Here is a 57,671-nt window from a genome sequence, read left to right as displayed (position 1 = left end):
TTCTCGCTCAAACATGATAAACTAAAGTGAAGTGTAAATTTTCGTTACATAAAAAGGGACTGTCTGAGTAAATTTCTCAGACGGTCCCTTTTATGGCATTGTTACGCAAACGGTGAAGCGGGTGTATCATCAGGCGCATTATCTTCGCCTAAATCGTCATCATCATCCACCATTTCGTCATATGATAACTTCAGCGCTTCATAGACAAATAAACCAGCTAGTAAATGTGGCATGACAACGCGTTCCGCTAAGTTTGTCGGATGTGGCAGTAATCCACCGCGCACTTTTAATGAAATATAGACGTAAGCTAAATCGCTTAATACATTGTCATCTGACGCTTTGTCACTCGCGACAACAGCAAAAGGAATAAAATTGTCATGGCAATATTGTGCAAGTTCAATTGCAGCTATGTTTGTTGTTTCACGTGTGAAAATACAAATGCGGTCAGCATCTGTTAACGCAACATCAGGCGTCCAGCGTGCCAGCTTTTTAAACGGCGCCGCACCAATGATAGCATTGTCTTCAATTGCTTGGAATTCATCGAAGCAAGCGAAATAGACATTTCCTTCACCAATGCCAGCTTGTGCAAGTAAACGTGCGGCATCTTCAATATTTTCTTCTTCCGTTTGCAAAATTCGTTGATATAAGCCCGTTAATTGGGTTGTTAACATTTTAAACATAATAAACACCTCTCTCACATTATAGAGGAACTTTGCAAAATACGAAAATACTTTCAAATGAACAGTTGCTCGATTACAATTAAGGCACAAAATGGAGAAAGTGAGCACATTACATATGAAGCATTTACTAATTGTAGACGATGAGCCAGCAATTCGATTATTGCTGCGAGAAGTCTTTCAAAAGGAAGATTTTGAAACGACGTTGGCTGCAAATGGCCAAGAAGCGATTGCTTTATGTGAGCAACAAACATTTGACTGCGCGTTACTAGACATGCGCATGCCAGGGATGACTGGCTTAGAAACATTAATAAAAATTCGTGACATGGGCATGGAACTGCCAGTCATTATGATGACAGCTTACGGTGAACGCGATTTAATCGAACGTGCACAACAATTGGGCATAAAAGGTTATTTTACGAAGCCGTTTAATATTTTTGATATTCGAGATGCTGTACAGAAAATTTTCGCTACGTAACATTCTGTTGACGGTAGCGACAACGCTATATTTTTGATATGATGATAAAGGTATAGATTACTAAAATTGTCCGTATTTTCGGGAAGGAGTCTTAACAATCATGGCATTAGTTTCAATGAAAGAAATGTTAATTACTGCAAAAGAAGGTAAGTACGCTGTTGGTCAATTCAACATTAATAACTTAGAGTGGACGCAAGCGATTTTACAAGCAGCAGAGGAAGAAAAATCACCAGTTATTTTAGGTGTGTCTGAAGGCGCAGCAAAATATATGGGTGGCTTCGTATCGGTTGTTCACATCGTTAAAGGATTAATGGAAAGCTATGGCACGACTGTACCAGTTGCAATTCACTTAGACCATGGTTCAAGCTTCGAAAAATGTAAAGAAGCAATCGACGCAGGTTTCACATCTGTAATGATTGATGCTTCACATCACCCATTTGAAGAAAACGTAGAAACAACAAAACAAGTTGTTGAATATGCACATGCACGTAATGTATCTGTAGAAGCAGAATTAGGTACTGTAGGTGGCGAAGAAGACGGTGTTATCGGCGGCATTATGTACGCAGATCCACAAGAGTGTAAAGCATTAGTAGAAGCAACAGGCATTGACTGTTTAGCACCAGCACTAGGTTCAGTACACGGTCCTTACAAAGGTGAACCAAACTTAGGTTTCAAAGAGATGGAAGAAATCTCTAACTTAGCGGATTTACCGTTAGTGTTACATGGTGGTACAGGTATCCCAACAAAAGATATTCAACGTTCAATTTCATTAGGTACAGCGAAAATTAACGTAAATACTGAAAATCAAATCGCAGCAACAAAAGTGATTCGTGAGTTTTTAGAAAACGATTCAAAAACATATGATCCACGTAAATACTTAGGTCCAGCTCGTGAAGCAATTAAAGCAACTGTAATCGGCAAAATGCGCGAATTCGGTAGCTCAAACAAGGCCTAATCGTAGCGACAAATTATACAAATATCGTATAGTGATAGGGGGAGAAGCGTTTCGCTACTTCTCCTATTTTACGAAATACGCACTATTAAACAAACGTTTCTAAATAATGCGATTTTTTACATGGAGATTGCCGTTATTTAGCGATAATTATTGAGGAGGCATTATCATGAAATTTTTCATCGATACAGCAAACTTTGACGAAATTAAAGAAGCACACGCTTGGGGTATTTTATCCGGCGTAACAACAAATCCATCATTAGTAGCAAAAGAGCCAGGTGTGGATTTCCATGACCGTTTACGCGAAATTGCGAACTTAGTAGATGGTTCAGTTTCTGGTGAAGTAATTTCATTAGATGCTGAAGGGATGATTCGAGAAGGCGAAGAGCTTGCAGCAATCCACCCAAATATTACGGTAAAATTACCAATGACACCAGCTGGTTTACAAGCTTGTCGTCACTTTGCAAATAAAGGCATTAAAACAAATGTTACACTTATTTTCTCAGCGAACCAAGCGTTAATGGCTGCTCGTGCAGGTGCTACATATGTATCGCCATTTATTGGACGTTTAGATGATATCGGTCAAGATGGTTCTGAACTAATCGAGACGATTGCACATATGTTTACAATTCATAACATTGATACAGAAATTATTGCAGCATCAATCCGCCACCCTCAGCATATTCAAGCTGCGGCGTTAGCAGGTGCTCACATTTCAACAACACCATTTAAAGTATTACAACAACTATTCAATCACCCATTAACAGATAAAGGGATTGAAGGTTTCTTAGCCGACTGGAGCAAACGCGAAGGGAAGTAATGTGCGCAAAAGAAGACGTATTTGGGATTCGTATGCCCAAATACGTCCTTATGCGTTTTGCTTGTTTTTTTATACGCTTACGTCGTGCATGAGCGTATAAAAAAGCATGAAGGCAACAAACCATGCTTATTACACAAACAGTTAATGATTTGCGAAATGATAGGGACTTTTTCCAGATAAATGAGGAGAACATACAGCAATGGAAGTATATAAAATTCGAGGCGGTAATCGCTTAAAAGGTAATATTAAAGTAAGTGGTGCAAAAAACAGTGCAGTAGCATTAATTCCGGCAGCTATTTTAGCGAACTCACCGGTATCAATTGATGGTCTACCAGAAATTTCAGATGTATTTACACTGAAACTATTAATGGAAGAGATTGGCGGTCAAGTGACGTTTGAAAATGGGAAAATGACAATTGACCCAACAACAATGGAAGCAATGCCATTACCAAATGGCAATGTAAAAAAAATGCGTGCATCGTATTATTTAATGGGCGCAATGCTTGGACGTTTTAAACGTGCAGTTGTTGGCTTACCAGGTGGGTGTTTCTTAGGGCCACGTCCAATCGACCAACATATTAAAGGTTTTGAAGCACTAGGTGCGAAAGTGACAAATGAGCACGGCGCAATTTACTTACGCGCAGATGAATTAATCGGTGCGAAAATTTATTTAGACGTAGCAAGTGTTGGGGCAACGATTAATATTATGCTTGCAGCAGTTCGTGCAAAAGGGCGTACGGTAATTGAAAATGCCGCAAAAGAGCCAGAAATTATTGATGTCGCAACATTATTATCCAATATGGGGGCGAATATTAAAGGCGCAGGCACAAGTGTTATTCGTATCGAAGGTGTTGAAGAATTACACGGTGCACAGCATACGGTTATTCCTGACCGTATTGAAGCTGCAACCTATATGATTATGGCAGCATTAGCGGGTGACGGTATTCGTGTAGACAATGTGATTCCATTACATTTAGAAGCGGTAACAGCGAAGTTACGTGAAATGGGCGTAAAAGTGGAAGAGGACGAAGAGTCAATTTTCATCCCAAAAACAGAAAATCTACATGCCGTAGATGCTAAAACTTTAGTATACCCAGGATTAGCAACGGACATTCAGCAACCACTTTGCGTATTAATGACACAAGCGGAAGGCTCATCAAAGGTGACAGACACAGTCTATTCTGCTCGCTTCAAACATATTGATGAATTACGCCGTATGAATGCGGTGGCACGAGTAGAAGGCAATACAGCCATCTTAACAGGGCCAGCACAATTACACGGTTCGACTGTAACAGCAAGTGACCTACGTGCAGGTGCAGCGCTTGTATTAGCAGGCTTAATTGCAGAAGGTGAAACGGAAGTGCGCGACATTTATCATGTAGAGCGTGGCTATAGTGATATTATCGAAAAATTAACGGCGCTTGGTGCGGATATTCGTAAAGAAGTGATCACACCTGCATCAAATTAATGATAGAAAATGTAAATAGTATGCAACAATGATGAATTAGTATGTTAAAATGGATGGCGACAATCGTTTTGCGCAAAAGCAAAACAACAGGAGGCAGGAAACAAAATGGAACGTAGTTTATCGATGGAAGTCGTACGTGTGACAGAATCAGCAGCAATCAGCTCAGCAAAATGGATGGGACGAGGCCTAAAGAATGAGGCAGATGATGCTGCGACAACAGCGATGCGCCAAATGTTCGATACTATTCCAATGCATGGACGTGTTGTAATCGGTGAGGGCGAAATGGATGAAGCACCGATGTTATATATTGGCGAAGAATTAGGTTTACGTAACGGCGGTCCAGAAGTGGATATCGCAGTTGACCCACTAGAAGGTACAAATATCGTTGCTAAAGGAACAAACGGTGCAATGACAGTTCTTGCAATTGCAGACCGTGGTAATCTTTTAAATGCACCAGATATGTACATGGAAAAATTAGCGGTAGGTCCAGAGGCAGCAGGTAAAGTAAGCATCGAAGCTTCTGTAACGGAAAACTTATCAGCAGTAGCAAAAGCAAAAAACAAAGATATTAGTGATGTTGTGGCGACTCTTTTAGACCGTGAACGTCATCAACCAATCGTGGATGAAATTCGTGCAGCAGGTGCACGTATTAAGTTCATTCAAGATGGCGATGTAGGTGCAGCGATTAACACAGCCTTTGACGAAACAGGTATTGATATTATGTTCGGTACAGGTGGCGCTCCAGAAGGCGTAATCGCAGCAGCGGCATTAAAATGCTTAGGTGGCGATTTCCAAGCGCGTCTAGTACCAGAAGATGATGAGCAATTAGAGCGTTGCAAAAAAATGGGTATCGATGTGAACCAAGTGCTACAATTAAACGATTTAGTATCAGGTGACGATGCGATTTTCGCAGCAACAGGTGTTACTGATAGTGAGTTATTACGTGGTGTGCAGTTCAAAGGTTCTCATTGTTTAACACATTCAGTTGTTATGCGTGCAAAATCAGGTACTGTTCGTTTTATCGAAGGCCGTCACAGCTTAGATAAAAAACCGATTATTGAAGCAGCAGGCGAATAATAAGAGGCACATGGGTTGTTTAGTAAAGCGTGAACTTTGCTAGACAGCTCTTTCTTTTCGCATTATATATTTGTTATAATATTAATATTACGTAATTTCCTGCAGTAGTACTTCGCGCTACATGTAATACTTCTATTCTACTTCTACCTAAGCAAGATTCTTCGCTACTTACGTATAGTAGCAATTATTATTCAAACCAATACAAGTGAAAATTATTTATAGACTGGAGCATTGCCAATGTCATCGATGACAATTGCACAATTAGAAAGTATGACGCTAAAAGAATTGTACGGATTAGCGAAACAATACAAAGTGTCTTACTATAGTAAACTGACGAAAAAGGAATTAATTTTTGCGATTTTAAAAGCGCGTTCAGAATCAGAGGGCTATTTCTTTATGGAAGGCGTTTTGGAAATTATTCAAAGTGAAGGCTTTGGTTTCTTACGCCCGATTAACTATTCACCAAGTAAAGAAGATATTTATATTTCTGCATCACAAATTCGTCGTTTTGATTTACGTAACGGCGATAAAGTAACCGGGAAAGTACGTCCACCAAAAGAAAATGAACGATACTATGGTTTATTACAAGTAGAAGCGGTAAACGGTGAGGACCCAGAAGTTGCAAAAGAGCGCGTTCACTTCCCAGCATTAACACCGTTATATCCAAACCGTCAAATTAAGCTTGAAACAACAAAGCGTAATTTATCAACACGTATTATGGATTTAATTGCGCCAGTAGGTTTTGGGCAGCGTGGTTTAATTGTAGCCCCACCAAAAGCAGGTAAAACTTCATTATTAAAAGAGATTGCCAATGCGATTTCAACAAATTATCCAGATGCGGAGTTAATTGTGTTATTAATTGATGAGCGTCCAGAAGAAGTAACAGATATTGAACGTTCTGTTAAAGGGGATGTCGTATCGTCAACGTTTGATGAAGTGCCAGAAAACCATGTGAAAGTGGCAGAAATGGTATTAGAGCGTGCACGCCGTTTAGTGGAGCAAAAACGTGATGTTATTATTTTAATGGATTCGATTACACGTTTAGCACGTGCGTATAACTTAGTTATTCCATCAAGTGGTCGTACACTTTCAGGTGGTATTGACCCAGCAGCATTCCACCGTCCGAAACGTTTCTTCGGTTCAGCGCGTAACATTGAAGAGGGCGGTAGCTTAACGATTTTAGCAACAGCACTTGTTGATACAGGCTCACGTATGGATGAGGTGATTTACGAGGAGTTTAAAGGAACAGGGAACCTCGAGCTACATTTAGACCGTAGCTTAGCAGAGCGCCGTATTTTCCCAGCTTTAGATATTCGTCGTTCAGGTACGCGTAAAGAGGAGTTATTAATTGCAGAGGACCGTCTTGAAAAATTATGGGCAATCCGCAAAACATTCTCGGATGCACCGGACTTTGCAGAGCGTTTTATTCGTAAGCTACGCAATACCGAATCCAATGAAGAGTTTTTTGAAAAGCTAAATGAAGGTATGAAAAAAGCAACAAACGGTAAAGGTTTAATTTAATCGAGTAAAATAGTTGCGAAAGTCATTTCCCTATGATATTATATATCGGTATGAATCGTGCACATATATAGCTGACCTCAATACATTACGTGTTTACATGTAATGACATATTCGGGCTATGTAAGGTGCAGATCGAAAATACTCTGTGCTAGATGGCTCAGGGCGAGAGGAGAAAACGAATATGAAACAAGGTATCCACCCAGATTACAAAATCGCAACTGTAACATGTTCTTGCGGTAACGTATTTGAAACAGGTTCAGTTAAAGAAAAAATCGCAGTAGAATTCTGTGACGAATGTCACCCATTCTACACTGGACGTCAAAAATTCGCTGCTGCTGATGGCCGCGTAGATCGTTTCAACAAAAAATACGGTCTTAACAAATAATAATTTGTTGCAACAATGCCAGCCAAGGTATCTTGGCTGGCATTTTGTTTGAACGTTAAAATAAATGATAGGTGGAGGAACGGGGAATGGCACAATTATTTTTTAAATACGGTGCAATGAATAGTGGAAAATCCATTGAAATTTTAAAAGTGGCACATAACTATGAAGAACAAAATAAACCAGTTTTAATTTTTACATCAGGTATCGATGACCGAGATGAAGTTGGCTATGTATCAAGTCGAATTGGCATGCGTCAGCCAGCTATTGCAATTTATGATGAGACAAATGTATTTGAGATTGTGAAAAACCACCAGCCAAAACCATATTGTGTATTAATTGATGAGGCGCAATTTGTGAAAAAAGCGCATATTATACAATTTACACAAATCGTTGATGAACTAAATATTCCTGTAATGGCATTTGGGTTGAAAAATGATTTCCGTAATGAATTATTTGAAGGTAGCCAGTATTTACTCACATATGCCGATAAAGTTGAAGAAATGAAAACCATTTGTTGGTTCTGTCAAAAGAAGGCGACGATGAACTTACGTGTTGACGAACAAAATCGTCCTGTGTACACAGGAGAGCAAATTCAAATTGGTGGTAATGACTCGTATTATCCCGTATGTCGAAAATGTCATACAAATCCGCCACTTACATAAATATTAGTAGTGGCATTCAGGCGATGATTTCTTTATACTTATAGAGTTAAAGATATAAAAAAGTATCGTATATAACGCACGAAAAATTTCTATAGAGGTGATAAGCATGTTTGATCGATTACAAGCGGTTGAAGACCGTTATGAACGCTTAAATGAATTATTAAGTGACCCGGATATCGTAAGTGACACGAAAAAATTACGTGACTATTCGAAAGAGCAGTCAGATATTCAAGATACGGTAGATGCATACCGTGAATATAAAGAAGCAAAAGCGCAGTTTGCGGACGCACGTGAAATGTTAGACATCGAAAAAGACCCAGATATGTTAGAGATGGTGAAAGAAGAGTTTAACGAATTAAAGACGTCGATTGAAGAATTAGAAGAGCGTTTACGTGTATTATTAATTCCAAAAGACCCGAATGATTCGAAAAACGTAATTATGGAGATTCGTGGTGCAGCAGGTGGCGACGAGGCAAATATTTTTGCTGGCGATTTATTCCGTATGTATACACGTTATGCAGAAACACAAGGTTGGAAAATTGATATTATGGAAGCAACACCAAACCCATCAGGCGGTTATAAAGAGGTTATCTTTATGATTAACGGACAAGGTGCATATTCTAAATTCAAATTCGAAAACGGTGCACACCGCGTACAACGTGTACCTGCAACAGAATCACAAGGTCGTATCCATACATCAACAGCGACAGTGGCATGTTTACCAGAAATGCATGTAGAAGATGTTGAAATTCATGAAAAAGATATTCGTGTAGATACATTCGCATCATCTGGTGCAGGTGGTCAGTCTGTAAATACAACGATGTCAGCTGTACGTATGACCCACTTACCAACAGGTGTTGTTGTATCGATGCAAGATGAGCGTTCTCAAATTAAAAACCGTGAAAAAGCGATGAAAATTTTAGTAGCGCGTGTAGCAGAAAAGCACCGTGCAGAAGCGCAAGCAGAAATCGACTCAACACGTAAATCAGCAGTAGGTACAGGTGACCGTTCAGAGCGTATCCGTACGTACAACTATCCACAAAACCGTGTAACAGACCATCGTATCGGCTTAACACTTCAAAAATTAGACCAAATTGTTGAAGGTAAGCTAGATGAAGTAATTGACGCATTAATTTTAGAAGAGCAAGCTTCTAAACTTGAGCGTTTAAACGAGAATGACTAAAACCCATTTAGAAGTCCTTCATTGGGCTTCTTCTTTTTTAATTGAACATGATCGTGAGGAAACAGCAGCTCGTTTATTACTGCAACACGTAACGGGGAAATCGTATAGTGCATTAATGATGGCGATGCATGACGCGATGGATGCTGAGCAAATTGAGCTATATAACAACATGGTCGAGCAACACGCACAAGGTCGCCCAGTTCAATATATTACAGGGGTAGAGGAATTTTACGGTCGTACATTTATGGTTGATGAGTCGGTGTTGATTCCACGACCGGAAACAGAGGAATTAATTGTTGGTGCGTTAACGCGAATTCGTAAATTATTTGGTGATGCACCAATTCGTTTAGCTGATATTGGGACAGGCAGTGGGGCAATTGCCATTACAATGAAGCTAGAAGCGCCGCAACTCGATGTGGTCGCAACTGATCTATCAGAAAGCGCGCTTGCCACAGCAACGAAAAATGCAGCTGCTTTACAAGCCGATATTGCATTTCGCTTAGGTGATTTAACGGAGCCGATTGCAACCGAAAAATGGGATGTTATTTTGTCGAACCCTCCGTATATTGCGCATGAGGATTTAGCAGAAATGTCTGAAGTTGTAACGGCACATGAGCCCCACTCAGCATTATTTGCAGATGAGGATGGATTGATTTTATATCGTAAACTAGCTGAGCAAGTCGGTGCGATGATCAATCGTCCGGCATTTATCGGTGTTGAGATTGGGTATACACAAGGAGCAGCAGTAGCTGGCTTTTTCCGTGAACATTTTCCGCAAGCAGTCATCGAAATTGTGAATGATATTAACGGTAAAGAGCGTATGGTATTTTGTGAAATTCAAGCATAATGCAGAAGAGGTCAAGAAGACATGAAAACAATTGTGGAAACAGCGCAACCAGCAAGTTATGCACAAGCAATTGCTTTTTTAGAGCAACAAGAAGTCGTCGCTTTTCCAACTGAAACAGTGTATGGTTTAGGGGCGATTGCAACGGATGAAGAAGCAGTGCGCAAAATTTTTGCAGCAAAAGCACGCCCGGCTGACAATCCGTTAATTGTGCATATTGGAACAATCGAAGAAGTAGCGCATTATATTACACATGTGCCTGAAAAAGCGCGCCAATGTATGGAGGCGTTTTGGCCAGGGGCATTAACATTAATTATGGAGGCAAAGCCAAATGTATTAGCGCCGAGTGTGATGGCGGGACTATCAACAGTTGGCTTACGTATGCCAGACCATGATGTAGCACTGACACTGTTACGCCAATTAGGCAAGCCAGTTGCAGCACCGAGTGCAAATCGTAGTGGTAAACCGAGTCCGACAGAAGCACAGCATGTGTTTGAGGATTTAGCAGGACGTATTCCGATGGTGTTAGACGGTGGCGCGACGGGTATTGGTGTCGAATCAACGGTACTCGATATGACAACGGATATACCTACAATTTTACGTCCAGGTGGCGTGACAAAAGAAATGTTAGAAGCAGTGATCGGTGAGGTATTTCAGCCAACCAAGTTACAAGCAGAAGCGAAGGAAACCCCGAAAGCGCCAGGTATGAAATATACACATTACGCACCAAATGCACCGGTTTATTTAATTAAGCCAAGCGCAGTAAAGATACAAGAAGCAGTACAACAATTACAGGCGCAAGGTCATCGCGTGGCGGTATTAGCGCCGGATGATATGGTGATTGATGCGCCGTATATATTCCGTTTTGGTACAACAGCGGAACAAATGGCGGTACGTTTATACGATGCATTACGCGCATGTGACCATACGGATGCAACGATTATTTTGGCAACGACGATTGATGAAGCAGGCGTAGGTGCTGCGATTATGAATCGTTTAGAAAAAGCAGCAGGTCATCAATATTATCGATGAATGAAAAGACACTAACGATATGGCAGACGTTAGTGTCTTTTTCTATAGCCCGTAGCGATTATTTTAATAATTATTTATGATGAATGATTTCAGAAAAGTGATGTAGCGACGAAAAGAGAAGAGTGAACATTGCGATGTTATTTTAAAAAAAGTGAAAAAGGTACAATACTTTTCATCAGAAATAACTTTTGTTATGCTACTCATATATGCATCAAAAGTATGAGATTTATGTAGAGATGATTGTGAACGAAAGGGGAAGCCGAACATGAAGATATTATTTGTATGCACCGGAAACACATGTCGTTCTGCAATGGCAGAAGCAATATTACGTGCGAAAAAAATACAACATGTCGCTGTTCAATCAGCAGGTATTTATGCTCATGGAGGAGAAGCGATGTCCGCACATGCGCAAGCGATCTTAGCAGAGCAAGGTATTCCGCATGAACATAAAGCACAGCTTTTAGAAGTAACACAATTAGAGTGGGCAACGGTTATTTTAACGATGACAAATGCACATAAAATGACGATTTTACAAGCTGCACCACAATATGCGCAAAAGCTGTTTACATTACATGAATTTGCAACAGCTAGCACAAAAGATGTGCAAGATCCATATGGTGGCTCGAAGGCAGTGTATACGCAAACGTTTCAAGAGTTACAGCAAGCAATTGACCAATTACAATTGACGGAGGCCAACGAATGAAAAAACATCGCTTTAGTTTGCGGAAACAAATGGTTCTATTTGTTGTCGCATTAGCTATCATTACATATTCAACGAGCTTTTTCTTTATTGAATTTTTACAACCACGTTATTTTGAACACATTGACCGTCGTATTTTTGAAATTGGTACATATGTGTTAGGGATTACATGGTCAGGTATTTTAGCTGCGATTTTTAGCTTAATTTTAGTGCGTCCATTACAACGTTTAGAAGAAGCAGCTGAGCGAGCAGCTTCAGGACAAATTGGCAAGGATGTAGAAGTTCAATTTGAACGTGATGATGAGATTAATGCGGTATCGAAAGCATTCCAACAAATGCTTGAAAACTTGCGTAGCATGGTTGAAACAATTGAACAAAATGTCGATACGACGAAGCAAACGATGCAGCATTTAACACAGGAAACGACCGCGACAACGCAACAAGCGGAGTCAATTTCTGAAACGATTGGACATATTGCAGAAGGGGCAGATATGTCAGCGAATGCGGTGCAACATACGGTTGAGGCGATTGAGGAAGTGCGGGTGTTAGCGGAGGAAGTGAATGAACGTGCCGAACATTCAGCGAATCAAACGTCACAAATTTTACATCATTTGACGACAACAAATGAAGTTGTCACAAGTTTAGTAGCCGGCATTCAAACGATTGTTGATGGCAATGATGACGCGTTAACATCGATTAAAGAATTAGAGCAAAATACCGCGAAAATTGAAGCGATTAATATATTGGTCGGTGATATTGCGAACCAAACAAATTTACTCGCACTCAATGCATCCATTGAAGCGGCGCGTGCAGGGGAGCATGGTAAAGGCTTTGCGGTTGTTGCAGAGGAAGTTCGTAAATTAGCGGATGAAAGTGCACAGGCAGTAAGTGGTATTTCGACGCTTATTCGCACGATACAACACAATGTGTCTACCGTTGTGCAACAAATGGAAGGGCAAGTTAGTTTAGCGGTGCAAGAAACAGCGAAAATGCATGAAACGACGCAAGCGGTAGATAGCATGTCACGCGATGTGACCCAAATGGCAACGGCTATTGTTGAAATATCACAGCTTGTTGAGCAACAAATGAATAATATTGCGAGCACAGCAAGCCAATCGCAAGAAGTTGCAGCGGTTGCAGAAGAAACATCCGCAGGGGCAGATGAAGTGGCAAACTTAACGAAAACACAACGTGCGTCTATTGCGCAAGTAAACGAATTAGCAAAATTATTAGACGAGCAAGCAGCGCTGCTGTTTAAGAGTATTCAGCAATTTGACCGTTCACAATAATTATTCGGAAAAAGTGGATTGAAGGATGGTGAAAAATCATCTTTCAATCCGTTTTTTGCTTAAAAGGCGAATTTTACGAAATTTGAAGTATAAAACTTTCGGAAAAGGGCTTTAAAAAAACGACATTTCATGTTTAAATATAGGAAACATTCGTTTTTTACATTGCGCGGTCATTGTCAGTAATGTGGAAACAGATGTTTTTCTTGAGTAGGCATGATAAACTAATGAAGAAAACAAATGAAAAGAGGGACCATCCTTGAAAATTGCAATTTCTTCAGATCATGGCGGAAATAATTTACGTCGCGAGATTATGGATTTATTAACTTCATTAAATATTGAATATACTGACTTCGGCCCACAAAACAATGACTCAGTGGACTACCCAGATTATGCGAAACCAGTAGCAGAACGTGTAGCAGCTGGTGAATATGACCGTGGTATTTTAATTTGCGGAACGGGTATTGGCATTTCAATTGCAGCTAATAAAGTAAAAGGCATTCGTTGTGCATTAGTACATGATGTATTTTCAGCGAAAGCAACTCGTTGCCATAACGACTCAAATATTTTAGCAATGGGCGAGCGTGTTATTGGCCCAGGTTTAGCACGTGAAATCGTTGAAACGTGGTTAAACACGGATTTTGAAGGTGGCCGTCACGAAAAACGTATCCAAAAAATTGCTGAGCTTGAAAACTAAGAAGGTGTTTCGATGACGATTGAACAACAACTGACAGCATTACTAGAACAGTTTGAAACAATCATTTTACCAACCGTACGCCCACATCAAATTTTAGTCGTAGGTTGTTCTACGTCTGAAGTGATCGGCGAGCACATTGGTACAGCTGGAACACAAAGTGTAGCTGAACAATTATGGCTACCTTTACAACATTTTGCGAAAAAACATCAGTTGTATTTGGCGTTTCAAGGGTGTGAGCATATTAATCGTGCATTAACGATTGAACGTGCAGCAGCCGAACGTTATCAACTAGAGCAAGTATCTGTTATACCGGTTCGCACAGCTGGTGGTTCGATGTCGGCATATGCATATGAACATTTCGATGACCCAGTTGTCGTTGAGCATATTGTGGCACATTATGGCATTGATATCGGTCAAACATTCATCGGTATGCATTTAAAACATGTCGCTGTTCCGGTACGTACAACGATTCGTCATATTGGCGAAGCGATTGTCGCAACAGCTACAACGCGTCCAAAGCTTATTGGTGGCGAGCGCGCGCAGTATCGTTAATTTATGTGGTTTAAGGGGTACTCCCCCTATTTAATAAATAATAGATTATTTAATTCAGGGAGGATTTTTCAGAAATGGCATTTGAAAAATTAGCAGCACAAGACAACGCGGTACTAGAGGCAATTTTTGCAGAGAAAAAACGTCAAAATGACAACATCGAGTTAATCGCTTCAGAAAACTTCGTAACAGAAGCAGTAATGGAAGCACAAGGTTCTTACTTAACAAATAAATACGCAGAAGGTTACCCAGGCAAACGCTACTACGGTGGTTGTGAGCATGTAGACGTAGTAGAAAACATCGCGCGTGACCGTGCAAAAGAATTATTTGGTGCAGCATATGTAAACGTGCAACCACACTCAGGTGCACAAGCAAACATGGCAGTTTACCATACAATTTTACAACCTGGTGACACAGTACTTGGGATGAACTTATCTCACGGTGGTCATTTAACACATGGTTCACCAGTAAACTTCTCAGGTATTTTATACAACTTCGTAGAGTACGGTGTAACAGAAGATACACACGTAATCGATTATGAAGATGTTCGTCAAAAAGCGTTAGACGCAAAACCAAAATTAATCGTTGCAGGTGCTTCAGCATACCCACGTGCAATCGACTTCGCGAAATTCCGCGAAATCGCTGATGAAGTAGGCGCATACTTCATGGTAGACATGGCTCACATTGCAGGTCTTGTAGCTGCTGGTGAACACCAATCGCCAATTCCTTACGCTGACTTTGTTACAACAACAACACATAAAACATTACGTGGTCCACGTGGTGGAATGATTTTAACAAACGATGAAAAATGGGAAAAAGAATTAAATAAATCTGTATTCCCTGGGATTCAAGGCGGTCCATTAATGCACGTAATCGCTGCAAAAGCTGTAGCATTCGGTGAAGCATTACAACCTGAATTCAAAGAATATGCAAAACAAATTAAAGTAAATGCAGCAGCGTTAGCAGCAAGCTTAATCGAAGAAGGCGTTGAAATCGTATCAGGTGGTACAGATAACCACTTATTATTATTAAACGTTAAATCTTTAGGCTTAACTGGTAAAGTAGCTGAGCACGTATTAGATGAAGTAGCGATTACAACAAATAAAAACACAATTCCTTACGATACAGAAAAACCATTCGTAACATCAGGTGTTCGTGTCGGTACGGCAGCAATCACTTCTCGTGGCTTCAAAGAAGAAGATGCACGTGAAGTTGGTAAGATTATTGCAAACGTATTAAAAAATGTTGAAGATGGCACAGTAAGTGAAGCAGTAAAAGCAGAAGCGCTTGAGCGTGTAGCAGCATTAACTGCAAAATACCCATTATACGCATAATGAGTAAAACCCGTTCCTTTCGAGGGACGGGTTTTTTCGTATTAGTATGGCTTAATGACTAACATCATGAAAAAATATGAAAATCAGAAAATGAGCATATTTATGTGCAATTTAGCAAAAATGATAAGATTGTTCGTGAATTTAAAATAGATTGATTTATCAAACGATAGTGAGGGACAAAAAAACGACAATAAGTATGTAATATTGCATGAAATTTCTCGTAAACATAGCATGAAACTGATATACTAGTTCAGATAATTAAATGACAGGAGCGATTTGCATGAGCAAAGTATATGTATTTGATCACCCACTAATCCAACATAAGTTAACACACATTCGTGACGAAAAGACGGGTACAAAAGAATTCCGTGAATTAGTTGACGAAGTAGCAACTTTAATGGCGTTTGAAATTACACGTGATTTACCGTTAGAAGAAATCGACGTAAAAACACCAGTAACAACTGCTAAAGCAAAAGTGTTATCAGGTAAAAAGATTGCAATCGTACCAATTTTACGTGCGGGTATTGGCATGGTTGATGGCGTTTTAAAATTAATTCCAGCAGCGAAGGTTGGACATATCGGTTTATACCGTGACCCACAAACATTAAAGCCAGTAGAATACTATGCGAAGCTTCCAGCAGATGTGGAAGAGCGTGACTTCATTATCGTAGATCCGATGTTAGCAACAGGTGGTTCTGCAGTTGAAGCCATTAACTCTCTTAAAAAGCGCGGCGCAAAAAGCATTAAGTTCATGTGCTTAATTGCAGCTCCAGAAGGTGTAAAAGCAATTCAAGACGAGCATCCGGATGTAGATATTTATATTGCAGCGCTTGATGAAAAACTAGATGATCACGGTTATATCGTTCCAGGTTTAGGTGACGCAGGCGACCGTTTATTTGGTACAAAATAATAATTCCGTATGCCAGCGTACTATGAAAAGACCGCCTCTGAAAGAGGTGGTCTTTTTTGTCTCTATATAATAGGAAGAAATTCCATGTTTTTTCGAAAAGAGGGGAGACATATTACAGAAAATCGACCAGCAATTTACGGATTAGTGAGCAGGGGAGGGGGGAGCAATGGACGGAAAACAGTGATGTTTTGAAGGTATTGTAAGAAAGTATGTTAATTTAATAAAGTTGTAAAACATAAAAAGTATAAATAGGCTATTATAAGAAGAGGCACCATTTAGTGATGGCAGCTTTATAATTGGAGGGAATTTACACGTGAAAAAATTTAAAGTAATGACGATTTTCGGTACACGTCCAGAAGCAATTAAAATGGCACCTCTTGTACTAGAATTACAAAAGCATCCAGAAGAAATCGAATCAATTGTTACGGTAACGGCACAACACCGTCAAATGTTAGACCAAGTATTAGAAACGTTTAACATTACACCAGATTATGATTTAAACATTATGAAGGACCGTCAAACATTAGTTGACGTAGCAACGAATGCATTAAAAGGCTTAGATGATGTCATGAAAGAAGCAAAACCAGATATCGTATTAGTGCATGGTGATACAGCGACAACATTCGTTGGGAGCTTAGCGGCATTTTATAATCAAATTGCAATCGGTCACGTAGAAGCAGGTTTACGTACAGGGAATAAATATTCACCGTACCCTGAAGAGATGAACCGTCAGTTAACGGGTGTGATGGCAGACTTACACTTTGCGCCGACAGAACAGTCACGTGATAATTTATTAAAAGAAAACAAATTAGATGAAGCTATCTTTGTAACGGGGAATACAGCAATCGATGCGTTACGCACAACGGTAAAAGAAGAGTACACACATCCAGTGCTAGAAAAAATCGGCGAAGATCGCATGATTTTATTGACAGCACATCGTCGTGAAAACCTAGGGCAGCCGATGCGTAATATGTTTAAAGCGATTAAACGTTTATTAGTGGAGCATGATGATGTACAAGTTATTTACCCTGTGCATATGAACCCAGCTGTACGTGAAGTAGCGAATGAAGTTTTAGGTGGCGACGAGCGTGTTCATTTAATCGAGCCGTTAGAAGTATTCGACTTCCATAACTTCGCAGCACGTTCATTTATGATTTTAACCGATTCGGGTGGCGTGCAAGAGGAAGCACCATCACTTGGAAAACCAGTACTTGTGTTACGTGACACAACAGAGCGTCCAGAAGGTATCGCGGCAGGAACATTAAAGCTTGCAGGAACAGAAGAAGAAACGATTTATACGTTAGCAAAAGAATTATTAACAAATGAAGAGACATATGCGTCAATGGCACAAGCGTCAAACCCTTATGGTGACGGGCATGCATCGGAGCGAATTGTTGAAGCATTACTGACGTTTTTAAAGCGATAACAATGGGTAGATGTTATAATATTTGATGATATTATAGGTGGGGACTTCATGATTGTTTTTTATTTCATACACAAATTTGTCAACAATTTGACAGGGTATGCTCGATTGTGAAGTTTTTCACCATAAGCAATTGACATCAAAAACCCCCTATTGTATGCTTACAAAGGGTAAGAATGATAAGGGTTTAGTATTGTTAAAATACGTCAAAACACTTGTTGTATCAACTTTTCACTACTTACATAGTGAAAAAAACAGCTAGTTATTAGCTGGTGTTCCTACCATCTTTAGGTGATAGGGCATAGAGTAATTCAATAGCGATTTTCTAAAGAAACGATCCGGATCAATTCTTGTTTAGAAGATTGTTAAAACGGTTTCAAACCGTTGTAGTGTGCATTCACTACACTCTGAATTCACTTGATGGTTTGTGTCATCTTTACTCGAAACTAGTTCAGGAGATTTGTAAAATGCTAGATTTGCATCAGATTTATGCCACTCAAAAGAGAGGACTCTTTTTTTTACTAGCAGGTTGCGCTTTAGGATGGGGATTTTTAACTTCATACCAAACAATTTTCGCTGGTATCGCACTGGGTGCATTTTTTGGTACGTATAACTTTTGGATTTTAGTTCGACGTATGGAGAAATTTGATAAATCCATTAGTGAGGGAAGAAAAGTGGCATCATTAGGAACAATGTTTCGCTTTGGGTCTGGTGTTGCTGCCGTAGCAGTAGCAATGCTGTTACCACAATATTTTCATCTCATTAGCACAGTTGTCGGGCTAATGTTCCCGTATGTTTTCGTTGTAATTGAACGAATCATATACCTTGTTAGAAACCATTAAGGTGCATAAGAAAGAGAGGTGAAATCAAGCAATGAATCATACATCTCCAGAGGTTACTTGGAATATTACCGATAATTTCGGTCTGACTTTTAACCTTTCGACAGTAATGATGTTAATAATATCTGCTACGGTCGTGTTCTTAATCGCTGTTATCGCAACGCGTAAATTAGCATTAAAACCGACAGGCATGCAAAACTTCATGGAATGGATCATGGACTTTGTAAAAGGTATTATTAAGAGTAACATGGACTGGAAAACAGGCGGTCAGTTCCACATTTTAGGTATTACACTTATTATGTTTATCGCTGTTTCCAACTTACTAGGGCTACCATTTGCGATTGCGATTGATGGCGATCTTTGGTGGAAATCACCAACAGCTGACCCAACAGTAACAATGTCGTTAGCGGTAATGATTCTAGTGTTATCTACATACTTCGGTATTAAGATGCGCGGTATGAAGCATTACACAGGTACGTTCTTCTCACCAATGTCATTCATGTTCCCATTAAAAGTTATTGAAGAATTCGCGAACACGTTAACTCTTGGTCTGCGTCTTTACGGTAACATTTATGCAGGTGAAATTTTATTAGGTTTAATCGCCGGCCTTGGTGCTTCAGGTGTATTAGGCTTCCTAGGAGCAATCGTTCCAGGTATGGCATGGCAAGGATTCTCGATTTTCATCGGGTTTATCCAAGCATTCATCTTTACGATGTTAACAATGGTTTACTTATCACATAAAGTGAGTGAAGATCATTGATAATATTTACGCAATTTGCGTGAAATTTTAGAACCAAAAACCACAAAAACTTTACATTCCAAGGAGGAAATTTAAAATGACAGGTTCATTAGGTTTATTAGCAGCAGCAATCGCTATCGGTTTAGCAGCACTAGGCGCAGGTATCGGTAACGGTCTTATCGTTTCAAAAACAGTAGAAGGTATGGCACGTCAACCAGAAGCACGTGGTATGTTACAAACTACAATGTTCATCGGGGTAGCATTAGTTGAAGCCCTACCAATCATCGCAGTAGTAATCGCATTCATCGTAATGAACCAATAATTGGTCGTTACTGATTAGTACTTCTCTTAATGTAGTGGCGAAGCCTCATTCGTTCCGAATAACTTCGCCACTTCTTATGTAAATATTGAAAATTCAGTATTTACACACTTTTATTCCAATTTTTAAACATTATAGTTCTTACAAATATATGTGAACTACAAGCTCTTGAAGGGAGTGAAACAATCGTGTTTTTAGATAACCTTGTATTAGGTGCTGGTGCAACAGGCATGAACTTAGGGGACGCTTTAGTAACATTAGTAACGTTCCTTATCTTAATGGCTCTTCTAAAAAAATTCGCTTGGGGTCCTTTAATGGGTATCATGCAACAGCGTGAAGAGTTAGTTGCGAGTGAAATCGAAGAAGCAGAAAAGAACCGTAAGGAGTCTGCTACTTTATTAGCACAAAATGAGAAGCTAGTGAAAGAAACTCAAGCTAACATGGCTGAAATTTTAGAAAGCGCTAAAAAACAAGCGAATGCTCAACGTGAAGAAATTCTTGCGGCGGCTAACGCTGAGGCAGCTCGTCTTAAAGACTCTGCTCAACGTGATATCGCAGCAGAACGTGAAAAAGCAATTGAAGCAATTCGTGGAGAAGTCGTTTCATTATCAGTACTTGCAGCATCTAAAGTTCTTGGAAAAGAAATTTCAGAAGCTGATAACAGTGCATTAATTAAAGAAACGATTGCGAAGGCAGGCGAAGTGAAATGAGTCAATCGACTGTAGCTAAGCGTTATACCCAAGCTTTATTCGAGACTGCAAAGGACGCAAACATCGTTAACGAAGTAAGCGCTGACTTAGCAGAATTCTCAAAAGTATTAGCTGGTACACCAGAGTTACTTACACTATTAAGTGCTCCAAAAGTATCAGTAGAGCGTAAAAAGCAAATGATTTCTGAACTTTTCGCTGGTGCTCAACCAGCCGTTATTAACGTATTAGCACTTTTAGTAGAGCGTAAGCGTTTTAACGAAGTAACAGATGTTGTTGTAGAGTTTGACCGTTTAGCAGATGATGCAAAAGGTGTTGCAAAAGCAACTGTATTCTCTACACGTGCTTTAACAGACGAAGAGCACGCTGAAATTTCAGCTGCATTCGCAAAACGAGTAAATAAAGACTCACTAATTATTGACAATGTAATTGACGAATCACTTATCGGTGGTATTCGTGTTCAAATCGGTAACGATATTTTTGATAGCAGCGTAAAAGGTAAACTTGCACGTCTAGAAAATACGTTAATCGGATAATAATTAAGAACTTGAGAGGTGACATTCATGGGCATCAAAGCTGAAGAAATCAGTACACTGATTAAACAACAGATTGCTAACTATCAATCTGAACTAGAAGTAAGCGAAACTGGTACGGTTATCCGTGTTGGTGATGGTATCGCGCTTGCTCATGGCCTCGACAACGCTATGGCTGGAGAACTTTTACAGTTCGAAAACGGTGTTATGGGTATGGCTCAAAACTTAGAAGAAGGTAACGTTGGTATCGTTATTCTAGGTGAGTACCTTGGCATTAAAGAAGGCGATAAAGTTAGTCGCACAGGTCGTATCATGGAAGTACCAGTTGGTGAAGAACTAATCGGACGTGTTGTTAACCCACTTGGGCAACCAGTTGACGGATTAGGTCCAATCAACACAACTAAATCTCGTCCAATCGAAAGCCCAGCTTTCGGTGTAATGGCTCGTAAATCAGTACATGAACCATTACAAACAGGTATTAAAGCGATTGACGCATTAGTACCAATCGGACGTGGTCAACGTGAGTTAATCATCGGTGACCGTCAAGTAGGTAAAACATCTGTAGCAATCGATACAATCTTAAACCAAGCTGGCGAAAACATGATTTGTATCTACGTTGCTATCGGACAAAAAGAATCTACTGTACGTGGCGTAGTAGAAACATTACGTAAACACGGCGCATTAGATTACTCTATCGTTGTAACTGCATCTGCATCTCAACCAGCTCCATTATTATACTTAGCTCCGTTTGCTGGTGTATCAATGGCTGAAGAGTTCATGTTACAAGGTAAACATGTATTAGTAGTATATGATGACTTATCTAAACAAGCATCTGCTTACCGTGAGTTATCATTATTATTAAAACGTCCTCCAGGTCGTGAAGCTTACCCAGGTGACGTATTCTACTTACACTCACGTTTATTAGAGCGTGCAGCGAAGTTAAACGAAACGTACCAAAACGGTTCGATCACAGCATTACCATTCGTTGAAACACAAGCAGGAGATATCTCAGCTTACATTCCAACGAACGTAATCTCAATCACTGATGGACAAATTTTCTTACAATCTGACTTATTCAACTCTGGTGTACGTCCAGCAATCAACGCTGGTTTATCAGTATCACGTGTAGGTGGTTCTGCTCAAATCAAAGCGATGAAAAAGGTAGCTGGTACATTACGTCTTGACTTAGCAGCATTCCGTGAATTAGAGTCATTCGCTCAATTCGGTTCTGACTTAGATAAAATTACTTTATCTAAATTAGAGCGTGGTAAACGTACTGTTGAGATCTTAAAACAAGACTTAAACAAACCACTTAAAGTTGAAAAACAAGTTATGTCTCTATATGCATTAACTCGTGGATTCTTAGATGATATTCCAGTACAAGATATCGTTCGTTTCGAAAATGAATTCTTAAGCTGGTTAGATTCAAACCACACAGCTGTTTTAGATCATATCCGTACAACTAAAGATCTTCCAGCAGATGCTGATATTGCTGAAGCAATCAATGCATTCAAAAAGACTTTCGTTAAATCTAACTAATTAGATTTCGGCTTTTGACATAAAACAATAAGGTGGTGAAATACCAGTGGTAAACTTACGCGAAATTAAAGGTCGTATTAATTCTACAAAGAGCACGCAAAAGACAACAAAAGCGATGCAAATGGTTTCATCTTCGAAATTACGTCGTGCTGAGCAAAATGCAAAAGCATACGTTCCATACATGGAAAAAGTACAAGATGTAGTAGCTGCAATCGCGGGTGGTACAACTGTTTCTCACCCAATGTTAACTGCGCGACCTGTTAAGAAAACAGCTTATTTAGTATTAGGTTCTGACCGTGGTTTAGCAGGTGCTTATAACTCAAGTATCCTACGCCAAGTTCAACGTGATATCGATTCACGTCACCGTTCTAAAGATGAGTACGTTATTTTAGCAGTAGGTCGTAAAGTACGTGATTACTTTGTAAAACGTGATCATAATGTTATCGCTGAAGTAGTCGGTCTACCTGACCAACCTTCTTTTGCCGATATTAAAGAAATCGCTCGTAACGCTGTTGGTATGTTCACTGACGGTACGTATGATGAACTTTATATGTACTACAATCACTTCGTGTCTGCAATCGCGCAAGAAGTGACAACTAAAAAACTTCTTCCGTTAACAGATATCGCACCAGCTAGCACAACTGCTAGCTATGAATTCGAGCCATCTGCAGAAGCAATTTTAGAAACATTGCTTCCTCAATATGCTGAGAGCTTAATTTACGGCGCATTATTAGACGGAAAAGCAAGTGAACATTCAGCTCGTATGACTGCTATGAAAAATGCAACAGATAATGCGAAAGACATCATTTCGGATCTATCTCTGCAATATAACCGTGCACGTCAAGCGGCGATTACACAAGAAATTACAGAAATCGTTGGTGGAGCAGCAGCCTTAGAATAGTCTAAGGTTTGCAGCTTTCCAATGTCGTCATATAAGTACGATAGGAGGGTACACAGTAATGAACAAAGGACACGTTCTTCAAGTAATGGGTCCAGTAGTAGACGTAAAGTTTTCTAATGGCCAATTACCAGCAATCTATAACTCATTAACTGTTACAATCGAACGCCCTAACGAAGCAGCAACTCAACTTGCTTTAGAAGTAGCTCTTCACTTAGGCGACGATGTTGTCCGCACAATCGCAATGTCATCTACAGATGGCTTACAACGTGGAGCAGAAGTAACAGACTCAGGAGCACCGATCTCAGTACCAGTTGGTGAAGCTACTCTAGGTCGCGTATTTAACGTACTAGGAGAAGTTATCGACTTAGGTGAGGAAATTCCAGCTGACGTTCGTCGTGACTCAATTCACCGTGAAGCACCAAAATTCGATCAATTATCAACTACTGTTGAGATCCTTGAAACAGGTATCAAAGTAGTAGACTTATTAGCACCTTACATCAAAGGTGGTAAAATCGGTTTATTCGGTGGTGCCGGTGTAGGTAAAACGGTATTAATCCAAGAATTAATCAACAACATCGCACAAGAACACGCAGGTATCTCTGTATTCGCCGGTGTAGGTGAACGTACTCGTGAAGGTAATGACTTATTCTTCGAGATGAGTGATTCAGGCGTAATCAAACAAACTGCGATGGTATTCGGACAAATGAACGAGCCACCTGGTGCACGTATGCGTGTAGCATTATCTGGCTTAACAATGGCTGAATACTTCCGTGATGAAAAAGGTGCAGACGTACTATTATTCATCGACAACATCTTCCGTTTCACACAAGCAGGTTCTGAGGTTTCTGCCCTATTAGGTCGTATGCCTTCTGCGGTAGGTTACCAACCAACACTTGCTACTGAAATGGGTAAATTACAAGAGCGTATCACATCTACAACAACTGGTTCTGTAACATCGATTCAAGCGATCTACGTACCAGCCGATGACTATACTGACCCAGCTCCAGCTACAACTTTCGCTCACTTAGATGCAACAACTAACTTAGAGCGTAAGTTATCTGAAATGGGTATCTACCCAGCCGTTGACCCATTAGCTTCAACGTCACGTGCATTATCTCCAGAAGTAGTTGGAGAAGAGCACTACAATGTTGCTACTCAAGTTCAACGTACAATGCAACGTTACCGTGAGTTACAAGATATCATTGCTATCTTAGGTATGGACGAATTAACTGATGAAGACCGTCAAACTGTTGAACGTGCTCGTCGTATTCAATTCTTCTTATCTCAAAACTTCCACGTTGCTGAGCAATTCACTGGTCAAGCAGGTTCTTACGTGCCTGTTAAAGAAACTGTTCGCTCATTCAAGGAAATCCTTGAAGGTAAATGGGATCATTTACCTGAAGATGCTTTCCGCTTAGTTGGTTCTATTGATGAAGTAGTTCAAAAAGCGAAAGACATGGGTGCTCAAGTTTAATTAGCTGACGAGGAGGAAAAAATATGAAGACAGTTACAGTCAATATTGTCACTCCCGACGGCCCAGTATACGAAAACGAAGTTACAATGGTTATCGCAAAAACTGCTGCTGGTGATATTGGTGTGTTAGCAGGTCACGTACCTATGGTTGCACCACTTAAAATCAGCGCTGTGAAACTGAATAAAGCAGACGGTAAAACGGATGTTGTTACAGTAAGCGGTGGCTTTGTTGAAGTGCGTCCGGACAAAATCTCTATTTTAGCATCATCTGCAGAGCTTGCTGAAAATATTGATGTTGCTCGTGCAAAAGAAGCACAAAAACGTGCAGAAGCGCGCTTACAACAAAAACAAAGTGACATCGACACGAAACGTGCTGAAGCTGCTTTAGCGCGCGCTGTGAATCGTATCAAAGTTCAAGAGGGTAATATCTAATTAGATATGAGATAAAGGTGTGTCTGGAATATATATTCCGGACACGCTTTTTTTTAATGGAGATGATATAATGACGACAGAAACAACAGATAGGGTGTGCAAGGCATGGAAGTATATTCACAATTAGGCGCACAGGCGGTCGTTGCGATTATGGCGTATGTGTTTTTTATTGCTGTGACGTTTTATGCGCTGCAAGCATTTCGTTTAGAGCAAATCTTTAAAAAAGGGAAAGTGTTTCAAATCCAACTTGTGTACATTTTACTGAGCATTGCAATTGGCTCGACAGTTGCTGATTTTGTGTTACAACTTTCTGGTTATTCACAGCAATTACCATATTTATTTCAATGATACTATGGAAGGGTAAATCTTTGATTTATCTACGTTTCCATAGTATTTTTTTAATTGTGGCTATAAGGATTTTGTTTTATTTTTTGGTAAGGAGTATTACAAATAGTAACATTCGGGTATAGCTGTAATGCAAATGGAGTACAATTGCACAGTGTAAATTAGTTGTATAATGACCTAAGCGAAAAAAGTAGCGTTTATTAAAGAAGAGCTACTTTATTTTTACGACGATATTATTGTGTACGCAGGAAAATTGGTCGAGAAATGTATCGCATTCGTCAGGTGAGAAGGACAGTTTTTATACGTCAACACATGTAATAGCAAAATTATTACTAAAATAGTGATTTTGACGCTTGAAGCATCAAACAATTACATGTATTATAAACAGTGTTTGTTTACTAATATATGACATTATACAACTTTACAAATATACAAATTATTGCTTGGGATACTCAAGTGCGGAGGGACGAATTGTGGATAAAATTATTGTAACAGGTGGGAATAAGCTTCGAGGTACTGTGAAAGTGGAAGGCGCAAAAAATGCCGTTTTACCAATTTTAGCAGCAACGCTTTTAGCATCTAAAGGAAAGAACATCATCAAAGACGTACCAGGCTTAGCGGATGTTAACATGATTAACAATGTATTAACAAGCTTAAATGCTGACGTTACATATAACGTGGAGCAAAACGAAGTAATTGTAGACTCACAAGCTACATTATCAAGCGAAGCACAATTTGAATTCGTTAGTAAAATGCGCGCATCAATTTTAGTAATGGGTTCACTATTAGCTCGTAACGGTTTTGCTCGCGTAGCATTACCGGGCGGCTGTGCAATCGGCTCACGTCCAATTGAGTTACATCTAAAAGGTTTTGAAGCGATGGGCGCGAAAATTACATTCGGTCACGGCTATGTAGAAGCGATTGCAGAAGGTGGCTTACAAGGGGCGGAGATTTATTTAGACTTCCCATCAGTAGGCGCAACAGAAAATATTATGGCAGCTGCGTCACTTGCTAAAGGTACGACACTTATTGAAAACGCTGCAAAAGAGCCTGAGATTGCGGACTTAGCAAACTTTATTAACGCAATGGGTGGACGTGTCATTGGGGCAGGCACGGATACGATTCGCATTGAAGGCGTAGAGGAGCTTGTAGGAGCTGTGCACCACGTTATTCCAGATCGTATTGAAGCAGGCACGTTTATGGTCGCTGCAGCGATTACACAGGGCGATGTTGTGATTGAAAATGCTGTTCCTGAGCATATGACAGCATTAATCGCAAAAATGCGTGAAATGGGCGTTGAAATTGATGAAGAGCCGAATGGTTTACGTGTACGCGCGACAAAGCCATTACAATCTGTAGATATTAAAACGATGCCACACCCTGGTTTCCCAACAGATATGCAGTCACAAATGATGGCATTAATGTTAACAGCAGAAGGAACAGGCATTATTACGGAAACGGTATTTGAAAACCGCTTTATGCACGTAGAAGAATTCCGTCGTATGAACGCTGTTGCGAAAATTGAAGGGCGCTCAGTATTTATTGAAGGCCCATCTCAACTGCAAGGTGCGGAAGTAGAATCTACGGACTTACGTGCAGCAGCAGCACTTATTTTAACAGGCTTAGTTGCCACAGGCATGACACGCGTTTCGAAGTTACATCACTTAGACCGCGGTTATGTAAACTTCCATGGCAAGTTAGCTGCATTAGGCGCTAATATTGAACGTGTGACAACGATGGAAGAAGTAGCTGAGACGGTACAAAGTTAATTTCGCATTTATTTATTTTAAAACATCTTATACATGTAAACGCAAAACCCATTCGCAACGAACATTGCGAATGGGTTTGTTTTTATCATCAACCTTTCATATGATATGCTAATTGCTACCACTAAAATAGGTGTATTCACATATAGCGTGTGATAAAATATTGAAGAAAATAGGTTTTTGGAAGCGAACTTCTACAAAAAAGAAGTAGTAAGCATGAAAATGAATGCATATAAGGGAGAATGATGAAGAATGTCGAAGGATATTGGCATTGACTTAGGTACAGCGAATGTACTAATTCATGTAAAAGGCAAAGGAATTGTATTAAATGAGCCATCTGTCGTAGCTTTAAATAAACAAACACGTAAAGTATTAGCTGTTGGTGAAGAAGCACGCCAAATGGTAGGACGTACACCGGGAAATATTGTGGCGATTCGTCCGATGAAAGATGGCGTTATTGCAGACTTCGACATTACAGAAGCGATGTTAACGTACTTTATGAATAAATTACAGTTACGTAGCATGTTTTCAAAGCCACGCATTTTAATTTGCTGCCCAACACAGATTACGAATGTTGAGCAAAAAGCAATTCGTGAAGCTGCTGAAAAAGCTGGTGGACGTACAGTATTTTTAGAAGAAGAGCCGAAAGTAGCGGCAATTGGGGCAGGCATGGATATTTTCCAACCAAGTGGTAATATGATTATTGATATCGGTGGTGGAACGACGGACGTTGCTGTACTGTCAATGGGTGATATTGTAACGAGCGAATCAATTAAAGTAGCCGGTGACACATTTGATAATGAGATTTTGTATTACATAAAGAAACAATATAAATTACTAATTGGCGAGCGTACAGCTGAAGCGATTAAAATGACAATTGGTACGGTTTATCCGGGTGGGCGCAATGAAGTAATGGATATTCGTGGGCGTGATATGGTGAACGGTTTACCACGTACAATTGAAGTTAGTTCAGCAGAAATTCAAGAAGCGCTACAAGAATCGATTGCCATGCTAATTCAAGCAGCGAAAAATGTATTAGAAAAAACACCACCAGAATTATCAGCGGACATTATTGACCGCGGCATTATTTTAACAGGTGGTGGTGCATTGCTACACGGGTTGGACATGCTGTTAACAGAAGAATTACTTGTGCCAGTATTAGTCGCCGAAGATCCGATGCATTGTGTTGCAAAAGGTACAGGTATTTTGCTTGAGAGTATGGGTACGGCAAAATTTCGTCGATAATTCGCATAATTAGACCTATAAAAATAGAAAAATGATATGTCGATAAACAGAGGGGAACTAATTGTTCGGGTAATTATAAAAAAGAGGTGAGTCCTTTTGTTTAAAGGCTTTTACACGGCTGCATCCGGAATGGTTGCACAACAACGCCGTACAGAATTATTAACAAATAATATGGCAAACGCTGAGACACCAGGTTTTAAAGCGGATCAATCTACCATTCGTTCATTTCCAGATATGTTAATGTCAGCGATTGATAAAGAAACGATTCCAGGTGAAGAATTTGGGGCTGTTCAAACAGCAGGTGTAGTCGGTTCAGTGAATGCCGGCATTTATATGCAAGAAATCTTTGCAAACCAACAGCAAGGTCAGCTTGTACAAACAAATATGGCCACAGATATTGCGCTTATTAGCGGTAACTTACCGGTGAACGAAGCGGGTGTACAAGCAGCAGTATTTTACCGTTTACAGCAAGAAAATGGTGAAGGCGAAGTGTATACACGTAATGGTAACTTTACATTAGACGGCGCTGGTTTTTTAACAGCCGCGGATGGTAAATACGTGTTAAGTACAGACGGTGAACCAATTCAAGTGCAAAGTGAAAGTTTCCAAGTGTCTGACCGTGGTATCGTGAGTGAAAATGGTGCACCGATCGCACAAATTGATGTGGCGATCGCGGAAGACCCACAAGCGATGTTACAAAAACAGCAAAACGGCTATTACTATGCAGCAAATGGTGAAGCATTACCAGCGGCAGATGTAACAGCATTTACAATGCAACAAAACTATATGGAGCAATCGAATGTAGATGCTTCAAAAACAATGACTGACTTAATGACAGCCTACCGTGCCTTTGAAGCGAATCAAAAAGTATTATCTGCTTATGATTCAAGCATGCAAAAAGCTGTTACTGAAATTGGTCGAGTGTAAGGAGTAGACAATAATGTTACGTACAATGATTACCGCAACAAACACATTAACGAACTTACAGCAAAAAATGGACGTTACAAGTAATAATATTGCGAACTCCAATACACACGGCTATAAATCGCAACAAGCAACGTTTCAAGAATTACTGTATCAGCAATATAATAATGATGTACTAGATCGTACAGAGCGTGAAACACCAGTAGGCATTCGCTATGGTGTTGGCGCAGGCATTGCACAATTACAGCTTGTATCGACACAAGGTTCATTACAAACAACGAATCGTGCGCTTGATTTTGCATTTACAACACCGAATCAGTATTTCAATGTATTGATGGAAGATGGCAACGGCGAGTATAACACTGTACATACACGTCAAGGGGACTTTTACTTATCACCAATGGAAGATGGACAAGTTATGCTTGTAAACTTAGATGGTAATGCGATTGCCGATGAAGATGGGAATCCAATTACATTCCCTGAAGGTGGAGAAAGTTTCGTTGTCCGTGAAGGCGGTGTATTAGAAATTAAATATCCACCACTTGCGGATGGGACGATTCCGGCTGAAGCGGTACAATTAGGTGTTACACAAGTATTAAAGCCACAACTTTTGGAGCATCTTTCAGGAACATACTTTGACTTACCGACAAATTTCGAAGAATTAGGGTATAATGAAGCAGATGTAGCTGTACAACTTGAAGGACAAGCGCGAGGTGCTATTGCGGTACAAAATAATGTGCTAGAGTCTTCAAATGTCGATATGTCAAAAGAGTTAACGGACTTAATCGCTACGCAACGTGCTTACCAGTTTAATGCACGTGCTGTTACAATTGCCGATCAAATGCTTGGCTTAATCAATAGCGCACGTTCGTAAGATTTAAAGGAGAACGACTTATGAGCAATGAGAAGAATGAATTTGCTTCAGAAGCGACTGTATCACTAGAGAAGACAACTACAACTGAGCCAATACAAGCAGAGGCAACGGACGATACACCAGTAACAAAAGTACGTTTACGCGCTTTTCCAATTTGGCTACGTGTCATTGTTGTAACGATTTTAGTAATCGCTGCAATGATTATTGGTGGGATTGTCGGCTATAGTGTGCTTGGTGGCGGCGAAGCAGCAGATGTTCTTAAAATTGAGACATGGCAGCATATATTCGATATTATGAATGGTAAAGAATAATTTATTCTTTACCTTCATTTTTTAATACAACACAAAGGGGTACATAGTATGTTAAATGCACAACAAATTCAAGAGATTTTACCACATCGTTATCCATTTTTATTAGTAGATCGTATTTTAGAAGTAGAAGAAAAACGCGCGGTCGGTTATAAAAATGTGTCGATTAATGAAGACTTTTTCAATGGTCATTTCCCAGGCTATCCAGTAATGCCAGGTGTACTAATTGTTGAAGCGTTGGCGCAAGTTGGGGGAGTTGCGTTATTGTCACAAGAGGCAAATAAAGGGCGACTTGCTTTTTTAACAGGCATTGATAATTGCCGCTTTAAACGTCAAGTAGTACCTGGTGACCAATTACGTTTAGAAGTAGAATTTATTAAATTACGTGGGCAAATGGGCAAAGGTAAAGGTATTGCAACAGTCGATGGTGAGCTTGTATGTGAATGTGAAATTTTATTTGCATTAGGTCCAGTACAAGGCTAAATTTGCATTTCTCCTACGAACCGTATAAAATAAAAAAGTTACGTAAATTATCAACACATTGTGTAAATATATATTAAGACTTATCGTTGTAGGAGGAGATTTATTCCATGTATAAAGATTTATCTTCGGGCATTAAGAGCAGCATTACGCGTTCGATTAATATTTCGCTTGAGTCCTATTTTGCAGAAATTGAGTGGGATGAGAATCGTTTCTCAATGGAGGATGTTGTGACTTACTGGCGCAAGTATTCAGAAGAAAATGCTGCTTGGTTTGATAAAGTGTCTGAAGAGGTACGTGGTAGCCAAGCGTTTCATGAAGAGTTAGCACGTAAAATTAATGACAGCCTTGAAAAAATGCTAAATGAGCAACCGACTGCTGAGCAGGTTGAGGCGCTAGAAGCATTACAAAAAGAGCACGGTACAAATTATGATTACGGGTGTAAAGCAGAAGCAGCATTTATTGAACAAAAGCTACGCGCACGTTAATGTAAAAGACATCATGACGAAAATTTCGTCGTGATGTCTTTTTTTATTTTGATCGTAATGGTGGGCGGTAGTGCAAGCCTACTTTAAATTGTTGCTGTAACGCTTCCCCTTCTAAACCGTCCTCTACTAGCTGTGCGAGTAATTGTTCTGCATAGTTTTGACGATGACGCGTAATCGTTCCTTTAAAGAGTACGGATAAATGGTCTTGAATCGGTTCAACTGCATATACTGCTAATGTAAAATGGGCCGGGTCATTGTCTGGAAATGAAATAACGGCGCGCGCATCAAACACTTCTTTTGAGGCGAGTAATTTGTCGAATAGTTGTTGGTAGTCCTTCTTAATAAAAGCCTCAATAATCCATACATTAAAGCTATTTTCCTGATTAATTAAAATGCCGTCTTCAAGAGGTATTTGGATTGTTTCTTGCTCGATATCAAATTCAAAGTACATCATTTTAAACGTCTTCATTGAAACTCACCATCCTTCGCTCTTTTAAGTATATCATTTCTAAAAAAACTGCAAAACTAGCTAAATTTAAATTATTCGTGTCGTTCACACTAGTACATGCGTTGAAAATTAAAAATTCAGCAGTTTTCTTAGTTGAAATTCTATTTTTTTATTTTTGTGCAAACGTCTTGATTTTTGTATGGTAAAAGCACATAAAAGGAGAGGGTGGGACGAACATGAACCAAGTAATGCTTGTTGGACGTATCGCGCATGATTTAGTTTTACGGACGACAACAACGGGGAAGTCGGTACTTAGCTTTTCGCTTGCTGTGCCACAAGCATTTAGCGCGGACGATAAAGCTGATTTTTTGCCTTGTGTCATTTGGAATCAAGGTGCTGAGAATATGATGAAACATTGTGAAAAAGGGATGCTTGTCGGTGTCACGGGTCGTTTACAACGTAGAATGTATGAAAGTGAAAATATGAAGAATTATATTGTAGAAGTCATTGTTTCAGATATTCGATTTTACGCAAAAGCGCAAAAGAAGCCGGTGCAAGAACCATTTTTTATGAAACCAGATATCCAACAGCCTATTATGCCACGAGAAGGGGGGTGACGAAGCGGTACTTACGAGAGGAAAAAACCACGAAGTGCTGGGGAGCACTTCGTGGTGTTATTAAGCATCATATGTGAGTAATGTTTTCAATTCTGCATCATCAAGCTCTGTAATCCATTTCGATGACTGAATAATATCCTCAGACAGCGCTTGTTTTTTCGTTAGCATCACGTCAATTTTTTCCTCGATTGTACCGGTCGTGACAAATTTATGCACTTGCACAAATTGCGTTTGTCCGATGCGGTAAGCGCGGTCGGTTGCTTGATTTTCTACCGCTGGATTCCACCAACGATCCGCATGAAGCACATGACTCGCCGCTGTTAAATTTAGCCCCGTTCCGCCTGCCTTTAACGATAAAATAAAGATAGGGAAGGCACCGGCTTGGAATTGCTCAACAAGGTTATCACGCTGTCCCTTCGTTGTTGCACCTGTTAAGAATGGAATATCGAGCTGATATAATTCTTTAAAGCAATGTTGTAGTAACTCACCCATACCGATGTATTGTGTGAAAATGAGACATTGCTCTCCGTTTTCAACAATTTGTGCCGCTAGTGTAACAATTCGCTTTAGCTTTTCAGAGCGAGACATCAAGTTTGTGACATCTTCTAGTGGCTCTTTTAAATAAAGTGCAGGGTGATTACATAATTGCTTAAGTTTTGCGAGCATTTTTAAAATACGACCTTTACGTTCAAATGGTGGCAAGTTTTCTAAGTCACTCATCATATTTTGAATATAGCTTTCGTACAGAACAGCTTGCTCACTTGAAAGTGGACAATATTCGTTTTGCTCCTGCTTTTCTGGTAAGTTCAGCAGTAATTTTGGGTCACGCTTCGTGCGTCGAAGCAGGAACGGTGAGATTTTTAGGCGTAGCATTTCTTTATGGCGCTCTGAATCATCGCGTTCAATTGGCACGATAAACTTCGATGTAAATGTCGAAAAGCTACCGAAATACCCTTTATAAATAAAGTCAAAAATCGCCCATAGCTCAGACAGTCGATTTTCGACCGGTGTCCCTGTCAGCGCAATATGATGAAGCCCATTGAGCGAACGAATGGCACGTGATTGCTGAGTATGCATATTTTTAATGTTTTGCGCTTCATCCAACGTAATATTACTAAATGTATATTGCGCGAGTGCGTCATGGTCTTGTGTAACCGTCCCATATGTTGATAATACAACATGTGGTTTTTCACGTTGCAGAGTGTCTTCAATGTGCTCTTTCTCACGCTGTGCACCGTAATGTGTATAGACGCGCAATGATGGGGCAAAACGTGCAATTTCGCGCTGCCAGTTACCGAGTACAGATGTTGGACAAATAATTAACGCAGCAGAAGCGGTTGGTTGCTCGTCAAATAGCTGCAGTAAATACGCAATCAGCTGGATCGTTTTGCCAAGTCCCATATCATCGGCCAAGCAAGCACCAAATTTTTCTTGGCGCATAAACGTTAGCCATTCAAGTCCTTGCTGTTGGTAAAAGCGTAAATCAGCTTGGAGTGCAGCCGGTTGGGGTAGCGATGGTAAGCCTTCTTTTCGCTGTAGTTGCTCGACATATTGCTGAAGAGACTGCTGCATCGATAGTTGAATAAGCGGGTCATCACGATCGTCATCATCCTCTTCTTCAAGCATCATAAATTCCTCTGGCAGCTCACGGAATAATAAATCACGCACTGTCCATTGTTCATCCGTCGTTTTAGCCATCAGCTCCGTCATTTGTGCAAGCCATGCTTGGTCAATTTGGAACCAGTCTGTACCAATGCGAATATACTCACGCTTTTCGTTGACCAGTCGGCGGAACTGTTCTGCTGATAATTCGTTACCATCGACCGACAGTTGCCAATTAAAGTTGAGGACATCATCTAAGCTTGTTGTACGTTTCATCGATGTGGTAGCGGTGCTGACATTCATACGTAGTTTCGTTTTCTTTAAGTCCTTTAGCCAAGCAGGTAATACAACATGGAATCCAAATGCTTGAAGCTTCGGCACATCTTGCTGTAAAAATTGGCGCAGCTGTGCATCTGAAATCGGCGTCGCTAAAAAGTGTTGTGAAGCGTCGTCGTCTAAAACGGACAATAACGATAAAGCTTGCTTATGACGTTCCTCTAAAGCCGGCGCAAATTCCAACCATTTTGCCGGTAATGTTTGTGCAATTGGTAACGCACGTTTTTTTAGTGAAGGTTGCCAATACGTACCATTTCGCTTGCCATTTACGACTGCTTCTAACAGCCAATGATGCTCCTCATCTGTTGGCTCACTTAAACGAATGGCTAGTGTCGCTTCATCTGCTGTTTGTGCGGATTGCAGCGGCCATCCACCTTCTTTAAATAATGGAACTAATTGAGGAAGCTCACTTACCGATAACTCGTGGCGTTCAAGTTCATCATAAATCGCCATTTCTAAATAAGATGCACATGTTAACGCAGACGGGAAATGCCATATTCCTTGCTCATCAATATATTGCCAAACATCGGGTGTGCGCCAATAATCTACCGCTTGTTGTAGTGATTGTAGTAATTGTTTAGATGAGTCATCTAGCCCACGACATGCAATATATGGATGTTGGAAATCGGGATGTAAGCTATCGAGTATACTCGCTACTGATAGACGCGCCGTTGTATCGTTTAATTTATATAAGCTACCGTAAAATGACGCTTCATGCTTGAAAAATACAAGGGGTAGCCAGTAGTCAGGTGATAGTAACTGCCCGTTTTGCATCGCAGTTATATGAAAGAATGCACCGTGCTGTTCCATTTTCCAATCAAGCTGGCGTGTAAAAATAGAAGGGGTTGTCATAGTTCAAGCTTTCCTTTCGTCATTTCTTCTTGTAGGGCACGTAATCGTTTAAATTGCTGCTGCATTGTTTCAATATAGTGATTGAAGTAATCGGCTTTATTGCTCTTTTTGGCAGCACTTTTCATCATGCGCCAAATACGTACGGCTTGTTTATAATTGATGCGCGTTTTTTGCTCAACTTCACGTAGTGCATAGACATGATACAGCGGTAAAACACTCGCAGGCGAAGCGGCGAGCACATCTTTTAAGCCGCATGTTTCTAAATACGCAATGGATGTTGGGTAAAGCATGTGTAGGGCTACCCATTGGTCATAGCGCTCTTCGCGTAGTAAATAGCGAGAGAAATATTGTAAGCCGTGCGCACCAAATGCCTCATATAACTGTTGTTCCTGTGCTGCTGTTAATGAGACATTTTCGAAAAGCGTGGCGACATGCTGAATAAAGCTCGTGCGTGACGAGCTTGCCATATGTGTGGCGATATACTGCTGTAAATATGGTAGGATCGCATACAAAAGCTGTGAGGTAATATGCGGTAATTGCTGACGATATGCACAGTCTGCAAGTGCTACATAAAAATGCAAGCGTTCCGGCACAATGTGTAGCTGTTTTAATAAAGCGTCATCTTGTACTAATACCGCTAAAAATAAAACGGCATCTGTTGTATCAACGATCGAAATCGCTTGTAGCTTTTGCAACTCTGCTTTTCGTTTTGCGGTATCACGGATGACAAGCTCCCAATACATCGTATATAAAGACAGTCTCTGTAATGAATAGCCTTGTTCTTCTAACATAAAGCTACGTAGTAATCGTTCGATTGCTTCATAAAAGGCATCCATTTCAAATAATGTTGAACGTTTTACATGCTGTTCAAGAAGCGTCGTTATTTTTTCGAGCTTCCGCGTTAAGTAATATTCGAAAATCGGTCCTTGTAATTGTTCAGGATTGCCGAAATGCTGCCAAACTGCTTGTAATACATATAGCTCCATATACAGTTTATAAAGTGGCTGCCATTCGCGCTCAAGTGGCATATGCTGGCGCAGCTTCGCATGAACATCTTCATCAATCGCTGAAATTAAATATGGCTGGATGGTGCGACCATCACGTGGCAATGCTTTCGTCATAATGGATTTTGCAAGTGCTTGCCAGCTAGCCGGTGTACGTTCATGCGCCATCATTGATAATTGCACCTGTTTTTTTGCGCGCCACATCGTTGTCCATTGTTGGAGCGAAGCGTGATATTGATAAAGTTGCATCACACTTGCGACACTATGGCGACACCAGTGTTGTTGTAAGCATGTACAACTAATCGTTTCCTTTTGAAAATCGAGTTCGACTTGCTGTGGTTGTGTATCTTGAATATTTATATATAAACGCTGTGAAGCTTGGTGGAAATAATCACCTTGTAACGCTTTATTACGCACAATAAAACTTGCACGACGAACGAGTTCTTCGTGCTGTGGGTCAGTTGCTTGAAGCGTTTGTTCAATTTGCTGCATCCACTGCGCGATTAACTCTTTATAGTCTTTAACGATTGTTGTTAATATCATAAAAAAAGCCTCCAGTTTAAAAGACATCCTTCTATTATACCTTGAAATGCCACGTCTGAAAATGTTTACGTATAAGTGCAATCGGGAACATATACATACAAGGTGAATCACACATTGTCCGGTGCGAAGTGGTATCTAAATTATTGTTTGTATGATAGAATATAAAAAATCTAAAAATTCAAAAAGTTAGGGGGTTGTCCATATGATTCATGTACAATTCATGAAGCCGTTTTATACGAAAGTGACGGGAGACCAGCTACGTCTCGTATTTGCATATCAATATTTCTCAATTTTAAAAGATGAAGAAGTGTTCCATTTCATCCCGATTGAAGGGAAGGAAATGATTGTTAATTTAAAGACGATGCAAGTAGAAAATTTATCAGAAGTATTTGTATTCCAAAAAGGTAATCGTTTCATTCGTTTACCGCTCTATCAGTTGTTGCTCATTTCGAATGTGCATGAGCATTTAATTCCGATTCTTGAGAGTTCAGCACCAAATGCAGAGGACATTGTGCCGAAAACAGCAGAGCGGACGGAAGTAGATGATATTATTTTATCGCTTGAACGTACAAACATTACACGTTTAATTGATGAAGCACTCGCAAATAACGACAGAGCAGCATTTCAGCATTTAACGGAGCAGTTGAACAGCTTAGATGGAGGAACAACTATTGGCTAGCCATACAATATAAAGCATCTAATCGTGCGAGTGGATTAGATGCTTTTTCATTTGTTACATTTATATACCTATTATAATAAGAAGAAAGTCATAATTACACGATGTAAGCGAAACCAATCGAGTAGGAACGAATAGATAGAAGAGTTTTCTATTCACAGAAATGACTCAAAGTTGTATACTAGAATGCGTGAAACCGGAAACGAACGGGAAACGTCTATATAGATAATTATGAAGATGCAGGTAGTGTATCGAAAGGAAGAAGAATAGTGATGACAAAATCGATTTGTGTTATAGGGTTAGGATATATTGGTTTACCAACAGCTGTTATGTTTGCAAACCACGGTGTACGCGTACACGGTGTTGACGTAAACCCAGCAGCCGTTCAAAGCATTCAAAATAAACAATTACACATTGAAGAAAACGGCTTACAAGAGCGTTTAAATAAAGCAGTAGATGAAGGCTTTTTAACAGCGTCAACATCGCCAGTAGAGGCAGATGTATTTATCGTTGCGGTACCATCACCAATTAATGACGATAAAACAGCCAACTTAGAATATGTACGTCAAGCAACAGCTTCGATCGTACCATTCGTAAAAGAAGGCAACTTAGTCATTTTAGAATCGACAGTACCACCAAAAACAGTAGAGAACGTTATGTTACCGGAGCTTGTAAAGACAGGTCTTGAAATTGGGAAGCAATTATTTGTGTCACACTCACCAGAGCGTGTTATTCCAGGCCGTATTTTTGAAGAGCTTGTGAACAACGACCGCATTGTTGGTGGTATTGACGAAACATCAGCTGTGATGACAAAAGAATTATATGAAGTATTCGTAAAAGGGACGATTCATTTAACAGATGCAACGACAGCAGAGCTTGTAAAAGTAATGGAAAACACATACCGTGATGTGAACATTGCGTTTGCGAACGAATTAGCGAAGCTTGCAGATAAATTAGATGTCAACATTTGGGAAGCGATTAAGTTTGCGAACTATCACCCACGTGTAAATGTCCATTTCCCAGGGCCAGGTGTAGGTGGTCACTGTATCGCAGTTGATCCATGGTTCTTAGTAGAGCTTGGTGGGGAAGAAGGCGCACAAATTATCCATTTATCTCGCCAAACAAATGACGGCATGCCAGCCTTTACAGCTCAGCGTACACAAGCCATTTTAAACAAACATAAAATTGCAGGTGGTAAAGTGGCAACACTTGGCTTAGCGTTTAAAGGAAACGTAGATGATATGCGTGAAAGCCCGTCAACAGAAGTGATTCACGAGTTAGAGCAACTTGGCTTAGACGTTGTATCACACGACCCACATATTACAACGAACTACCATGCGACACAGACACAAAGCTTTGAAGAAGCAGTAGCCGATGCAAATGTTTTAGTATTCTTAACGGATCATAATGAATTTAAAGAGTTAGACCCAACAACTGTGAAAACATCAGCGAAAATCGTGTTCGATACGAAAAACTGCTTAAACCGTGAGAAGTGGGAAGCGGCTGGTTTTGAGTTCCATCTATTAGGAGATGCGAAAAACTAATGAAAGAAACAGTACTTGGCGTAAAGGTAAATACCGAAGATTATGATGGTTTAATGGTTGAAGTATTTGACCGAATTGAGCGTAAGGACAAGGCATTAGTTGTTGCCATTAACCCTGAAAAAATTATGAAGGCAAAAGAAGACCCTTCATTAATGGCATTACTCAATAATGCCGAAATTCAAATCCCGGATGGCATCGGCGTTATTTTAGCGTCGAAGCTCCAAAAGGGACAAATTACAGCGCGTGTAACAGGTGTAGATATGATGTTACGTTTATGCGAAGAAGGTGCAAAGCGTGGCAAGCCTATCTTCTTATACGGTGGGAAGCCAGGCGTGGCGGATAAAGCAAAAGCGAAACTAGAAGAAATGTATCCAGGTATTCAAATTGTCGGGACGCAAGATGGCTACGAAAAAGATAATGAGGTTGTACGTGCAAGAATTAATGCGGTGAAGCCAGATTTACTTTTTGTAGCGATGGGCAGCCCACGCCAAGAAAATTGGATTAACGATAACCGTGATACACTTCATCCGACTATATATCAAGGTGTCGGTGGTTCGTTTGATGTGTTAGCCGGAACGGTAAAACGCGCACCAGAGTTTTGGCAAAAAGCAAACTTAGAATGGTTCTACCGTCTTGTAAAAGAACCGTCACGTATCGGTCGTCAAATGGCATTGCCAAAATTTTTATTAGAGGTAATGAAGAGCAAGAAAAAATAATGTTAATGCTTGTTTTTGTAAAAAGCAGGTGATAGACTATAAGTGGATAGAAAATTTTCCTCTATATGATAAATATAGACTTTTAAGTACTAACGGTTGGTAGCCCAAGCGAAAAAAGCCCAAGCATCTTTGTATGCTTGGGCTTTTTTCGTTATGTTACGAATTAAACATTTGAAACAAAAGGGAAATGGATAAAAAAGTGCTTTTTAAGCAGTTTTGCCTCAAAAGCGACATAAATTTTGTGACAAACGTTACAACCGTGTAACAAAATGGTGTTTTCACTTGAAATAACATTGCAAATAGACGAAAATATAGTTGCACCTGCAATTCGGTACTCAGAGGAACTGGCTTGTGCCAAATTCCGATTGACAAAGATTTGCAGTAGAACTATACTTTTATGTGTAGTTGTTTAGACTATCGCCTTTTTTGGCGTGCTTAAACTTAATTTTTCGAACTTAGAGGAGGAAATTTTTCTATGGCTAACCAACCAAAGAAATATCAAAAATTCGTAGCAACAGCTGCTACAGCTACTTTAGTAGCAACAGCAGTAGTTCCTGCAGCATCTGCTGACGCAAAGTTCTCAGATATCGTAAAGTATGACCAAGCAGTACAAGACGAAGTAGCTTTCTTAGCTGACCTTGGCGTAATCACAGGTTTTGAAGACGGTACTTTCAAACCATCTCAAAACATCACTCGTGGCCAAGCAGTTAAAATGTTAGGTCGTTTCTTAGTAGAAAACGGCTATGCTGAAGTACCAGCTAACTGGGAAACTGAGCAAGCGTTCTCTGACGTAGCTTTAGACCGTACTGACCGCGACCTAGTAAAATATGCAGCTGTCGTTAAAGAAGCTGGCGTATTCCAAGGTTCTGAAGGTAACGTATTAAACCCAGCTGGTTTCACAACTCGTGAAAACATGGCATTAATCTTAGACCGTTTAGTAGAATCAGTAACTGGTAAGTCTGCAGTAGAAATCGCAGCAGCAGCTGGTTTAACTGGTAACGTTTCTGACTTAGCAAACGCTAAAGAAGAAGCTCGTGAAGCTATTTCTGCATTAAACGCTTTAGGTGTATCTAATGCTAACGAATTCAAACCAAAAGCAAACACTCAACGTGTACACTTCGCTTCATTCTTAGCTCGTATGATCGAGTTAGCTGAAGAAGTAGTAACTAAAGTTGAATCTGTAACAGTAATCGATGCTAACACAATCGAAGTTACATTCAAAACTGGTGAAGAAACTGAAACAGTACAATTCACTTTAGAAGAAGCATTAACTTTAGGTGAGAACGAAGTAACATTCACTCACAACGGTGTTGAGTACACTGTAACAGTTAACTACACAAACGAAGCACCAACTGAAGGTACAGTAGCTGCTGTAACTGCAATCAACGCTTCTGAAATCAAAGTTGATTTCTCTAAAGCTGTAGATGCTGATGCATTAGAAAAAGCATTTGAAGATGCTGGCAACGCTGCTGCTTTCAAATTAATCGACATCGATGTGAACGCTGCTAAAGACGTAGCTATCGCTGACATTCAAGTTTCTGAAGATGGCAAATCTGCAATCATCTTATTAGCTGCTCCATTAAAAGATGGTGACAAATATGCTGCACAAACAAACGACCAAATTTTAGCTACTGACGGTACTAAATTTGAAGAGTATGCATCTGCAACAGCTACATTCAACGCTGAAGCTGCTCCAAAATTCGTTGCTGCTGAAGTAACTACTAATGGTTCTTTATTAGTAACTTTCGACCGCCCAGTACAAGCTGGCAAATTAGCTGGTCTTAAAATTGATGGCGTTCAAATCGCTGACGCTAACTTAGTAGCATTAGGTACTAACGAAGCTGGTGACTACACTTATGAAGTAGCTCAAAACTTAGCGAACACATTCAAAACAACTGGTACTCACGAAGTAGTAGCTTACTATGTAACTTCAACTGGTGGTACTACAGCTCCTGTATTATTCGGTAGCTACACAGTAACTGTAGATGTAGTAACTCCTGCAGTAACAGCTATCACTGCTAAAGGTGCTAACACATTCTTCTTATCTACTAACACAGCTGTAGACTTATCTAAAGCTGCTTTAACAGTTAAGAAAGGTAACATTACTTTCGCTGTAGAGAAAAATGCTGCTGGTACTCAAGTATTTGACAACGCTGTAACAGTTGCAGAAAACTTAACAATCGTATCTGCTAACGCAGGTGTTGACGAAAAAGGTAAACCAGGTATCTGGGTAGTAGTTTCTGACGCTCCTAAAGATGCTAACGGTTTATACCAAGGTCAAGAAACTTCAGCTACAATCGGTGTAGAGTTAACTAACTACACAGCTGCTGGTTTAATCGGTACTAAATACGAAGGTTCTGTAACTCTTGCAAAAGACGACAACAAACCAAAAGTAAAATCTACTGACTTAAACAAAGACACTGGCGTTGCAACAATCGACTTCGGTAAAGAGTTAGAAGGCGCTGCTGCTGACTTCGTATTACGCGATAAAGATGGCGTAATCGTAACTGGTAAAGCAACAACTGTATCTGGTTCTACAATCACAATCGCTGGTTTAGATAAAGATAAAGCTCCTTACTCAGTAGAATTAGCAAAAGACCAATTCAACTATAAAGTACAAAACACAACTGGTACTGCATTAGAAGATTACACTGCAACTGCAGCTAAAAACGATGCATTAACAGTATCTGTAGGTGTTGCTGAATCAGTAGACCCAGTAGCTCCATACTACGCTTACACATTAAACACTGTTGCAGCTCCTGGCACAATCACTATCAACTATGGTACTGATATGGGTACATCTGCATTAGACGCAGCTAACTACACGTTAGATGGTAAAGCATTACCAGCTGGCACAAAAGTTGACTTCGTAAACGACAAGAAAACAGTTCGTATTACATTACCAGCTGAGTCTTACGCAACAACTGCTGAGCAATTATTAATCATCAACACAAACGTTTCTACTGCTTTAGGTTCTAACGTTGTTGATAACTTAGTAAACAAAGGTGCAGTTAACGGTTTAGTACAAGTAACTGATAACATCACACCAAAATTACAATCTGGTTTATACCAAGTAACAACTCAAACTGTAGATGCTACTACAGAAACAAACAAAATTGAGTTAACATTCTCAGAAAACGTTACAACTAACGGTACAACTGATGATTTATCAGTAGTAGTTAACGGCGCTACAATCGCTGTTACTGGAGTAGCTCAAGGTGAGAAAGCTAACCAATTAGTAGTAACTTTAGGTCAAAACATTAACGTATCTCAAACGGCTACAGTAACAGTTAAGCCTGAATCTAATACTGTAACAACTGATATTAAAGATGCTGCTGGTAACAAAGCACAAGCTAACACAGTTGCAACTGTAACTAACTACGAATACGTTTCTGGTACAGTAACTCCTTAAGAAAAATAAACGAAACGTTACACTATAAGTTCAAGAAGGTCCTTCCTAGCACGTCTAGGAAGGTAACCTTTAACCCATGTATGTAAAAATTAGTTAGATTTATATTACGTGAGGGTAACGAAATGTGTGTTATTTAGTACATAAGGCTAAATAGTAGCCAGTGTGTTAGGTAATAACTGTTAAGATTGAAAAGATTGGTGAAAGTCCAATCCGTATATAACAGTCTCTATATACGCGCTTAATCCTCCTGCATCCAGTGAGACGCTACCACGTCGAAGGGGTGAAGTCAGGTGAAGTCGTACTCAGGTAGTCCTGAGGCGGAGCTCCTTAAAAAATACCTATGATTAGGACAACGAACCCATCATGTAAAGCACTAAAAGTAAACTTATACGATAATAAGCTACGCCAGGGGTTTTGTATAAGACCGATATGATGAAATACATATATGGAAGCAGAGGAATTGACTGTTAAATCTGCTGTTCTTTTAGAAAGCAAAGTGGGAATCTAAGGGTATTAAAAAGAGGGATCAACTTAACGGAACGTTTGAAGTTTATCATGAGAAGGCTTGGTAAGAGCTGATGATCCATGGTAAATGGCAGCAGGTTCATAGTAGTGTCGATTGCTAGCCGCTTGTACTTTTATGGCAACATAGAAGGAGGAAAAAACTAGTAGGAGCGAAGGAACCTAGTCAGTATATTTTGTGAAGTATGCTGATGGCACGCCGTATGCGATGAAAGTCGCTTGTGCGGTGTAGGCTCATTATACGCCGCGAACGAAGCGGGAAGATGAGAATGGCCCAACAACACCAAATGAAGCACCAGTGGTTTTAGATGAAACTACTGAGTTAGTAGCTTCTGCTGTAGTTGGCACTATTGCTGACTTAGGCGAAGTAATCTCTAACGGTGCTGGCGGTTCAATTATTTTAATTGAAGACGCTAAAGAAGGTGCTGTTTATACAGTAACTATCGATGGTACTGAATACACTTCATTTACTGAAGAAGGTTCTACAGCAATCAACTTTGACGGTTTAGCTCCAGAAGCTGTAACAGCTACTGCAGAAGTAACTGTTAAAGAAAACCGCCTTTCAGTAAACGGCAACACAGTTAACATCACTTTATACGATACTGATGATTTAGCAGTATTAAAAGACGCAGCTAAAGGTCAATTATCTGAAGATGCAACTGCTACAATCACATTACCAGATGGTGGTACGTTAACAACTGAATTAACAGCGGCTAACGCAGTTGAAGAAGTATTAACATTCTTACAATCTAAAAACCAAACTGCAGCAACTTTAAAAGGCAAAACGTTCAAAGTAACTTTAGCTGATAAAGAAGATGCAACTAAAACAACAGAATATACATTAGTATTTTAATAACTACTAATTGTTAAAAAATGGCGACTTTCTAAGAAATTTAGAAAGTCGTCTTTTTATATACATCACTTTATGATAATGTTAGTGGAGAAAAGTACAAGGAGGATATAAAAAATGAAAAAATTTCTAGCCATAGGATTTTTAACAGTCATAACGATGTTCAATTTATTTACATTGGAGACGAAAGCAAATAATATACATGTAGGTGGAGAAAAGGCATGGACTGTTGAATTGAATTTACCAGTGTTAAATACACAAGAAAACTTAGAAAAAATTCAAGTGATAGATGAACTAGGAAATCCGGTTGAAGCTACTGTTCGTGTAAATGTAACAAATGATTCTCAAGTGGAAGTAATCCCTCTAAACTTGTTAGAGAATGGTGTATATGAGGTGAAGATTACTGAAGGTCTTGTAGCCAAAAATAATTTAACAACACAAGCAGATTTTTCGAAACAATTTACAGTGACGCATACATTAACGACGGAAAATTTAGCTGGTACATGGAAAAATAAATATAACTACAAAGGTGAAGATTTAAATATTACTTCTAGTTATAATAATGGTGAAGCGTATTTACATGTTACAGCTTTAGATTTCATTTATGAAGGGCCTAATGTATATTTGTTACAAGACGGCTTTTTTGAAATGTCGATTCCATCTTTTTCAGTAGAGTTAAGTGGCACTATTAAAGTGTTTAATGAAAACCAATTTATTGTGATTTCACGTAGTGGCAAAGAATCGCTATTTACAAAAGTTTCAAATTAATATCGAGGTGACCATACGTAATGAAAAAATTTATATTAACAACATGTAGTTTACTGTTTCTTACTGCTTGTTCAAATGAAGTGAAACAAGAAAGTACTGAAAAAGTTGAAACAAATGAAGAGTTAACCGAAACTGTAGAGGTAACAGAAGTTGATACATTGGGGACAGAACAACAAAGCACTCCAACTGAAACTGACACAGCTGAAAATGAGACAACTGAAACAAGCCAAGTAGAAATCGAAGAAAAAAATGTATCTAGTGCAGAAGACAATAATGGAACTGCTACAAATGAGATCATTTTGAACGATATAAAGGAAGATGAAATATTTACTTACTATTCTGAGGCTGCTAAAAATATCGATATCTCAGAAACAACTGTTGTAGAGAAAGACAATATACCTACATTTAAAGTTGATGAAGCTGGAGATGCATTGTATTTACCGGTATACGAAGAAAATAGTGACCTTTTTGCTGAATCATTAACGGAAGTAGCATTAAAGGAACTAGAAGAAAAAGAGATTGTCAGTTATGTGGAAGAGCCAATTACAGCAGGGACTCTTGTTGTAGTAGAAATGGACGCATTACAGCAGGCATATCCAGCAATTAGTTATTCTTTAAAGTATGAAGGCACAGAATATCCTATTATGCTAGTGGAAGAGGACCCATCATTAGGATTAATTTTAATTGAAAATTCACAGTCTTCATTGGAAAATATAGCGAATTCATTTATAATAGTAATGAAATAGGAAAAAGGAGGAAGTATCTTGAAGAAAATTTTAATGTCTTTAGTCCTTGTATTGGGAGTATTTAGTTCTAGTGTTGTTTCAGCATCTGCCGCTATGAATTTTGATCAGTTAATTTATCAAGATAAAGAAAATGCGAATAAGTACTACTCATTAGCGAAAAACACATATTTAATCAATGTAGCAAACAAAAAGGTAAAAGATTTTAACTTTAAATATGTTCGTTTAACAAATGGTAAGTACTATGCAAAAAATACGTATTTAATTACAGTTGCACAAGAATCAAGAAATGGTTTAACATTCTCTGAAACAATGGAGAAACTGGCTGCCAAAACGAATCAAACAGTGAATAATATTGAAGCTGGTAAAGTAGCGAATGATGGTACAGTTATTGCTAGCTCAGCTCAAGATAACACTGTAGCACCTGAACCAGAAGTACGTGAATTCAAAGTAATCGATATCAAATAATTACGCACAACACCGTTACATTTGTAGCGGTGTTTTTTTGTGTGCACTATTATATAATGGATAGTAATTAGAGAAAAGGGAGAGAATAGAATGAATAAATTCGTAGCAGCATTAACAGCAAGTGCCGTTGTTGCATCAGTTGTCGCACCAGTAGCGACACATGCTAACACAACATCATTTACAGATTTAGCGGGGTATGCCCAAGATTCACAGGATGCGGTTAAATATTTAGTAGATTTGAAAGTTGTCACAGGAACAACACCAACTACTTTTAGCCCAAATACAGATATTTCTCGTGGGCAAATTGTAAAGATTTTAGGCCGTTATTTAACAAATGTGGAAGGTCAAACGGTGCCAGCTGACTGGAATACAAAAGCACGTTTTACAGATTTACCAGTAAATCACACAGATAAAGAGCTTGTTCAGTTAGCAGCATTAGCACATGATGCAGGTATCTTCACAGGTAGTGATGGCAAGTTAATGGCAGCCGGTAAAATGACGCGCGAAAACTTAGCGTTAGTTGTAGACCGCTTAGCGAAAGAAGTAACAGGTCAAGACTTAGTGACAATTGCAGCAGCACTGAATATGACTGGGAATGTATCAGACTTAGCAAAGGCAAAAGCAGAATCACGTAATGCGATTAATGCGTTAAATGCGCTGAAAATTTCAAACGTAGCAGAGTTTAATCCAAAAGGAACGGTGAAACGTATTCACTTCACATCATTGTTTGCAAAAATGTTACAAACAGTGGAAGCAGCTACACCAGCACCAGCGGATCCAGCAGTTGTGGCATTAGAAGAAGTGCTATCAAAAGTAAATGTGCTGACAGCAACGAAAGAAGAGTTACAAAAAGTGGCAGATGCGTTTGAAGCATTAACAGAAGCGCAGCAAGCATTATTAACGGAAGCGGCACAATCAATCTTAACTGATGTGTATTCAGCGCTTGAAATTGAAGATTTACCAGCAGAGCCAGATGTATCAGGATTTGAAGCAGCAATCGCAGCAGTTACTATTGCAACAGCTGATAAAGCAGCGTTAGAAGCAGCCGTAGCAGCATATACAGCATTAACTGAAGAAGAAAAAGCAGCATTAACATCTGCAACACTTGATAAGTTAAAAGCAATCGAAGCGAAGTTAGCAGAGTTAAATACGCCTGTAACGCCAGGTCCTGGTCCAGTAGATCCAGCGCCAGTAGATCCAACACCAGCGCCAACAGAGGCAGAATTATTAGCAAGTAAAATTGCTTCAATCGGTACACTTGTTCAGTCTTCAGACGTACAAGTAGCGGGTGCAGGTACAACAGTTACAGCGACAGTAGTGAACCCAGCAGCGACATTTGGCTCATTCATGGGTCTATATAATGAATTAGTAGTGAACTTAGGCATTAAGCAAGTGAATGGTTTAGTACCAAACTCTTTAGCCGTGCTTGGTTACTTCTCAGAATTAGCAGGTGACGCGTCGAACTTAGGCGAATTAAAAGGCAAAACATTTGCATTACCAGTTGTCGTGAATAATGGTGGTACAGATTACGCAACGACATTAACATTAGTTATTCAATAAGGAATTATTCGGAAGCTCTCAGTAATTTACTGAGAGTTTTCTTTTTATATGGTAAAATAAAAAGAAAACAGTCTGAGGGGTTTACATGAAGAAATTAAAATGGATTTTCGGTATTCTTTTAGTTCTTGTGTTAGCAGTTGGTGGTGTCCTCGTATACTTCACACAAATTAAAGAATATGACGTCGCTGACGAAAAGGTTGACGAAGTGTTAGAAGAAGGATTTGAGTTAGAGTTACCAGATGGTTCGGTTGTTGTGGTAGATAAAGACGGCAATGTGTTAGATGAGGTGTCACCGGCGACACAAGCAATAGCGACATTCCCAGAAGGAACAACTGTGAACGAAGATGGTACGACGGTCACATTACCAGATGGCACAGTAACAGACAATGTGACAACTTTACCAGCAGGTGCAGTCGTACAGGCAAATGGTGAAGCAGTATTACCAACAGGTGAAACGACAGCGATTACGTATACATCACCGACAAATACAACAACAAATAATGGTGTAGCAAACGGTTCAACTACAACTGATGCAACGAACAACGAAACAAATACAGGTGAACAAACGACAGCAAATGCAGGTTCATCAAATACAGGCACAACAAATAATACGACGACAGATGGCAATACAGCATCAAACGGTGGAGCCGTTAATAGTGGCGGCAGTGGTTCGACAAATGATACGACAGCACCGAATGCTGGTGGCGAAACATCTACCGGCGGAAAACCGACTGTATCGGACATTAAAAATAAGTATGCAGGTTCGTTTGCATCGCTTGAAAGTCAAGCATCAGCGAAATTAGGCGGCTTAATCGGCACAGCGAAAAGCGAATATGCAACGGCTAAAGCGAACGGTGAGAGCGTGTCATACGCATACTTTTATCAAAAATATTACGGTGCAGCACAATCGTTAGAAAGTAATACTGATAATGCATTCAACGCATTATTAAGTGTTGTGAAAAATGAACTACAGGCAAATGGCTATGATGCTTCATACGCAGATAGTTTCGTTACACAGTACGAATCGGCTAAAAAAGCACGTGAAGCTAGTTTATTAGACCAAGTGAAAAGTCAGTTTTAATCATAAAACTCGCATGACTATATTCGTAGTCAGCGAGTTTTTGTACTGTAAAAATTGTAATTTAATAGGAAATAAAGAAAAAATAGTTCGCAACCAAGTACTTGTGTCTGTATAATGAAGATTGACAGAAGATAGAGACATGACCGAGTAAAAATGGTAGAATTAAAAAGATTCTGTACAAGATGTCAAATGATAAGCCGGATGTCATAAAGTCCTAGAATTGTGCTATAATTTAGTTGTTTGTGTCGAACTTAGTCATATAAATTCGAATAGCATCAATAGAAGAATAGCGCAAAATTATCAAGACATAGCACAACAAAGTTCGTATAATGGTAAGAGCTATAATAAGGGAGAGACGATTTAGTGGAAGAAACAATTAGCTTGCAAGATATTTTCCAGACGTTAAAAAAGCGTCTAGGGATGATTGCTGGGATTACAATCGCAGCCATTGTGATTGCCGCAATTATTAGCTTTTACGTCATCACACCGATGTATCAAGCGACAACACAGATTTTAGTAAATCAGCAAAGTTCGCAGTCACAGCAGGTGACAACATCTGAAATTCAGACAAACTTACAACTAATCAATACATACAGTGAGATTATTAAAAGTCCGGCAATTTTAGATATTGTGAATGCAGAGTTAGATTTAGAATTAACAGCTTCACAATTAGCAAGTAAAATTACGGTATCAAATGCGAATAATTCACAGATTTTAGCGGTAAGCGTACAAGACGAAAGTCATGCAGTTGCAACGGATATTGTCAATACAATTGCAACCGTATTCCAAAAGGAAATTACAACGCTAATGAATGTGGATAACGTGAATATTTTATCACCTGCCATGCATTCTGAAAATCCTAGCCCTGTATCTCCGAATAAAGTCCTGAATATGGCGATTGCTGCTGTATTAGGTTTAATGATTGGTGTCGGTTTAGCATTCTTACTAGAATACTTAGATACGACGATCAAATCTGAAAAAGACGTTGAAGATTTATTAGAGTTACCGGTAATTGGCTTAGTAAGTCCGATTACGGAAAAAGACTTACAAAAGAGCACACGACGCAGAGCATAAAATAGGAGCGAGTTAACATGTTTAATAAAAAGAAAAAGCAACGTGCTAAGCGTACTCCTTCTACATTGGCACGTAAGTTAATTACAATTGAAAGTCCAAAAGCGATCGTATCTGAGCAATTCCGTACGATTCGTACAAATATTAGTTTCTCGAATCCTGATAAGGAGATTAAGTCGGTTATTGTGACGTCTTCATCACCAGGTGAGGGGAAATCAACAAACTCTGCCAATATCGCTGCTGTGTACGCACAAGGCGGTAAACGCGTGTTATTAGTAGACGCAGATATGCGTAAACCGACAGTACATCATACATTCAATTTGAAAAACACAAAAGGTTTATCGAATTTACTGACGCATCAAATTACGATGAGTGAGGCAGTTCATGAGACCGAACAGGAAAACTTATTTGTGATGACAAGTGGTCCAATTCCACCAAACCCAGCGGAGCTACTTGCTTCAAAATCGATGAACCAATTCATCTTAGACGTAACAGCAGCTTATGATTTTGTGATTTTTGACGTACCACCAGTGCTATCTGTAACAGATGCACAAATTTTATCAAACCGCTGTGATGGGACTGTCCTAGTAGTTAACGCAGGTGAAGCAGATAAAGCCATGGTGCAAAAGGCGAAGGAAGCGCTAGTAGCATCTAAAGCTAATATTTTAGGCGTAATTTTAAATAATTATGTGCTAGAGCGTGATCACTATTATTATCAATACTACGGACAACCAGAGTAAAAGGCATTCGTGCCATTTACTCTTTTTCTGTTAAATGAGAGAAGGGGATAATTACATGATTGATATGCATACGCATGTGCTATACGGTGTGGATGACGGACCGACGACGATTGATGACACGAAGGCGATGTTTGCACAAGCACAGCAAGAGAAGATTACGGATATTATTTCGACATCCCATGCGTTGCATCCGCAATACGATGTAACTGCAACGGTTGTAACAGCACAAGTGCAAGAGCTACAGCATGTGGCAGCGCACTATGGGATTACCTTGCATACAGGTCAAGAAATCCGCATTCAGCCGGATATTGTAGCGCAATATAAAGCTGGGAATTTATTAACGTTAGCGAATTCACGCTATATGCTGTTAGAGCTACCGTCTAGCAATGTCCCTCAATATACGAAAAACATACTGTATGGATTATTAGATGAAGGCATTACACCCATTATTGCGCACCCAGAGCGTAATAAAGGGATTGCGGAAAAGCCGGAGCGTTTAGAACGCCTTATTCGTGAAGGGGCCGTATCGCAAGTAACAGCCGGAAGCTTAAGTGGACATTTCGGAAAATCCGTGCAGCAGCTGGCACTACAGCTAGTAGAAGCGAATTTAGTACATACGTACGGTTCAGATGCACATAATGTAGGCACGCGCCCGTCGCTGTTTAATGCAGGTTTAGATTATTTAGAGAAAAAAAAGCATCATGAGACTATTGATATGCTTCTCGAAAATAATGAGAGAATTATACAAAATCAAGGTCTAATAGTATGGGAACCAAAAGAAGCAAAACAAAAAAAGTGGTGGTCCGTACTATTCAAATAATAAGAAGCTGTAAAAAACTTGGAAAGTTGTTCCCATAAATGGTTAATTAGTTGTATAATGGAATGTAGTATTTTGGAAATCCAGGAACGAGAGAGGTATTAAATATTTATGAATTACAGGTTGAGATATGCTGCATTTTTCTTATTGGACTCAGCAATCGTGCTATCTGCGATTTTTATGAGTTATTGGATATTAAACCCAACATTAAATGTTTATTCGAACAGCTTAATTATTCTAAGTGCATTGACACTATTATTTAGTCATCACATTGCGGCGTTTTTCTTCCATTTATATGACCGTGTATGGAGTGTTGCATCTGTTCGTGAACTTGTAATCATTGCATATGCCGTCACGATTTCAATCGTAGTGGCAGGTATTATGCAAAGCATTTTAGTTGGTGATGTGTATGTACGTGTATTAGCAATTACGTGGTTATTACATATGATTTTAATTGGTGGTTCACGCTTCCTTGTACGTGTCATTAAGGAGCGTCATACATTACTGCGTAGCCCGAAAAAGCTAACGCGCGTATTAATTGTTGGTGCTGGTACAGGTGGCACGATGCTATTACGTAATTTACAACGTCACGATGAGGATACATATTTCCCGGTATGCTTAGTGGATGATGATTTAAATAAACAAAACTTAAAGATTTTTGATGTTACGGTTTGCGGGACAACGAAGGACATTCCACGACTGGTCGAACAAAAGCAAATTGAAGAAATTATTATTGCCATTCCGTCTGTTGGTAAAAAGGGCATCGAGCATGTATATGAAAGCTGCCTTGGAACAGGGGCAAAAGTAAAGATTATGCCAAAAATCGAAGACGTTATGACAGGGCAAGTAAAGGTTAACGATATTAAAGAAGTAAAGATTGAAGACTTACTTGGTCGCGACGAAGTGAAGCTTGATATGCTTGCGATTTCAAAAGCATTAACGGATAAAACGATTTTAGTTACTGGGGCAGGGGGCTCGATTGGCTCTGAAATTTGTCGCCAAGTGATGAAGTTCCAACCGAAAAAGCTACTATTGTTAGGGCACGGGGAAAACTCGATTTACACGATTCATATGGAGTTAACGGAAGCGGGATTTAACGGCACTGAGCTAATACCAGTCATTGCTGATGTACAAGACCGTGAACGTATTTTCGAAGTGGTGAGCGAGCACCGCCCAGACGTGATTTACCATGCAGCGGCGCATAAACACGTACCGTTAATGGAATATAACCCGTACGAAGCGGTGAAAAACAATGTGTTCGGTACGAAAAATGTGGCGGAAGCGGCACATGAATTTGGTTCGACGAAGTTTGTACTCGTATCGACCGATAAAGCAGTAAACCCACCAAACGTCATGGGCTCGACAAAGCGTATTGCGGAGATGGTGGTACAAGATTTAGCGCGACGCAGTAACACAACGTTTGCGGCTGTACGCTTTGGTAACGTACTTGGCTCTCGAGGCTCGGTCGTACCGCGCTTTAAAGCACAAATCGCTGCAGGTGGCCCGATTACGGTAACGCACCCAGATATGACACGCTACTTTATGACAATCCCAGAAGCAAGCCGTCTTGTACTACAGGCGGGGACACTGGCACGTGGTGGTGAAGTATTCGTACTCGATATGGGCGAACCCGTAAAAATTGTCGACCTTGCGAAAAACATTATTCGCTTATCAGGCTTTACCGAAGACGAAATCAAAATCGAATTCTCTGGCATTCGCCCAGGGGAGAAGATGTATGAAGAACTTCTAAACCCTGAAGAAATACACGAAGAAAATATCTTCCCGAAAATCCATGTAGGGAAAGCGAACTGTATGGAACATGAGCAGCTTGAAGAACTTTTAGCGGAAGTGCAACAGCTGGAAACTGAGGACTTGCGTAAGAAAGTAGTGGGTACTGCGAATGGAAATTGGAAAGTAAATGAAACAATTTTATAGAGGTATGAGGTAGATAAAATGCTTCAAATTATTGGGTTAACTCAATTGATATCATTGGTTGCAGTATGTTATCTAGAGTTTCAAGTGAAATCTAGAGCAATTTTCTTTTGGGGAACATTATTAATAATGATAGGTATCCCACAATTTATTGAAATGACGATTACTTCAGATATTAATAAGTTATTTATTATGGCGAAGGCGTCATTATTTATGATTATTTTTAATATTATGTATCTTATAACTAGAGGATTAATAGTCTCTAAGAATGAAATCACATTCAAAGGTTTGAGTTCTCATTCTTCTTTTAATGAAAAGTTTATCAGTAAAAGTTTCTTGATAGTTCTTTCACTGAGTTTAGGTATGCTTTTGAGTATAGCTATTGTGCATTTTGGAGGAATAGGACAGGCTACATGGGGAAGGTTTTATATTTTTTATTCTCAATTAAATTTATTACATCCATATAGATTGAATAGTTATGTCTTTTTTGGTGTGGCAGGCATAGGTTTATACTTTTTATTGAAAAAAAAATATCTATGGGCTTCTATAAGTATGCTTATAATTTTCTCAGTAGCAATGATTTCAGGAAATAGAATTCAGATATTGCCTTTGATAGTAGGAATAGCGATAGTAGTTATTATAAAAAGTAAAGGGATAGGTTTTAAAAAAACAATTCAACTTTCTTTATTAGCATTAACTACGGTATATATAGTATATATGTTAAGGGTTATTCGAATAAAAGGAAGCTTGGAGTACTTTATAAGTACCTTTAATTTAAAAGAAATCAATGAGATGATTTTAAATCAAATTATTGGCGATGACGGAGAGTTAGGGCTAAGAAATGCCTTTTATTATTTTATCCAATTTAATAATAATTTTCCAGGGTTTAATGAGGGAGCGTCATATGTGAGAATTCTACTCTTTTGGCTGCCAACACAGCTTTCTGGAGGTATAAAACCACCAGATTTTGCTGTTTCAATGGGAACAGCTTATAGTGGAGATTTTAGTAATACTACTTTTTCAATGCACCCTACTTTCTATGGAGATTTATTTGCTAACTTTTGGTGGTACGGAGTGTTATTGGCAATATTTTGGGCGTTTGTGTTCAAGTATTTTGATAAATTGATAAACCACCTTAATCTTTTTCCAAATATCTTTTTAACTGTAACAGTGTGTTCTGCATATATAATTTTTGCACGAGGCTCATTATATAATGGTTTTTTCATGTTAATTACCTCAACTCTGTTTTTTTATGTTATTTATGTAATGTTAGGAATTCTACTTAATTTTATAAAAAAAAATAAGACTATTTAAAAGGTGGATATATATAATGTTTTTAACCATAGCTATTCCTACGTATAATCGTAAACATACATTAGGAAGATGTTTGAAAAGCTTGGAAAATCAAAAAAATAAAAATTTTGAAGTGGTAATTGTTGATGATGGATCAAAAGATGGTACACAAAAATACATTGAAGATTATATGAATGAAAGTGAATTATTAATTCGTTTTTTTTTAAAAGAGAACGGTGGAAAATATACTGCAATTAATTTAGCTTTAGAAAAAGCTGAAGGAGAATATTTTTTAATTTTAGATTCTGATGATTGGATGGCAGATGATGCAGTAGACATATTGTATAATATGTCTGCTGAAATTAAAGATTCGTCTACGAGTGGAATAATAGGTAAATGTCTAAATAGCCGAACAAATGAGGTTATAGGAGAAAAATTCAGTGGGAGAAATATTTCTTATTTAGATTTACATTTTCCTAGAAGAAAGAATCGCAAAAATTATGGCGATTGTTGTGAAATGAATAAGACTGAAGTTTTGAGAAACTTTAAATTTCCTGAAAATAAAGAGGTGAAGTTTATACCTGAAGCTTACATATTCGATCAGGTTGGATTAAATCACCAATTGATTTGCACTAATAAAGTTTTGAAATATGTGGAATATCAAAGTGAAGATGGAATAACTTTAAATGAAAACTTTAAATCTAATAACATTGAAGGTTACCTTATAAATTATCATTTAAGACTGGAAAAAATTGTACCTAATTTAAAACATTCTAAATTTTTTTATCAAATAGTAGCTTGGTGGCGCTATTGGGACGCGTATCAAAAAGTTAATAAAGATAAATATGAATTTTCTGAAATATCTTCCGTGGGCAGAGTAGTGAAGTTAGCAATGCCTTTTATTAACTTATATTATGAAAAGAAATATACTGAACTTTTTCGTAAAGGTAGGTAAAATTCATTCATGTTAAAAAGAATAAGTATCTTATTTAGAGGAACTTTATTAGCTCAACTAATCCCTTTTATTACGCTCCCTCTTATAACAAGGGTATTTAATCCAGACGAGTTTGGTGAATATTCTTTGTATTTAACTTGTGTGACTATTGGAGTTATAATAGCTACGCTTAGATTAGAAGTTGCTATCCCAATTATGTCTAAACATAGCCTTCATAAAGATTTGACACAAATTGTTACTATTAGTATAATAAATTCGCTTTTTTTAGGCTTCCTTTTTTTTATTGGTCTTAATTTATTTGACAAATTTACTATTTATAATACATATTTTTTGTCAGGCATATATACTTTTTCAATAATAATTATGAGTTACTATCAAATTTATTATCAATATGGTATTAAAGAAGGGAAATTTAAGGAACTGTCAAATAATAAGTGGTTAAGTCAACTTATTTTAGCAGTATTTTTAATTGTTTTTGGTTGGGCATTAAATCAATATATGATTATTGCTCTCCTTTTGTCTCAATTAATTTGGATAATTCATTTGCAAAAAAAGCTTAATTTTTCAATAAATATTAAATCAGTAGAGATGAAAAATTTAAAAAGTACTTTAGTGAAATATAAAAAATTTCCTAAATTTCAACTGCCCATACAACTGTTAAATACTTTTTCACTTAATAGTATGATTGTAAGTGTCTCTTTCTTATATTCTTCGACGGAATTAGGATTTTATAGTTTAACTGAACGTTTATTAAGGAGTCCTATTAATATTTTAGGAAGCGTGACAGCAGATATTTTTAAGAATATGTCTAGTAAAGAAATGGATGAAAAAGGTAACTCGTTGAAATCTTATGGTAAAATTATGACTTTTAATTTTGTGACAGGGATTATACTTTTTTCGTTTTTATATTTATTTATCGATGAAATTATTTTGTATTTTTTTGGAGAAACTTGGGTTTTGTCAGCGGTATATTCCAAATATTTAATTCCAAGTTTATTTACGATGTATGTTTTTTTTCCGGTGAATTATTTATATATTGTGTATGACGCTCAAAAAATTGATTTGAGTATTCAAACAGTTCAATTGGTTCTTATTATTATTTGGATTGGAATAGCTAGGTTTCAAGACTTCCAAATCACAACTTTAATAATCGGTTATTCAAGTATTCTGTAAGCCCGAATTATAAAAAATAGCGCACCTGTACGGTACGC

Annotated in this window: 57 protein-coding genes; 53 read left to right on the top strand and 4 right to left on the bottom strand. The window is 39.0% G+C overall.

The genetic code is table 11. The features are described 5' to 3' along the window. Positions 1 to 101 precede the first annotated feature (101 nt). Positions 102 to 680 (bottom strand): DUF2529 family protein, encoded by a 579-nt coding sequence (locus A6M13_RS12720; protein WP_066546997.1) that lies wholly within the window; start codon positions 678 to 680, stop codon positions 102 to 104. A 115-nt stretch (positions 681 to 795) separates the two neighbouring features. Between A6M13_RS12720 and A6M13_RS12715 the strand changes: the two genes are divergently transcribed. From A6M13_RS12715 to A6M13_RS12545, 35 genes are all read left to right on the top strand, one after another. Beyond that, the gene (locus A6M13_RS12715) at positions 796 to 1,155 is read left to right on the top strand and encodes a response regulator (protein ID WP_066547233.1); all 360 of its coding nucleotides are present in this window, start codon (positions 796 to 798) and stop codon (positions 1,153 to 1,155) included. Between the two features lie 100 nt (positions 1,156 to 1,255). Beyond that, the gene (locus tag A6M13_RS12710) at positions 1,256 to 2,110 is read left to right on the top strand and encodes a class II fructose-bisphosphate aldolase (protein ID WP_066546995.1); all 855 of its coding nucleotides are present in this window, start codon (positions 1,256 to 1,258) and stop codon (positions 2,108 to 2,110) included. A gap of 166 nt (positions 2,111 to 2,276) precedes the next feature. Further along, the gene (fsa, locus tag A6M13_RS12705; protein ID WP_066546993.1) at positions 2,277 to 2,927 is read left to right on the top strand and encodes a fructose-6-phosphate aldolase; all 651 of its coding nucleotides are present in this window, start codon (positions 2,277 to 2,279) and stop codon (positions 2,925 to 2,927) included. Between the two features lie 199 nt (positions 2,928 to 3,126). Next, positions 3,127 to 4,395, top strand: coding sequence for a UDP-N-acetylglucosamine 1-carboxyvinyltransferase (locus A6M13_RS12700; protein WP_066546990.1), 1,269 nt, complete (start codon positions 3,127 to 3,129; stop codon positions 4,393 to 4,395). A gap of 105 nt (positions 4,396 to 4,500) precedes the next feature. Next, entirely contained in the window at positions 4,501 to 5,472 is a 972-nt protein-coding gene (gene glpX, locus A6M13_RS12695; RefSeq protein WP_066546988.1) for a class II fructose-bisphosphatase, read from the top strand. A 237-nt stretch (positions 5,473 to 5,709) separates the two neighbouring features. Continuing rightward, a complete protein-coding gene (gene rho, locus A6M13_RS12690; protein WP_066546985.1) occupies positions 5,710 to 6,993 on the top strand; it encodes a transcription termination factor Rho in 1,284 nt (427 codons plus the stop codon). Between the two features lie 181 nt (positions 6,994 to 7,174). Then, on the top strand, positions 7,175 to 7,378 hold the full coding sequence (rpmE, locus tag A6M13_RS12685) for a 50S ribosomal protein L31 (RefSeq protein ID WP_066546982.1): 204 nt from the start codon (positions 7,175 to 7,177) through the stop codon (positions 7,376 to 7,378). 86 nt (positions 7,379 to 7,464) lie between these two features. Further along, entirely contained in the window at positions 7,465 to 8,040 is a 576-nt protein-coding gene (locus A6M13_RS12680) for a thymidine kinase (RefSeq protein WP_066546979.1), read from the top strand. A 106-nt stretch (positions 8,041 to 8,146) separates the two neighbouring features. Next, entirely contained in the window at positions 8,147 to 9,223 is a 1,077-nt protein-coding gene (prfA, locus tag A6M13_RS12675) for a peptide chain release factor 1 (protein WP_066546977.1), read from the top strand. Beyond that, entirely contained in the window at positions 9,216 to 10,070 is an 855-nt protein-coding gene (prmC, locus tag A6M13_RS12670; protein WP_066546974.1) for a peptide chain release factor N(5)-glutamine methyltransferase, read from the top strand. Before prfA ends, prmC begins: the two co-directional genes overlap by 8 nt. A gap of 21 nt (positions 10,071 to 10,091) precedes the next feature. Further along, positions 10,092 to 11,099 (top strand): L-threonylcarbamoyladenylate synthase, encoded by a 1,008-nt coding sequence (locus tag A6M13_RS12665; protein ID WP_066546972.1) that lies wholly within the window; start codon positions 10,092 to 10,094, stop codon positions 11,097 to 11,099. Between the two features lie 265 nt (positions 11,100 to 11,364). Then, positions 11,365 to 11,802 (top strand): low molecular weight protein arginine phosphatase, encoded by a 438-nt coding sequence (locus A6M13_RS12660; RefSeq protein ID WP_066546970.1) that lies wholly within the window; start codon positions 11,365 to 11,367, stop codon positions 11,800 to 11,802. Then, positions 11,799 to 13,088 carry a methyl-accepting chemotaxis protein gene (locus A6M13_RS12655; RefSeq protein ID WP_066546966.1) on the top strand — a complete coding sequence of 430 codons (1,290 nt, stop codon included), beginning with the start codon at positions 11,799 to 11,801 and terminating at the stop codon, positions 13,086 to 13,088. The genes A6M13_RS12660 and A6M13_RS12655 overlap by 4 nt, the downstream gene beginning before the upstream one ends. Positions 13,089 to 13,344: 256 nt before the next feature. Then, positions 13,345 to 13,782, top strand: coding sequence for a ribose 5-phosphate isomerase B (gene rpiB, locus A6M13_RS12650; RefSeq protein WP_066546964.1), 438 nt, complete (start codon positions 13,345 to 13,347; stop codon positions 13,780 to 13,782). Between the two features lie 12 nt (positions 13,783 to 13,794). Beyond that, positions 13,795 to 14,334 carry a TIGR01440 family protein gene (locus tag A6M13_RS12645; RefSeq protein ID WP_066546959.1) on the top strand — a complete coding sequence of 180 codons (540 nt, stop codon included), beginning with the start codon at positions 13,795 to 13,797 and terminating at the stop codon, positions 14,332 to 14,334. Positions 14,335 to 14,408: 74 nt separating this feature from the next. Continuing rightward, a complete protein-coding gene (gene glyA / locus A6M13_RS12640) occupies positions 14,409 to 15,665 on the top strand; it encodes a serine hydroxymethyltransferase (RefSeq protein WP_066546956.1) in 1,257 nt (418 codons plus the stop codon). Between the two features lie 280 nt (positions 15,666 to 15,945). Next, complete coding sequence (upp, locus tag A6M13_RS12635; protein WP_066546950.1) at positions 15,946 to 16,575, top strand: uracil phosphoribosyltransferase; 630 nt, start codon at positions 15,946 to 15,948, stop codon at positions 16,573 to 16,575. 331 nt (positions 16,576 to 16,906) lie between these two features. Then, a complete protein-coding gene (gene wecB / locus A6M13_RS12630; protein ID WP_066547230.1) occupies positions 16,907 to 18,001 on the top strand; it encodes a non-hydrolyzing UDP-N-acetylglucosamine 2-epimerase in 1,095 nt (364 codons plus the stop codon). A 464-nt stretch (positions 18,002 to 18,465) separates the two neighbouring features. Continuing rightward, positions 18,466 to 18,840, top strand: a complete 375-nt coding sequence (locus tag A6M13_RS12625) for an ATP synthase subunit I (protein ID WP_066546948.1) — start codon at positions 18,466 to 18,468, stop codon at positions 18,838 to 18,840. A gap of 31 nt (positions 18,841 to 18,871) precedes the next feature. Then, positions 18,872 to 19,597, top strand: a complete 726-nt coding sequence (gene atpB / locus A6M13_RS12620) for a F0F1 ATP synthase subunit A (RefSeq protein ID WP_066546947.1) — start codon at positions 18,872 to 18,874, stop codon at positions 19,595 to 19,597. A gap of 76 nt (positions 19,598 to 19,673) precedes the next feature. Beyond that, positions 19,674 to 19,898: a F0F1 ATP synthase subunit C gene (gene atpE, locus A6M13_RS12615; protein WP_066546946.1), complete on the top strand. Its 225-nt coding sequence runs from the start codon at positions 19,674 to 19,676 to the stop codon at positions 19,896 to 19,898. A 185-nt stretch (positions 19,899 to 20,083) separates the two neighbouring features. Beyond that, the gene (gene atpF / locus A6M13_RS12610; protein WP_066546943.1) at positions 20,084 to 20,605 is read left to right on the top strand and encodes a F0F1 ATP synthase subunit B; all 522 of its coding nucleotides are present in this window, start codon (positions 20,084 to 20,086) and stop codon (positions 20,603 to 20,605) included. Continuing rightward, on the top strand, positions 20,602 to 21,138 hold the full coding sequence (locus A6M13_RS12605) for a F0F1 ATP synthase subunit delta (RefSeq protein ID WP_066546941.1): 537 nt from the start codon (positions 20,602 to 20,604) through the stop codon (positions 21,136 to 21,138). The genes atpF and A6M13_RS12605 overlap by 4 nt, the downstream gene beginning before the upstream one ends. Before the next feature lie 27 nt (positions 21,139 to 21,165). After that, positions 21,166 to 22,674: a F0F1 ATP synthase subunit alpha gene (gene atpA / locus A6M13_RS12600; RefSeq protein ID WP_066546939.1), complete on the top strand. Its 1,509-nt coding sequence runs from the start codon at positions 21,166 to 21,168 to the stop codon at positions 22,672 to 22,674. A gap of 46 nt (positions 22,675 to 22,720) precedes the next feature. After that, entirely contained in the window at positions 22,721 to 23,575 is an 855-nt protein-coding gene (gene atpG, locus A6M13_RS12595; RefSeq protein ID WP_066546937.1) for an ATP synthase F1 subunit gamma, read from the top strand. Between the two features lie 58 nt (positions 23,576 to 23,633). After that, complete coding sequence (gene atpD / locus A6M13_RS12590) at positions 23,634 to 25,049, top strand: F0F1 ATP synthase subunit beta (RefSeq protein ID WP_066546935.1); 1,416 nt, start codon at positions 23,634 to 23,636, stop codon at positions 25,047 to 25,049. Between the two features lie 23 nt (positions 25,050 to 25,072). After that, a complete protein-coding gene (locus A6M13_RS12585) occupies positions 25,073 to 25,480 on the top strand; it encodes a F0F1 ATP synthase subunit epsilon (RefSeq protein WP_066546933.1) in 408 nt (135 codons plus the stop codon). A gap of 105 nt (positions 25,481 to 25,585) precedes the next feature. Beyond that, a complete protein-coding gene (locus tag A6M13_RS12580) occupies positions 25,586 to 25,828 on the top strand; it encodes a DUF1146 family protein (protein ID WP_066546930.1) in 243 nt (80 codons plus the stop codon). A gap of 470 nt (positions 25,829 to 26,298) precedes the next feature. Beyond that, positions 26,299 to 27,594: a UDP-N-acetylglucosamine 1-carboxyvinyltransferase gene (murA, locus tag A6M13_RS12575; protein WP_066546923.1), complete on the top strand. Its 1,296-nt coding sequence runs from the start codon at positions 26,299 to 26,301 to the stop codon at positions 27,592 to 27,594. Positions 27,595 to 27,843: 249 nt separating this feature from the next. After that, a complete protein-coding gene (mreB, locus tag A6M13_RS12570; protein WP_066546917.1) occupies positions 27,844 to 28,836 on the top strand; it encodes a rod shape-determining protein in 993 nt (330 codons plus the stop codon). 96 nt (positions 28,837 to 28,932) lie between these two features. Then, positions 28,933 to 29,763 (top strand): flagellar hook-basal body protein, encoded by an 831-nt coding sequence (locus A6M13_RS12565; RefSeq protein ID WP_066546915.1) that lies wholly within the window; start codon positions 28,933 to 28,935, stop codon positions 29,761 to 29,763. Positions 29,764 to 29,776: 13 nt separating this feature from the next. Further along, positions 29,777 to 30,634: a flagellar hook-basal body protein gene (locus tag A6M13_RS12560; protein ID WP_066546912.1), complete on the top strand. Its 858-nt coding sequence runs from the start codon at positions 29,777 to 29,779 to the stop codon at positions 30,632 to 30,634. A 20-nt stretch (positions 30,635 to 30,654) separates the two neighbouring features. Beyond that, positions 30,655 to 30,945, top strand: coding sequence for a DNA-directed RNA polymerase subunit beta (locus tag A6M13_RS12555; RefSeq protein WP_066546910.1), 291 nt, complete (start codon positions 30,655 to 30,657; stop codon positions 30,943 to 30,945). Between the two features lie 48 nt (positions 30,946 to 30,993). Then, a complete protein-coding gene (gene fabZ, locus A6M13_RS12550; protein WP_066546909.1) occupies positions 30,994 to 31,425 on the top strand; it encodes a 3-hydroxyacyl-ACP dehydratase FabZ in 432 nt (143 codons plus the stop codon). Positions 31,426 to 31,532: 107 nt separating this feature from the next. Further along, positions 31,533 to 31,910, top strand: a complete 378-nt coding sequence (locus A6M13_RS12545) for a hypothetical protein (RefSeq protein ID WP_066546907.1) — start codon at positions 31,533 to 31,535, stop codon at positions 31,908 to 31,910. A 43-nt stretch (positions 31,911 to 31,953) separates the two neighbouring features. Here A6M13_RS12545 and A6M13_RS12540 read toward each other — a convergent pair whose 3' ends face one another. Beyond that, positions 31,954 to 32,379 (bottom strand): YwpF family protein, encoded by a 426-nt coding sequence (locus A6M13_RS12540; protein ID WP_066546906.1) that lies wholly within the window; start codon positions 32,377 to 32,379, stop codon positions 31,954 to 31,956. A gap of 215 nt (positions 32,380 to 32,594) precedes the next feature. Between A6M13_RS12540 and A6M13_RS12535 the strand changes: the two genes are divergently transcribed. Beyond that, a complete protein-coding gene (locus A6M13_RS12535; RefSeq protein ID WP_066546902.1) occupies positions 32,595 to 32,975 on the top strand; it encodes a single-stranded DNA-binding protein in 381 nt (126 codons plus the stop codon). 60 nt (positions 32,976 to 33,035) lie between these two features. Here the strand turns inward: A6M13_RS12535 and A6M13_RS12530 are convergent, their stop codons facing one another. Both A6M13_RS12530 and A6M13_RS12525 read right to left on the bottom strand, forming a co-directional pair. Then, a complete protein-coding gene (locus A6M13_RS12530; protein WP_066546900.1) occupies positions 33,036 to 35,765 on the bottom strand; it encodes a DEAD/DEAH box helicase in 2,730 nt (909 codons plus the stop codon). Then, positions 35,762 to 37,312, bottom strand: coding sequence for a hypothetical protein (locus A6M13_RS12525; RefSeq protein ID WP_066546898.1), 1,551 nt, complete (start codon positions 37,310 to 37,312; stop codon positions 35,762 to 35,764). The genes A6M13_RS12530 and A6M13_RS12525 overlap by 4 nt, the downstream gene beginning before the upstream one ends. 202 nt (positions 37,313 to 37,514) lie before the next feature. Between A6M13_RS12525 and A6M13_RS12520 the strand changes: the two genes are divergently transcribed. The 17 genes from A6M13_RS12520 to A6M13_RS12440 all read left to right on the top strand — a co-directional run bounded on the left by A6M13_RS12520 (position 37,515) and on the right by A6M13_RS12440 (position 57,633). Further along, entirely contained in the window at positions 37,515 to 37,991 is a 477-nt protein-coding gene (locus A6M13_RS12520) for an IDEAL domain-containing protein (RefSeq protein ID WP_066546895.1), read from the top strand. 269 nt (positions 37,992 to 38,260) lie between these two features. Then, complete coding sequence (locus A6M13_RS12515; RefSeq protein ID WP_066546892.1) at positions 38,261 to 39,532, top strand: nucleotide sugar dehydrogenase; 1,272 nt, start codon at positions 38,261 to 38,263, stop codon at positions 39,530 to 39,532. Beyond that, entirely contained in the window at positions 39,532 to 40,248 is a 717-nt protein-coding gene (locus A6M13_RS12510) for a WecB/TagA/CpsF family glycosyltransferase (protein ID WP_066546890.1), read from the top strand. The genes A6M13_RS12515 and A6M13_RS12510 overlap by 1 nt, the downstream gene beginning before the upstream one ends. A 475-nt stretch (positions 40,249 to 40,723) precedes the next feature. Continuing rightward, the gene (locus tag A6M13_RS12505; protein WP_066546887.1) at positions 40,724 to 43,660 is read left to right on the top strand and encodes an S-layer homology domain-containing protein; all 2,937 of its coding nucleotides are present in this window, start codon (positions 40,724 to 40,726) and stop codon (positions 43,658 to 43,660) included. Between the two features lie 820 nt (positions 43,661 to 44,480). Further along, positions 44,481 to 45,035: a hypothetical protein gene (locus A6M13_RS12500; RefSeq protein WP_066546885.1), complete on the top strand. Its 555-nt coding sequence runs from the start codon at positions 44,481 to 44,483 to the stop codon at positions 45,033 to 45,035. 114 nt (positions 45,036 to 45,149) lie between these two features. Next, complete coding sequence (locus A6M13_RS12495; protein ID WP_066546880.1) at positions 45,150 to 45,800, top strand: hypothetical protein; 651 nt, start codon at positions 45,150 to 45,152, stop codon at positions 45,798 to 45,800. Positions 45,801 to 45,820: 20 nt separating this feature from the next. Next, entirely contained in the window at positions 45,821 to 46,546 is a 726-nt protein-coding gene (locus A6M13_RS12490) for a membrane lipoprotein lipid attachment site-containing protein (protein WP_066546877.1), read from the top strand. Between the two features lie 18 nt (positions 46,547 to 46,564). Continuing rightward, positions 46,565 to 47,011 (top strand): hypothetical protein, encoded by a 447-nt coding sequence (locus A6M13_RS12485; protein WP_066546874.1) that lies wholly within the window; start codon positions 46,565 to 46,567, stop codon positions 47,009 to 47,011. A gap of 90 nt (positions 47,012 to 47,101) precedes the next feature. Beyond that, positions 47,102 to 48,571: an S-layer homology domain-containing protein gene (locus A6M13_RS12480; RefSeq protein WP_066546868.1), complete on the top strand. Its 1,470-nt coding sequence runs from the start codon at positions 47,102 to 47,104 to the stop codon at positions 48,569 to 48,571. Between the two features lie 85 nt (positions 48,572 to 48,656). Further along, positions 48,657 to 49,652 (top strand): hypothetical protein, encoded by a 996-nt coding sequence (locus A6M13_RS12475; protein ID WP_066546865.1) that lies wholly within the window; start codon positions 48,657 to 48,659, stop codon positions 49,650 to 49,652. 363 nt (positions 49,653 to 50,015) lie between these two features. Next, complete coding sequence (locus tag A6M13_RS12470; RefSeq protein WP_066546862.1) at positions 50,016 to 50,726, top strand: YveK family protein; 711 nt, start codon at positions 50,016 to 50,018, stop codon at positions 50,724 to 50,726. Positions 50,727 to 50,743: 17 nt separating this feature from the next. Then, positions 50,744 to 51,463 (top strand): CpsD/CapB family tyrosine-protein kinase, encoded by a 720-nt coding sequence (locus tag A6M13_RS12465; protein ID WP_066546859.1) that lies wholly within the window; start codon positions 50,744 to 50,746, stop codon positions 51,461 to 51,463. Positions 51,464 to 51,518: 55 nt separating this feature from the next. Next, positions 51,519 to 52,283, top strand: coding sequence for a tyrosine-protein phosphatase (locus tag A6M13_RS12460; protein ID WP_066546857.1), 765 nt, complete (start codon positions 51,519 to 51,521; stop codon positions 52,281 to 52,283). A gap of 108 nt (positions 52,284 to 52,391) precedes the next feature. After that, positions 52,392 to 54,215, top strand: a complete 1,824-nt coding sequence (locus tag A6M13_RS12455; protein WP_066546856.1) for a polysaccharide biosynthesis protein — start codon at positions 52,392 to 52,394, stop codon at positions 54,213 to 54,215. Between the two features lie 18 nt (positions 54,216 to 54,233). Beyond that, a complete protein-coding gene (locus tag A6M13_RS12450) occupies positions 54,234 to 55,526 on the top strand; it encodes an O-antigen polymerase (RefSeq protein ID WP_066546855.1) in 1,293 nt (430 codons plus the stop codon). Positions 55,527 to 55,542: 16 nt separating this feature from the next. Then, the gene (locus tag A6M13_RS12445) at positions 55,543 to 56,460 is read left to right on the top strand and encodes a glycosyltransferase family A protein (RefSeq protein WP_066546849.1); all 918 of its coding nucleotides are present in this window, start codon (positions 55,543 to 55,545) and stop codon (positions 56,458 to 56,460) included. Between the two features lie 9 nt (positions 56,461 to 56,469). Next, on the top strand, positions 56,470 to 57,633 hold the full coding sequence (locus A6M13_RS12440) for a lipopolysaccharide biosynthesis protein (RefSeq protein ID WP_066546847.1): 1,164 nt from the start codon (positions 56,470 to 56,472) through the stop codon (positions 57,631 to 57,633). The last annotated feature ends 38 nt before the right edge of the window (positions 57,634 to 57,671 follow it).

The sequence above is a fragment of the Caryophanon tenue genome (assembly GCF_001700315.1).
GTDB lineage: Bacteria > Bacillota > Bacilli > Bacillales_A > Planococcaceae > Caryophanon > Caryophanon tenue.
The sequence above is the reverse complement of the archived record's forward strand: the minus strand, read 5'-3'. Positions and strand labels throughout refer to the sequence as shown.

What these genes read in the sequence shown, in the direction of transcription:
- glpX (WP_066546988.1), top strand. Translation starts at nt 4,501, where the DNA reads ATGGAACGTAGTTTATCGATGGAAGTCGTACGTGTGACAGAATCAGCA.
- A6M13_RS12480 (WP_066546868.1), top strand. Translation starts at nt 47,102, where the DNA reads ATGAATAAATTCGTAGCAGCATTAACAGCAAGTGCCGTTGTTGCATCA.
- A6M13_RS12580 (WP_066546930.1), top strand. Translation starts at nt 25,586, where the DNA reads ATGGAAGTATATTCACAATTAGGCGCACAGGCGGTCGTTGCGATTATG.
- rho (WP_066546985.1), top strand. Translation starts at nt 5,710, where the DNA reads ATGTCATCGATGACAATTGCACAATTAGAAAGTATGACGCTAAAAGAA.
- A6M13_RS12540 (WP_066546906.1), bottom strand. Translation starts at nt 32,379, where the DNA reads ATGAAGACGTTTAAAATGATGTACTTTGAATTTGATATCGAGCAAGAA.
- A6M13_RS12445 (WP_066546849.1), top strand. Translation starts at nt 55,543, where the DNA reads ATGTTTTTAACCATAGCTATTCCTACGTATAATCGTAAACATACATTA.
- A6M13_RS12475 (WP_066546865.1), top strand. Translation starts at nt 48,657, where the DNA reads ATGAAGAAATTAAAATGGATTTTCGGTATTCTTTTAGTTCTTGTGTTA.
- A6M13_RS12655 (WP_066546966.1), top strand. Translation starts at nt 11,799, where the DNA reads ATGAAAAAACATCGCTTTAGTTTGCGGAAACAAATGGTTCTATTTGTT.
- atpB (WP_066546947.1), top strand. Translation starts at nt 18,872, where the DNA reads ATGAATCATACATCTCCAGAGGTTACTTGGAATATTACCGATAATTTC.
- A6M13_RS12520 (WP_066546895.1), top strand. Translation starts at nt 37,515, where the DNA reads ATGATTCATGTACAATTCATGAAGCCGTTTTATACGAAAGTGACGGGA.
- A6M13_RS12660 (WP_066546970.1), top strand. Translation starts at nt 11,365, where the DNA reads ATGAAGATATTATTTGTATGCACCGGAAACACATGTCGTTCTGCAATG.
- A6M13_RS12665 (WP_066546972.1), top strand. Translation starts at nt 10,092, where the DNA reads ATGAAAACAATTGTGGAAACAGCGCAACCAGCAAGTTATGCACAAGCA.
- A6M13_RS12510 (WP_066546890.1), top strand. Translation starts at nt 39,532, where the DNA reads ATGAAAGAAACAGTACTTGGCGTAAAGGTAAATACCGAAGATTATGAT.
- A6M13_RS12530 (WP_066546900.1), bottom strand. Translation starts at nt 35,765, where the DNA reads ATGACAACCCCTTCTATTTTTACACGCCAGCTTGATTGGAAAATGGAA.
- A6M13_RS12585 (WP_066546933.1), top strand. Translation starts at nt 25,073, where the DNA reads ATGAAGACAGTTACAGTCAATATTGTCACTCCCGACGGCCCAGTATAC.
- A6M13_RS12455 (WP_066546856.1), top strand. Translation starts at nt 52,392, where the DNA reads ATGAATTACAGGTTGAGATATGCTGCATTTTTCTTATTGGACTCAGCA.
- A6M13_RS12680 (WP_066546979.1), top strand. Translation starts at nt 7,465, where the DNA reads ATGGCACAATTATTTTTTAAATACGGTGCAATGAATAGTGGAAAATCC.
- A6M13_RS12710 (WP_066546995.1), top strand. Translation starts at nt 1,256, where the DNA reads ATGGCATTAGTTTCAATGAAAGAAATGTTAATTACTGCAAAAGAAGGT.
- A6M13_RS12515 (WP_066546892.1), top strand. Translation starts at nt 38,261, where the DNA reads ATGACAAAATCGATTTGTGTTATAGGGTTAGGATATATTGGTTTACCA.
- fabZ (WP_066546909.1), top strand. Translation starts at nt 30,994, where the DNA reads ATGTTAAATGCACAACAAATTCAAGAGATTTTACCACATCGTTATCCA.
- prmC (WP_066546974.1), top strand. Translation starts at nt 9,216, where the DNA reads ATGACTAAAACCCATTTAGAAGTCCTTCATTGGGCTTCTTCTTTTTTA.
- atpA (WP_066546939.1), top strand. Translation starts at nt 21,166, where the DNA reads ATGGGCATCAAAGCTGAAGAAATCAGTACACTGATTAAACAACAGATT.
- A6M13_RS12460 (WP_066546857.1), top strand. Translation starts at nt 51,519, where the DNA reads ATGATTGATATGCATACGCATGTGCTATACGGTGTGGATGACGGACCG.
- mreB (WP_066546917.1), top strand. Translation starts at nt 27,844, where the DNA reads ATGTCGAAGGATATTGGCATTGACTTAGGTACAGCGAATGTACTAATT.
- A6M13_RS12450 (WP_066546855.1), top strand. Translation starts at nt 54,234, where the DNA reads ATGCTTCAAATTATTGGGTTAACTCAATTGATATCATTGGTTGCAGTA.
- A6M13_RS12700 (WP_066546990.1), top strand. Translation starts at nt 3,127, where the DNA reads ATGGAAGTATATAAAATTCGAGGCGGTAATCGCTTAAAAGGTAATATT.
- A6M13_RS12505 (WP_066546887.1), top strand. Translation starts at nt 40,724, where the DNA reads ATGGCTAACCAACCAAAGAAATATCAAAAATTCGTAGCAACAGCTGCT.
- rpmE (WP_066546982.1), top strand. Translation starts at nt 7,175, where the DNA reads ATGAAACAAGGTATCCACCCAGATTACAAAATCGCAACTGTAACATGT.
- A6M13_RS12440 (WP_066546847.1), top strand. Translation starts at nt 56,470, where the DNA reads ATGTTAAAAAGAATAAGTATCTTATTTAGAGGAACTTTATTAGCTCAA.
- A6M13_RS12715 (WP_066547233.1), top strand. Translation starts at nt 796, where the DNA reads ATGAAGCATTTACTAATTGTAGACGATGAGCCAGCAATTCGATTATTG.
- A6M13_RS12645 (WP_066546959.1), top strand. Translation starts at nt 13,795, where the DNA reads ATGACGATTGAACAACAACTGACAGCATTACTAGAACAGTTTGAAACA.
- A6M13_RS12555 (WP_066546910.1), top strand. Translation starts at nt 30,655, where the DNA reads ATGAGCAATGAGAAGAATGAATTTGCTTCAGAAGCGACTGTATCACTA.
- A6M13_RS12490 (WP_066546877.1), top strand. Translation starts at nt 45,821, where the DNA reads ATGAAAAAATTTATATTAACAACATGTAGTTTACTGTTTCTTACTGCT.
- A6M13_RS12535 (WP_066546902.1), top strand. Translation starts at nt 32,595, where the DNA reads ATGAACCAAGTAATGCTTGTTGGACGTATCGCGCATGATTTAGTTTTA.
- fsa (WP_066546993.1), top strand. Translation starts at nt 2,277, where the DNA reads ATGAAATTTTTCATCGATACAGCAAACTTTGACGAAATTAAAGAAGCA.
- prfA (WP_066546977.1), top strand. Translation starts at nt 8,147, where the DNA reads ATGTTTGATCGATTACAAGCGGTTGAAGACCGTTATGAACGCTTAAAT.
- A6M13_RS12625 (WP_066546948.1), top strand. Translation starts at nt 18,466, where the DNA reads ATGCTAGATTTGCATCAGATTTATGCCACTCAAAAGAGAGGACTCTTT.
- atpD (WP_066546935.1), top strand. Translation starts at nt 23,634, where the DNA reads ATGAACAAAGGACACGTTCTTCAAGTAATGGGTCCAGTAGTAGACGTA.
- A6M13_RS12525 (WP_066546898.1), bottom strand. Translation starts at nt 37,312, where the DNA reads ATGATATTAACAACAATCGTTAAAGACTATAAAGAGTTAATCGCGCAG.
- A6M13_RS12605 (WP_066546941.1), top strand. Translation starts at nt 20,602, where the DNA reads ATGAGTCAATCGACTGTAGCTAAGCGTTATACCCAAGCTTTATTCGAG.
- A6M13_RS12495 (WP_066546880.1), top strand. Translation starts at nt 45,150, where the DNA reads ATGAAAAAATTTCTAGCCATAGGATTTTTAACAGTCATAACGATGTTC.
- A6M13_RS12465 (WP_066546859.1), top strand. Translation starts at nt 50,744, where the DNA reads ATGTTTAATAAAAAGAAAAAGCAACGTGCTAAGCGTACTCCTTCTACA.
- upp (WP_066546950.1), top strand. Translation starts at nt 15,946, where the DNA reads ATGAGCAAAGTATATGTATTTGATCACCCACTAATCCAACATAAGTTA.
- A6M13_RS12720 (WP_066546997.1), bottom strand. Translation starts at nt 680, where the DNA reads ATGTTTAAAATGTTAACAACCCAATTAACGGGCTTATATCAACGAATT.
- A6M13_RS12545 (WP_066546907.1), top strand. Translation starts at nt 31,533, where the DNA reads ATGTATAAAGATTTATCTTCGGGCATTAAGAGCAGCATTACGCGTTCG.
- atpE (WP_066546946.1), top strand. Translation starts at nt 19,674, where the DNA reads ATGACAGGTTCATTAGGTTTATTAGCAGCAGCAATCGCTATCGGTTTA.
- wecB (WP_066547230.1), top strand. Translation starts at nt 16,907, where the DNA reads ATGACGATTTTCGGTACACGTCCAGAAGCAATTAAAATGGCACCTCTT.
- glyA (WP_066546956.1), top strand. Translation starts at nt 14,409, where the DNA reads ATGGCATTTGAAAAATTAGCAGCACAAGACAACGCGGTACTAGAGGCA.
- A6M13_RS12560 (WP_066546912.1), top strand. Translation starts at nt 29,777, where the DNA reads ATGTTACGTACAATGATTACCGCAACAAACACATTAACGAACTTACAG.